Annotated in this window: 56 protein-coding genes, 1 tRNA gene and 3 pseudogenes (1 of these 60 running past the window's edge); 18 read left to right on the plus strand and 42 right to left on the minus strand. The window is 67.5% G+C overall.

Annotated elements, in window-relative coordinates; genetic code table 11:
- The 4 genes from AWB95_RS11555 to dprE2 all read right to left on the minus strand — a co-directional run.
- Window positions 1-671: cobalt-precorrin-6A reductase (locus AWB95_RS11555; protein WP_428838832.1), on the minus strand; the 671-nt coding region annotated here is incomplete at its 3' end.
- A complete protein-coding gene (cobM, locus tag AWB95_RS11560; protein ID WP_062539094.1) occupies window positions 668-1,423 on the minus strand; it encodes a precorrin-4 C(11)-methyltransferase in 756 nt (251 codons plus the stop codon). The genes cobM and AWB95_RS11555, both read right to left, overlap by 4 nt.
- Window positions 1,420-2,595 (minus strand): bifunctional cobalt-precorrin-7 (C(5))-methyltransferase/cobalt-precorrin-6B (C(15))-methyltransferase, encoded by a 1,176-nt coding sequence (locus AWB95_RS11565; protein ID WP_062539095.1) that lies wholly within the window; start codon window positions 2,593-2,595, stop codon window positions 1,420-1,422. The genes cobM and AWB95_RS11565 overlap by 4 nt, the downstream gene beginning before the upstream one ends.
- 49 nt (window positions 2,596-2,644) lie before the next feature.
- On the minus strand, window positions 2,645-3,394 hold the full coding sequence (dprE2, locus tag AWB95_RS11570; RefSeq protein ID WP_085168292.1) for a decaprenylphospho-beta-D-erythro-pentofuranosid-2-ulose 2-reductase: 750 nt from the start codon (window positions 3,392-3,394) through the stop codon (window positions 2,645-2,647).
- Between the two features lie 35 nt (window positions 3,395-3,429).
- Between dprE2 and AWB95_RS11575 the strand changes: the two genes are divergently transcribed.
- Complete coding sequence (locus tag AWB95_RS11575; RefSeq protein WP_045379458.1) at window positions 3,430-3,843, plus strand: F420-dependent biliverdin reductase; 414 nt, start codon at window positions 3,430-3,432, stop codon at window positions 3,841-3,843.
- Window positions 3,844-3,928: 85 nt separating this feature from the next.
- On the opposite strand, the gene AWB95_RS11580 is transcribed toward AWB95_RS11575, so the two are convergent.
- The gene (locus AWB95_RS11580; protein WP_062539096.1) at window positions 3,929-4,603 is read right to left on the minus strand and encodes a GNAT family N-acetyltransferase; all 675 of its coding nucleotides are present in this window, start codon (window positions 4,601-4,603) and stop codon (window positions 3,929-3,931) included.
- A 126-nt stretch (window positions 4,604-4,729) separates the two neighbouring features.
- Window positions 4,730-5,857 (minus strand): M24 family metallopeptidase, encoded by a 1,128-nt coding sequence (locus AWB95_RS11585; RefSeq protein ID WP_085168247.1) that lies wholly within the window; start codon window positions 5,855-5,857, stop codon window positions 4,730-4,732.
- A 105-nt stretch (window positions 5,858-5,962) separates the two neighbouring features.
- Between AWB95_RS11585 and AWB95_RS11590 the strand changes: the two genes are divergently transcribed.
- Window positions 5,963-6,919 carry a 5'-3' exonuclease gene (locus AWB95_RS11590; protein WP_062540358.1) on the plus strand — a complete coding sequence of 319 codons (957 nt, stop codon included), beginning with the start codon at window positions 5,963-5,965 and terminating at the stop codon, window positions 6,917-6,919.
- Window positions 6,920-6,929: 10 nt separating this feature from the next.
- Here the strand turns inward: AWB95_RS11590 and AWB95_RS11595 are convergent, their stop codons facing one another.
- From AWB95_RS11595 to arc, 12 genes are all read right to left on the minus strand, one after another.
- Complete coding sequence (locus AWB95_RS11595; RefSeq protein WP_062540357.1) at window positions 6,930-7,655, minus strand: DUF4333 domain-containing protein; 726 nt, start codon at window positions 7,653-7,655, stop codon at window positions 6,930-6,932.
- Window positions 7,656-7,714: 59 nt separating this feature from the next.
- Window positions 7,715-10,429 carry a DEAD/DEAH box helicase gene (locus tag AWB95_RS11600; protein WP_085168293.1) on the minus strand — a complete coding sequence of 905 codons (2,715 nt, stop codon included), beginning with the start codon at window positions 10,427-10,429 and terminating at the stop codon, window positions 7,715-7,717.
- Window positions 10,430-10,516: 87 nt separating this feature from the next.
- On the minus strand, window positions 10,517-11,401 hold the full coding sequence (gene tatC / locus AWB95_RS11605; RefSeq protein WP_062541812.1) for a twin-arginine translocase subunit TatC: 885 nt from the start codon (window positions 11,399-11,401) through the stop codon (window positions 10,517-10,519).
- A gap of 52 nt (window positions 11,402-11,453) precedes the next feature.
- A complete protein-coding gene (gene tatA, locus AWB95_RS11610; protein WP_062541813.1) occupies window positions 11,454-11,684 on the minus strand; it encodes a Sec-independent protein translocase subunit TatA in 231 nt (76 codons plus the stop codon).
- A gap of 29 nt (window positions 11,685-11,713) precedes the next feature.
- On the minus strand, window positions 11,714-12,673 hold the full coding sequence (locus tag AWB95_RS11615; RefSeq protein WP_085168248.1) for a helix-turn-helix transcriptional regulator: 960 nt from the start codon (window positions 12,671-12,673) through the stop codon (window positions 11,714-11,716).
- On the minus strand, window positions 12,670-13,659 hold the full coding sequence (locus tag AWB95_RS11620; RefSeq protein WP_062540650.1) for a helix-turn-helix transcriptional regulator: 990 nt from the start codon (window positions 13,657-13,659) through the stop codon (window positions 12,670-12,672). The genes AWB95_RS11615 and AWB95_RS11620 overlap by 4 nt, the downstream gene beginning before the upstream one ends.
- Before the next feature lie 9 nt (window positions 13,660-13,668).
- Window positions 13,669-15,027: a Pup--protein ligase gene (gene pafA, locus AWB95_RS11625; protein WP_099539461.1), complete on the minus strand. Its 1,359-nt coding sequence runs from the start codon at window positions 15,025-15,027 to the stop codon at window positions 13,669-13,671.
- Between the two features lie 66 nt (window positions 15,028-15,093).
- Window positions 15,094-15,852 carry a proteasome subunit alpha gene (gene prcA / locus AWB95_RS11630; protein WP_062540652.1) on the minus strand — a complete coding sequence of 253 codons (759 nt, stop codon included), beginning with the start codon at window positions 15,850-15,852 and terminating at the stop codon, window positions 15,094-15,096.
- On the minus strand, window positions 15,849-16,733 hold the full coding sequence (gene prcB, locus AWB95_RS11635; protein WP_062540653.1) for a proteasome subunit beta: 885 nt from the start codon (window positions 16,731-16,733) through the stop codon (window positions 15,849-15,851). Before prcB ends, prcA begins: the two co-directional genes overlap by 4 nt.
- Window positions 16,730-16,924 (minus strand): ubiquitin-like protein Pup, encoded by a 195-nt coding sequence (locus tag AWB95_RS11640; RefSeq protein WP_062540654.1) that lies wholly within the window; start codon window positions 16,922-16,924, stop codon window positions 16,730-16,732. Before AWB95_RS11640 ends, prcB begins: the two co-directional genes overlap by 4 nt.
- A gap of 95 nt (window positions 16,925-17,019) precedes the next feature.
- A complete protein-coding gene (gene dop, locus AWB95_RS11645) occupies window positions 17,020-18,516 on the minus strand; it encodes a pup deamidase/depupylase (RefSeq protein WP_062540655.1) in 1,497 nt (498 codons plus the stop codon).
- A 114-nt stretch (window positions 18,517-18,630) separates the two neighbouring features.
- Complete coding sequence (arc, locus tag AWB95_RS11650; RefSeq protein ID WP_062540656.1) at window positions 18,631-20,457, minus strand: proteasome ATPase; 1,827 nt, start codon at window positions 20,455-20,457, stop codon at window positions 18,631-18,633.
- A gap of 145 nt (window positions 20,458-20,602) precedes the next feature.
- Between arc and AWB95_RS11655 the strand changes: the two genes are divergently transcribed.
- The 3 genes from AWB95_RS11655 to AWB95_RS11665 are packed head-to-tail and all read left to right on the plus strand — an operon-like array spanning window position 20,603 to window position 21,964.
- On the plus strand, window positions 20,603-21,103 hold the full coding sequence (locus AWB95_RS11655; protein ID WP_062540657.1) for an MTB12 family secreted protein: 501 nt from the start codon (window positions 20,603-20,605) through the stop codon (window positions 21,101-21,103).
- A 14-nt stretch (window positions 21,104-21,117) separates the two neighbouring features.
- A complete protein-coding gene (lppK, locus tag AWB95_RS11660) occupies window positions 21,118-21,663 on the plus strand; it encodes a lipoprotein LppK (RefSeq protein WP_085168249.1) in 546 nt (181 codons plus the stop codon).
- A 7-nt stretch (window positions 21,664-21,670) separates the two neighbouring features.
- Window positions 21,671-21,964 (plus strand): DUF503 domain-containing protein, encoded by a 294-nt coding sequence (locus tag AWB95_RS11665; protein ID WP_085168250.1) that lies wholly within the window; start codon window positions 21,671-21,673, stop codon window positions 21,962-21,964.
- A 67-nt stretch (window positions 21,965-22,031) separates the two neighbouring features.
- On the opposite strand, the gene trmI is transcribed toward AWB95_RS11665, so the two are convergent.
- Window positions 22,032-22,865, minus strand: coding sequence for a tRNA (adenine(58)-N(1))-methyltransferase TrmI (gene trmI / locus AWB95_RS11670; protein WP_062540904.1), 834 nt, complete (start codon window positions 22,863-22,865; stop codon window positions 22,032-22,034).
- 126 nt (window positions 22,866-22,991) lie between these two features.
- On the opposite strand from trmI, the gene AWB95_RS11675 reads away from it, so the two are divergent.
- Window positions 22,992-23,870, plus strand: a complete 879-nt coding sequence (locus AWB95_RS11675) for a RecB family exonuclease (RefSeq protein ID WP_062540901.1) — start codon at window positions 22,992-22,994, stop codon at window positions 23,868-23,870.
- Window positions 23,867-24,646 carry a thioesterase family protein gene (locus AWB95_RS11680; RefSeq protein ID WP_062540900.1) on the plus strand — a complete coding sequence of 260 codons (780 nt, stop codon included), beginning with the start codon at window positions 23,867-23,869 and terminating at the stop codon, window positions 24,644-24,646. The genes AWB95_RS11675 and AWB95_RS11680 overlap by 4 nt, the downstream gene beginning before the upstream one ends.
- A gap of 3 nt (window positions 24,647-24,649) precedes the next feature.
- Here AWB95_RS11680 and AWB95_RS11685 read toward each other — a convergent pair whose 3' ends face one another.
- The 5 genes from AWB95_RS11685 to AWB95_RS11705 form a co-directional block, all read right to left on the minus strand.
- A complete protein-coding gene (locus AWB95_RS11685; RefSeq protein ID WP_062540899.1) occupies window positions 24,650-26,017 on the minus strand; it encodes an FAD-containing oxidoreductase in 1,368 nt (455 codons plus the stop codon).
- A complete protein-coding gene (locus tag AWB95_RS11690; protein ID WP_062540898.1) occupies window positions 26,014-26,496 on the minus strand; it encodes a DUF4126 family protein in 483 nt (160 codons plus the stop codon). The genes AWB95_RS11685 and AWB95_RS11690 overlap by 4 nt, the downstream gene beginning before the upstream one ends.
- A 77-nt stretch (window positions 26,497-26,573) precedes the next feature.
- Entirely contained in the window at window positions 26,574-27,425 is an 852-nt protein-coding gene (gene hisG, locus AWB95_RS11695; RefSeq protein WP_062540897.1) for an ATP phosphoribosyltransferase, read from the minus strand.
- On the minus strand, window positions 27,425-27,706 hold the full coding sequence (locus AWB95_RS11700; RefSeq protein WP_062540903.1) for a phosphoribosyl-ATP diphosphatase: 282 nt from the start codon (window positions 27,704-27,706) through the stop codon (window positions 27,425-27,427). The genes hisG and AWB95_RS11700 overlap by 1 nt, the downstream gene beginning before the upstream one ends.
- 118 nt (window positions 27,707-27,824) lie before the next feature.
- Complete coding sequence (locus AWB95_RS11705) at window positions 27,825-29,225, minus strand: sugar porter family MFS transporter (protein WP_085168251.1); 1,401 nt, start codon at window positions 29,223-29,225, stop codon at window positions 27,825-27,827.
- Between the two features lie 23 nt (window positions 29,226-29,248).
- Between AWB95_RS11705 and AWB95_RS11710 the strand changes: the two genes are divergently transcribed.
- On the plus strand, window positions 29,249-30,019 hold the full coding sequence (locus tag AWB95_RS11710) for an enoyl-CoA hydratase/isomerase family protein (RefSeq protein WP_085168252.1): 771 nt from the start codon (window positions 29,249-29,251) through the stop codon (window positions 30,017-30,019).
- Window positions 30,020-30,022: 3 nt separating this feature from the next.
- Here AWB95_RS11710 and AWB95_RS23270 read toward each other — a convergent pair whose 3' ends face one another.
- The 3 genes and pseudogenes from AWB95_RS23270 to metH form a co-directional block, all read right to left on the minus strand.
- On the minus strand, window positions 30,023-30,370 hold the full coding sequence (locus tag AWB95_RS23270; protein ID WP_062539115.1) for a class I SAM-dependent methyltransferase: 348 nt from the start codon (window positions 30,368-30,370) through the stop codon (window positions 30,023-30,025).
- A 28-nt stretch (window positions 30,371-30,398) separates the two neighbouring features.
- Window positions 30,399-30,530 (minus strand): annotated as a pseudogene (locus tag AWB95_RS24125) (class I SAM-dependent methyltransferase); the annotation flags it as partial.
- Window positions 30,531-31,045: 515 nt separating this feature from the next.
- A complete protein-coding gene (gene metH, locus AWB95_RS11720; protein ID WP_062539113.1) occupies window positions 31,046-34,780 on the minus strand; it encodes a methionine synthase in 3,735 nt (1,244 codons plus the stop codon).
- Window positions 34,781-35,031: 251 nt separating this feature from the next.
- Here metH and AWB95_RS11725 point away from each other — a divergent pair, with 251 nt between their 5' ends.
- From AWB95_RS11725 to AWB95_RS11745, 5 genes and pseudogenes are all read left to right on the plus strand, one after another.
- Window positions 35,032-35,910: a PAC2 family protein gene (locus AWB95_RS11725; RefSeq protein WP_180275948.1), complete on the plus strand. Its 879-nt coding sequence runs from the start codon at window positions 35,032-35,034 to the stop codon at window positions 35,908-35,910.
- 524 nt (window positions 35,911-36,434) lie between these two features.
- Window positions 36,435-36,725, plus strand: a pseudogene (locus tag AWB95_RS11730) (DUF2563 family protein); the annotation flags it as partial.
- 55 nt (window positions 36,726-36,780) lie between these two features.
- On the plus strand, window positions 36,781-37,107 hold the full coding sequence (locus AWB95_RS11735) for a DUF2563 family protein (RefSeq protein ID WP_084706985.1): 327 nt from the start codon (window positions 36,781-36,783) through the stop codon (window positions 37,105-37,107).
- Between the two features lie 8 nt (window positions 37,108-37,115).
- A complete protein-coding gene (locus tag AWB95_RS11740) occupies window positions 37,116-38,693 on the plus strand; it encodes a putative alpha/beta hydrolase (protein WP_062539110.1) in 1,578 nt (525 codons plus the stop codon).
- A gap of 4 nt (window positions 38,694-38,697) precedes the next feature.
- Window positions 38,698-39,411, plus strand: a complete 714-nt coding sequence (locus AWB95_RS11745; protein WP_232315565.1) for a hypothetical protein — start codon at window positions 38,698-38,700, stop codon at window positions 39,409-39,411.
- Window positions 39,412-39,449: 38 nt separating this feature from the next.
- On the opposite strand, the gene AWB95_RS11750 is transcribed toward AWB95_RS11745, so the two are convergent.
- The 12 genes from AWB95_RS11750 to AWB95_RS11795 form a co-directional block, all read right to left on the minus strand.
- Window positions 39,450-39,869 (minus strand): hypothetical protein, encoded by a 420-nt coding sequence (locus tag AWB95_RS11750; protein WP_169714671.1) that lies wholly within the window; start codon window positions 39,867-39,869, stop codon window positions 39,450-39,452.
- A gap of 127 nt (window positions 39,870-39,996) precedes the next feature.
- Window positions 39,997-41,796, minus strand: coding sequence for a type ISP restriction/modification enzyme (locus AWB95_RS24130; protein WP_373280754.1), 1,800 nt, complete (start codon window positions 41,794-41,796; stop codon window positions 39,997-39,999).
- 8 nt (window positions 41,797-41,804) lie between these two features.
- On the minus strand, window positions 41,805-43,409 hold the full coding sequence (locus tag AWB95_RS24135) for a helicase-related protein (RefSeq protein ID WP_232315566.1): 1,605 nt from the start codon (window positions 43,407-43,409) through the stop codon (window positions 41,805-41,807).
- A complete protein-coding gene (locus tag AWB95_RS24140) occupies window positions 43,328-44,875 on the minus strand; it encodes a restriction endonuclease (RefSeq protein WP_232315563.1) in 1,548 nt (515 codons plus the stop codon). Before AWB95_RS24140 ends, AWB95_RS24135 begins: the two co-directional genes overlap by 82 nt.
- A 146-nt stretch (window positions 44,876-45,021) precedes the next feature.
- Window positions 45,022-46,257 (minus strand): cysteine--1-D-myo-inosityl 2-amino-2-deoxy-alpha-D-glucopyranoside ligase, encoded by a 1,236-nt coding sequence (mshC, locus tag AWB95_RS11760; RefSeq protein ID WP_085168253.1) that lies wholly within the window; start codon window positions 46,255-46,257, stop codon window positions 45,022-45,024.
- A gap of 165 nt (window positions 46,258-46,422) precedes the next feature.
- The gene (locus tag AWB95_RS11765) at window positions 46,423-47,211 is read right to left on the minus strand and encodes a 3'(2'),5'-bisphosphate nucleotidase CysQ (protein ID WP_238600868.1); all 789 of its coding nucleotides are present in this window, start codon (window positions 47,209-47,211) and stop codon (window positions 46,423-46,425) included.
- Between the two features lie 12 nt (window positions 47,212-47,223).
- A complete protein-coding gene (locus AWB95_RS11770; RefSeq protein WP_238600861.1) occupies window positions 47,224-47,706 on the minus strand; it encodes a DUF2505 domain-containing protein in 483 nt (160 codons plus the stop codon).
- A gap of 25 nt (window positions 47,707-47,731) precedes the next feature.
- Window positions 47,732-48,547, minus strand: a complete 816-nt coding sequence (locus tag AWB95_RS11775) for an SCO1664 family protein (RefSeq protein ID WP_062539430.1) — start codon at window positions 48,545-48,547, stop codon at window positions 47,732-47,734.
- A complete protein-coding gene (locus AWB95_RS11780; protein ID WP_062539429.1) occupies window positions 48,531-49,118 on the minus strand; it encodes a DUF3090 domain-containing protein in 588 nt (195 codons plus the stop codon). Before AWB95_RS11780 ends, AWB95_RS11775 begins: the two co-directional genes overlap by 17 nt.
- A gap of 45 nt (window positions 49,119-49,163) precedes the next feature.
- Window positions 49,164-49,856: a histidine phosphatase family protein gene (locus tag AWB95_RS11785; RefSeq protein ID WP_062539428.1), complete on the minus strand. Its 693-nt coding sequence runs from the start codon at window positions 49,854-49,856 to the stop codon at window positions 49,164-49,166.
- Entirely contained in the window at window positions 49,853-50,683 is an 831-nt protein-coding gene (locus AWB95_RS11790; protein WP_062539427.1) for an undecaprenyl-diphosphate phosphatase, read from the minus strand. The genes AWB95_RS11785 and AWB95_RS11790 overlap by 4 nt, the downstream gene beginning before the upstream one ends.
- A 50-nt stretch (window positions 50,684-50,733) precedes the next feature.
- Complete coding sequence (locus AWB95_RS11795) at window positions 50,734-51,045, minus strand: hypothetical protein (protein WP_062539426.1); 312 nt, start codon at window positions 51,043-51,045, stop codon at window positions 50,734-50,736.
- 121 nt (window positions 51,046-51,166) lie between these two features.
- On the opposite strand from AWB95_RS11795, the gene AWB95_RS11800 reads away from it, so the two are divergent.
- The 3 genes from AWB95_RS11800 to AWB95_RS11810 are packed head-to-tail and all read left to right on the plus strand — an operon-like array spanning window position 51,167 to window position 53,510.
- Window positions 51,167-52,189, plus strand: a complete 1,023-nt coding sequence (locus AWB95_RS11800) for a YncE family protein (RefSeq protein WP_062539425.1) — start codon at window positions 51,167-51,169, stop codon at window positions 52,187-52,189.
- Entirely contained in the window at window positions 52,186-52,443 is a 258-nt protein-coding gene (locus AWB95_RS11805; protein WP_062539424.1) for a DUF5703 family protein, read from the plus strand. The genes AWB95_RS11800 and AWB95_RS11805 overlap by 4 nt, the downstream gene beginning before the upstream one ends.
- A gap of 2 nt (window positions 52,444-52,445) precedes the next feature.
- Window positions 52,446-53,510, plus strand: a complete 1,065-nt coding sequence (locus AWB95_RS11810; protein ID WP_062539423.1) for a quinone-dependent dihydroorotate dehydrogenase — start codon at window positions 52,446-52,448, stop codon at window positions 53,508-53,510.
- 68 nt (window positions 53,511-53,578) lie between these two features.
- Here the strand turns inward: AWB95_RS11810 and AWB95_RS11815 are convergent, their stop codons facing one another.
- Window positions 53,579-54,109 carry a YbhB/YbcL family Raf kinase inhibitor-like protein gene (locus AWB95_RS11815; protein WP_083131953.1) on the minus strand — a complete coding sequence of 177 codons (531 nt, stop codon included), beginning with the start codon at window positions 54,107-54,109 and terminating at the stop codon, window positions 53,579-53,581.
- Window positions 54,110-54,132: 23 nt separating this feature from the next.
- Window positions 54,133-55,479, minus strand: coding sequence for a M20/M25/M40 family metallo-hydrolase (locus AWB95_RS11820; RefSeq protein ID WP_373280813.1), 1,347 nt, complete (start codon window positions 55,477-55,479; stop codon window positions 54,133-54,135).
- A gap of 85 nt (window positions 55,480-55,564) precedes the next feature.
- Between AWB95_RS11820 and AWB95_RS11825 the strand changes: the two genes are divergently transcribed.
- Window positions 55,565-55,650 (plus strand) — tRNA-Leu (locus AWB95_RS11825).
- A 178-nt stretch (window positions 55,651-55,828) separates the two neighbouring features.
- Window positions 55,829-56,527: pseudogene (locus tag AWB95_RS11830) on the plus strand (phosphoribosyltransferase); the annotation flags it as partial.
- A gap of 7 nt (window positions 56,528-56,534) precedes the next feature.
- On the opposite strand, the gene AWB95_RS11835 reads toward AWB95_RS11830, so the two are convergent.
- A protein-coding gene (locus AWB95_RS11835) for a phage holin family protein (protein ID WP_238600862.1) crosses the window boundary here: on the minus strand, window positions 56,535-56,726 show its 3' portion. It continues 168 nt past the right edge of the window; only the last 192 of its 360 coding nucleotides appear in the window; its start codon lies beyond the right edge, outside the window — the gene reads right to left on this strand; its stop codon occupies window positions 56,535-56,537.

Here is a 56,726-nt window from a genome sequence, read left to right on the forward strand (position 1 = left end):
CCCGCCGGTAACGGCGGGCGATCCACCATCACCACCGAAATATCCAGCGCACCAGCCGCATCCAGCTTCGCCCGAGTCATCTGTCCCCCGCTGTTCTTGGTGACCAGCGCGTCGATGCGGTGCTCACGCAGCAGCGCGTACTCCCCCTCGTAGCTATACGGCCCGCGGGACAACACCAATTGGTGATGGCGCGGCAAAACATCGCGATTCGGCGCGGTGACTGCGCGAATCAAAAACCAGGCATCGCTGTCAGCGAATACCTTGACTCCGGATCGGCCGGTGGTGAGGAAAACCCGCGAAAACCCTTGATGCGCAACCGCTTGAGCAGCCTCTACATCGGATGACACCACGATCGCGTCACCCGGATCCCACGCTGGACGGGCGAGTACCAGATGCGGCAGCCGCAACTCTTCGCACGCCGAAGCGGCGTTCGCGGTGATGGTCGCCGCGAACGGGTGGGTGGCGTCGATGACAGCGTCGATTCTCTCGTCACGCAACCAGTTTCGCAACCCGTCGACGCCGCCGAAGCCGCCGATCCGCACGCGGCCGACGGGCAGCGCCGGGTCGGGCACCCGCCCAGCCAGCGAGCTGATCACCTCGACGTCCGGGCGCAGTCGCGCCGCCAACGCGCGGGCCTCGCCGGTGCCGCCGAGCAGCAACACCCGCATCAGTGCCGGCTCCCCCGGACACGGCTGGTCGAATACAGGTAGCTGTCCGTGAATTCCTCGGCGGCCAACACGTCGCCGACGATGATCACAGCGGTCTTGGTGATTCCGGCGTCGTGCATCTGCTCGGCGATATCGGCCAGCGTTCCGCGCAGCACGGTCTGCTGCGGCCAGCTGGCGAAAGCCACGACAGCCGTGGGTGTTTCGGCAAGGTAGCCACCGGCCAGCAGCTGCGGGACGATCGCGTCGATCTGCGCGGCGGCCAAATGCAGCACCAACGTCCCGCCCGAACGCGCCAGGGTTACCAGGTCCTCACCGGGCGGCATGGCCGTCGACAACGTGGCCACCCGGGTCAGCGTCACCGTCTGCGCCACCCCGGGCACGGTCAGCTCGCGGCCCAGCACCGCCGCCGCGGCGGCGAAAGCCGGGACGCCGGGTACGATTTCGTAGTCGATCCCCAGCGCGTCGAGCCGGCGGCACTGCTCGGCCACCGCGCTGTAGAGCGATGGGTCACCGGAGTGCAGCCGCGCCACATCCTGGCCGGCGGCGTCGGCAGAAGTGATCTCGTCGACGATCTGGTCCAGCGTCAGCGGGCCGGTGTCGACCACCCGCGCGTCCGGCGGGCAGAGTGCCAACAAGTCGTCGGGCATGATCGAGCCGGCGTACAGGCAGACAGGACAGCGGCTCAGCAGCCGCTGCCCGCGTACGGTGATCAAGTCCGCGGCACCCGGACCGGCCCCGATGAAATACACCGTCATGGCTTGACCATCGCCCACTGGGTGACCGGCAGCGCCGGACGCCAACCGGTGAAGCCGCCCAACGGCTCGCCCCGATAGTGCTGGAAGCGTTGGAGCTCCCCGCCGAGAATCGAATGAGCCTGCAGGAGAACAGCTTCCGATTCCGCGGTGACGGCATTGGCGACCAGGCGTCCGCCCGCTGGCAGGTTTTCCAGGCATGCCTCGAGCACGCCGCGCTGGGTCAGGCCGCCTCCGATGAACACCGCCGAAGGCGTTGCGGCGCCGGCGAACGCCTCCGGCGCAGCACCGCGCACGTCGATATCGGCGCCGAAGGCGGCGGCATTGCGCATGATGCGGTCGCGACGCTCCTCGTTGCGCTCGAAAGCAACTGCGCTGCAACCTTTCCCGCTGCGCGCCCATTCCACCGCGATACTCCCTGAACCGGATCCGACGTCCCACAGCCGCTGACCGGGCCCAGGGGCCAGCGCCGACAACGTCACCGCGCGGATGCCCTGCTTGGTGATCTGCCCGTCGTGGCTGAATGCATCCTCGGGCAGTGCAGCGGACACTTGTTCGTCGGGCAGGTAGCGGACCGCGATCACGTTGACGCCGTCGACGTCGCCCGGTGGGGCAGACGCCCAACCGCGGGCCGTGCTGTGTCGGCAGCGCTCCGCCGGCCCGCCCAGCTGTTCGAGCACACTGAATTCCGAGTCGCCGCGGCCATATTCGGTAAGCAGGTCGGCCAGCGCTGCCGGCGTGCCCGCGTCGCGTGACAGCACAACGGCCCGTCCGCCGCGGCGCACCGCCGTGTGCGGCGCGGCGTTCACCAGGCTGATCACCTCGGTGTCCTGCACACTCCAGCCCATCCGCGCACACGCCAGCGTCACCGCCGACACATGTGGCAAAACGGTGACGGTCTCGGCCCCGAACAGCCGGATCAGTGTGCCGCCGATGCCGTGCAACAGCGGGTCGCCGCTGGCCAGCACGTGCACGTCAGTCGGTTCGTCGAGCAAGCCCCGCAGTGCGGGCAGCAACGGCGACGGCCATTCGCGGCGCTCCGCCGCCACCGAGTCGTCGAGCAGGTCAAGTTGCCGCCTAGACCCGTAAATCACAGCGGCCCTGCGTAATTCAGACGATGACGCCTCCGATAGCCCGGCCATCCCGTCGGCGCCGATGCCGACCACGACGATCATGGGCGCCGCTCCTCCTCATCGCTGCGCTCTGCATCGTCGCCGGCGCGCATCATCGCGGCATCCGGCGCCAAACGAACTGCGGCAGCATCCGCATCACCATAGCCGCCGACCCCAACGCCCGCGGCACCCACACCGAGCGCCGGCCCCTGGCCAGCGCGCGTGCGGTTGCGTCGGCCACCCGTGCCGGGGTGGTCGGCAGCGGGGCGGGCGTCATACCCTGTGTCATCCGGCCGATGACGAAACCCGGCCGCACAATCAGGACCTGCACTCCGGTGCCGTGCAGGGCGTCGGCCAATCCGCTCGCGAAGCCGTCCAGACCCGCCTTGGCCGAGCCGTATACGTAGTTGGCGCGGCGCACCCGCGCCCCGGCGATCGACGAGAAGACCACCAGGGATCCGCCTCCGGCTGCCCGCATGGCCGCGGCCAGGTGGGTCAGCAAGCTGACCTGGGCGACGTAGTCGGTGTGCACGATCGCCACCGCGTGCGCGGCGTCCGTCTCGGCGCGGGCTTGATCACCGAGGATCCCGAACGCCAGCACCGCGGTGCCGATTGGGCCGTGCTCGGCGCCGATCGAGGCGACCAGTGCACCGTGGGATTCCAGGTCGTCGGCGTCGAACTCGCAGGTGTGCACGGCCACCGCCCCTGCGGCGCGCACCATCGATACCTGCTCGGCGAGCTGTTCGGCCTTACGCGCGGCCAGCACCACCGTCGCGCCGGGCGCCAACCGCAGCGCCAGCTCGACGCCGATCTCGCTGCGGCCACCGAAAATCACCACTGGCCGGGCACCCGTGTCATTCACGGCTGCGATTATCGCCTGCGATAGCGTGAGCAACGATGGCGAATACCACCACCCGGCTCACCCAGGACGCGCTGGCGTTTCTCACCGAACGCCATCTGGCCATGCTGACCACGCTGCGTGCCGACAACTCGCCGCATGTGGTGGCGGTGGGATTCACCTTCGACCCCAAGACCCACATCGCGCGGGTGATCACCACCGGTGGCTCGCAGAAGGCGGTCAACGCGGAGCGCGGCGGAGTTGCGGTGCTGAGCCAGGTCGACGGCGCCCGGTGGCTGTCGCTGGAGGGCCGCGCCAAGGTGAACAGCGACGTCGACGCTGTCCGCGACGCCGAGCTGCGCTACGCGCAGCGGTATCGCACGCCGCGGGTCAACCCGCGACGGGTGGTCATCGAAGTGCAGGTCGAGCGGGTGCTGGGTTCCTCGGACCTGCTCGACCGCGGCAAGGGCTGAGCTTCCGCTTGGCCGCGAGCGTGCGTAAACCCGGCGATTTTCCGGGCGTGTCGCCCGCGGACACGCACGCTCGCGCGCAAAAGGCTCAGCCGGTGCGGGCGTCCCTGGCGCCCGGCGCGCGAATGACCAGTGGCACCGCCGGGAAATACGCGGCCATCTCCGGCCGCGACTTCGCCAGCGCGGCGGTGCCGTAGCCGCGGTGCCGGCGATCGGGCCGAATCCAGATCCGCACGTGGACTTCGTGGCCGACGAGCTCGCCGAACACCATGCCGACCTTCTCGTCACCGTCGACCGCGACGAACCAAGCCGCCTCCTCCGCGTCGATCCGCGCCATCGCTGAGCGGATCTCGTCGTCGAGGTTGCCAGCCGCCCCGGCGGAGCCATCGCCGTGGGTACCGACCTCCTCCGTCCGCGCGGCGAAGATGTCGCGATCGGCTTCGCCGGCGAACGGTCGAAGCACCAGAGTTTCGCCCGAGCTGGCCGGCCGCTCCTTCAGGGTGAAGCTCAGCTGGCTGTTCAAATCCTCGAGCTCGGCGGCGATCTTCTTGCGGGAATCCTCGGTGAGCTGGTCGAGAGACATCCCGATCACCGCCTCGGCTCCGCGGTGCGAGGTACCCAGCAGCGCGACGATCGCTTCGACCGCGGCGGCTCGATCCTCGGCCTCCACGATGGCGTCGAGCACCTCGTGTCGACGTTCGAGGGCGTTGAGCAGGGCGTCGGCAATCTCCCGGCGGGCGGCGACGCGGTCGTGGTTGGTCATCGCATGAGCGTAGCGGCGATCGCAAGCGCGGCGAAGCCGGGCGCAGCGGGTCGCCGCCGACAACCACAGCGGCGATCGCAAGCGCGGCGAAGCCGGGCGCAGCGGGTCGCCGCCGACGGCGAGCGATCAGGCGATCGGAACCACGATCAGCTCATGCGGCCGGTTGTTGACCGGCTCCGCGCCATTTTCGGTGACGACGACGATGTCCTCGATTCGGGCACCCCACTGCCCAGGGAAATAGATCCCGGGCTCAACCGAAAAGGCCATACCGGCCGTCAACGGCAAATCGTTGCCGGCCACGATGTAGGGCTCTTCGTGCACCGACAAGCCGATGCCGTGGCCAGTGCGGTGGACGAAGTACTCGCCGAGCCCCGCCGCCGTCAACACATCGCGCGCGGCGGCGTCCACCTGTTGGGCGGTCACCCCCGGACGCACCGCATCGACGGCCGCGCGCTGCGCGCGCTGCAGCACCGAATATCGTTGCGCCACTTCGGCGCTGGGCTCGCCGAGACTGTAGGTACGGGTCGAGTCGGAGTGATACCCCGGCTCGTAGCTGCCGCCGATGTCAACCACGACGATGTCGCCGGCCCGCAATTCGCGGTCCGAGCACTCATGATGCGGGTCGGCGCCATGCGGTCCGGAGCCGACGATGATGAACGCCACCTCCGAATGTCCTTCGGCGACAATCACTTCGGCGATGTCGGCGGCGACGTCGGCCTCGGTTCGGCCGGGCACCAGGAAATCCGGGACCCTGGCGTGCACCCGGTCGATCGCCGCGCCCGCCTTGCGCAGCGCGTCGATCTCAGCGCCGTCCTTGACCATTCGCAATTCCCGCAGCACGACGGTGGCCAATACCGGCACCACGCCCAGCACGTCGGCCAGCGGCAGCAGATGCAGCGCCGGCATCGCATCGGTGACCGCGACCGCCGCCGGCGCGCCGCCCAACGCCGCGGCGACAAGCCGATAGGGGTCCTCGCCGTCGACCCAATCAGCCACCGCCAGGCCCAAATCCGCTGCCGCGGATTCTTTGAGGGCGGCAAGCTCCAGGCGTGGCACCACCACGGTCGGGGCGCCGGACGCGGGAACCACCAGCGCCGTGAGCCGCTCAAAGGTCTGCGCCCGCGAACCGATCAGATACCGCAGGTCGTAGCCCGGTGTGATCACCAGGCCCGCCAGCCCGGCGTCGGCGGCGATGGCCGCTGCGGCCGCGAGCCGACGGGCATAGACGTCTGCAGGGAATCGATGGCCGGTCACGCCTGCCAGGCTAGCGGGCACCGGGTTGCGTGGACGCTGCGCACACCACGCAGAAGTTCGAGTGGGTCGAGTGGTGGACGCAGAGTCATCGACGACAATGAACGGATGCCTGCACCCCTGCTGCTGCTCGACGGCGCCAGCATGTGGTTCCGCTCCTTCTATGGTGTGCCATCGTCGATCACGTCGCCCGACGGCCGGCCGGTGAACGCGGTCCGCGGCTTTCTGGACTCGGTGGCGCTGGTGATCACCCGGCAGCGGCCCGACCGGATGGCGGTGTGCCTGGATCTTGACTGGCGCCCGCAATTCCGGGTGGACGCCATCCCGTCGTACAAGGCGCACCGCGTCGAGCTGGAGAACCCCGACGGGCATGTCGACGTCGAGGAAGTCCCCGACGAGTTGTCGCCGCAGGTGGAGATCATCGAGGAGATCCTCGACGCGTTCGGCATCTGCACGGCTGGCGCTGAGGGCTTCGAAGCCGACGACGTGATCGGCACGCTGGCAGCCGCCGAACGCCGCGACCCGGTTGTCGTCGTCAGCGGCGACCGCGACCTTTTGCAGGTGGTCGGCGACGACCCGGTCCCGGTCCGGGTGCTCTACCTCGGCCGCGGGCTGACCAACGCGACGCTGCTGGGCCCGGTCGAGGTCGCCGACCGCTACGGCATCCCGGTGCACCGGGCCGGCGCCGGCTACGCCGAACTGGCGCTGCTGCGCGGGGATCCGTCCGACGGGCTTCCGGGGGTGCCGGGCATCGGCGAGAAGACGGCCGCGACGCTGCTGGCCCAACATGGCTCGCTGAGCGCGATCCTCAAGGCCGTCGACGACCCGAAATCATCGCTGTCCAAAGGTATTCGGCGCAAACTGCGCGACGCCGCGGACTACGTCGAGGCCGCCGGCTCGGTGGTGCGGGTGGCCACCGACGCGCCGGTCAGATTGTCGACGCCCACTGATGCGCTACCGCTGACTGCCGCCGATCCGCCGCGCGTGGCCGACCTCGCCACACGTTACGGCGTCGGGTCGTCGATCGCGCGGCTGCAGAAAGCGCTCGACTCGCTGCCCGGCTGACAACAATCAACTACTTGGGGCGGCCCACCTCGTAGGTGCCTTTGTTGTCCTGGAAAGTCACCGTCACCTGCCGCTTGCTGCCATCGATGGTGACGCTGCAGTCGAACGTGCCGCCCTTCTTCACCACCGGGTTTTGACCGTCGTTGCACTTGACGTCCTTGACGTTCTTGGCGCCGTAACCGTTGGTCTCGTCGGTGAGGATCTGCTGCACGCCGGCCTGCGCCTTGTTGATGTCCAGCTTGGTCGTGACGAAGAATCCCGGCGCCCAAAAGCCCAGCACCAGAACGACCGCGACGACGATCGCGGCGAACACGCCGATGACCGTCCCGATTACCGCGCGCGAACGCTTCGAGCCGGTTGGCGGCGGGCCGTACTGGCCCGGCTGCGGTGGGTATTGGCCGGGCTGGCCATACTGGCCCGGCGGGTATTGGCCGTACTGGCCCGGCTGCCCGTACTGGCCCGGCTGCGGCGGGTATTGGCCGGTTTGGGCGCCGTACTGCTCGGGCTGCGGGTAAGCCGGCGGCTGCGCATAGGGCTGAGACGGCGGATAATACTGCCCGGGCTGCTGGTACTGCTGGTACTCGGTGGGCGTGTACGCGGGCGCCTGCCACGTCGGCTGCTCGCCGGATGGCTGCTGCCAGGGCGAGCCCTGCTGCGTCGGCTGGTCGGACTGCTGATCCTCGCCCTGCGGTGGCTGCCACGGCTGGTTCGGGTCAGATCCCTGCGGTCCGCTCATCGTGTTTCCGGTCCTCTCAGTTGCGGTGCTGGCTATGCAACCGTAGCTGCGGCCTCAGCCTACCCGGCGTCAACTGCGACGACGCCACGCCGAATGGCGTCGATCGCGTGTTTGGCGGTGACGCTGAGGTCCGGTTGCGGGGCGGCGTTGCGGACTTGGTCGAGCAGGTCGAGCACCTGACGGCACCACCGCACGAAATCCCCTGCCGACAGCGGCGAGCCGCTGCCGTCGGCGTCCGCTGCCGTCAACGCCGCGGCCAGATCCCCGCTGCTGGCCCACCGGTAGATCGCGGCGACGAACCCGTCGTCGGGCTCACGACTCAGGGCGATCCGATGCCTCTGCTCGTCGGCGCGCAATGCCGCCGAGAGCCGCCGCGTCCGATGCAGCGCCTGCCGCAGCGGCGCGGGCACCGCATCCGCGCGCCGCGCGGGCCCGGGACCGCCGTCGCCGCGTGACTCGTAGAGCACCGACGAAAGCACCGCCGCCAGTTCGGCGGGACGCAGACCGGTCCACGCGCCGGTGCGCAGGCATTCGGCGACCAGCAGGTCGCTTTCGCTGTAGATGCGGGCCAGCAGGCGGCCGTCGTCGGTGACCCGCGGATCGCCGTCGCCGGCGCGCTGGATAAACCCGCGCTCGGTGAGCAATCCGACAATCCGGTCGAAGGTGCGGGCCAGCGAGTTGGTGGCGGCGGCCACCTTCTTCTGCAGCTGAGCGTTGTCGCGTTCGATGCGCAGATACCGCTCGGCGACACGCATCTGGGCTTCCCGGTCGGGTGCGTGGTGCGCCGGATGACGACGCAGCTGCTGGCGCAGCGCCGCCACTTCGGGATCGACATCGGGTTCGTCGCCGCGGACGCTGCGCTTACGTCCCGACGGAATCGCCAACCCGGCCGCCGCCGACCGCAGCGCCGACGCCAGATCCCGGCGGACCCGCGGCTGGCGGTGCTCTACCCGTTTGGGCAACGTCATCGACCCGACCGGCGTCGCGGCCCCCGAGTAGTCCGCCGACGAGATCCGGCCGGCCCACCGGTGTTCGGTGAGCACCAACGGCCGCGGGTCGGAGCTGTCCCGGTCGGATTCGAGCACCACCGCCAGCCCATTGCGGCGGCCGTGCGGGATCGTGATGATGTCGCCGCGGCGCAATGCGGCCAGCGCCTCGTTGGCGGCCTGCCGCCGCTGCAGGCGCGACGCGCGGGCCTGCGCGCGTTCGGCTTGCGAGATCTGTTCGCGCAACCGGGCATAGTCGAGGATCGGCGCGTCCTTGCCGCCGACTTCGGCGGCGATCTGCTCGAGCATTCGTTCGCCGCGCTCGATGCCGCGGACCAGGCCGACCACCGACCGGTCGGCCTGGAATTGGGCGAACGATTGTTCCAGCAGCCGGTGCGCCTGCTGGGGGCCCATCCGGTGCACCAGGTTGATCGTCATGTTGTACGACGGGTTGAACGAGCTGCGCAGCGGGAAGGTTCGGGTGGACGCCAGGCCGGCCACCTCGGCGGGTTCGATGTCGGGATGCCAGATCACCACCGCGTGGCCTTCGACGTCGATGCCGCGCCGGCCGGCCCGCCCGGTCAGCTGGGTGTACTCCCCCGGTGTCAGCGGGAGGTGCTGCTCGCCGTTGAACTTGACCAACCGTTCCAGCACCACGGTCCGGGCCGGCATGTTGATGCCCAATGCCAGTGTCTCCGTGGCGAAGACGGCCTTGATCAGCCCGGCGGTGAACAGCTCCTCGACGGTGTGCCGGAATATCGGCAGCATGCCGGCGTGGTGGGCGGCCAGCCCGCGCAGCAGCCCCTCGCGCCACTCGTAATAGCCGAGGACGTCCAGGTCGGCGTCGGCCAGATCACCGCACCGGTGGTCGATCACCTCCGCGATCCGGGCCCGGTCCTCGTCGGTGGTCAGCCGCAACGACGACCGCAGGCATTGGGCTACGGCGGCGTCGCACCCGGCGCGGGAGAACACGAACGTGATCGCCGGCAGCAGGCCGTCGGCGTCGAGCACCCTGATCACGTCGGGCCGCGACGGCGGGCGGTACATGGTGGGGCGCCCGGGTCCCCGGCGCGGCCGCCAGTCGGCCAGCCGATCCGCCTCGCGGCGATTTGCGATGTGCCGCAACAGGTTTGGATCAACATGGGGTTTGGCACCGTCGGCGTCGTAGTCGAACAGGTCGAAAAGGCGTTTGCCGACCAGCATGTGTTGCCACAGCGGCACCGGGCGGTGTTCGTCGACCACCACCGCCGTGTCCCCGCGCACGGTTTGGATCCAGCCGCCGAACTCCTCGGCGTTGCTCACCGTTGCCGACAGGCTGACCAGACGCACCTCGTCGGGCAGATGCAGGATGACTTCTTCCCAGACCGCGCCGCGCATCCGATCAGCGAGGAAATGCACCTCGTCCATCACCACATGCGAAAGCCCTTGCAGCAGAGGCGAATCGGCGTAGAGCATGTTGCGCAGCACCTCGGTGGTCATGACCACCACCGGCGCGTTGGCGTTGACCGACAGGTCGCCGGTGAGCAATCCGATGCGGTCCTTGCCGTAGCGGGCGACGAAGTCGGTGTGCTTCTGGTTGGACAGCGCCTTGAGCGGCGTCGTGTAGAAGCATTTGCCGCCGGCGGCCAGCGCCAGGTGCACCGCGAACTCGCCGACCACGGTCTTGCCGGCCCCGGTCGGCGCGCACACCAGCACTCCGTGGCCGCGTTCCAGCGCCGCGCACGCCTGCTGCTGGAAGGGGTCGAGGGCGAATGGCAGCTCGGCGGTGAACCGGGCCAGCTCGGTCACGATGTCCCCGTCTCGCGCGAGCGTGCGCAAAACCGGTAATTCTTTCGGCGTGTCGACCGGCGACACGCACGCTCGCGGTAGAGGGGGTCAGGTGATGTCAAGGGGCGCGGCTTCGTCGTCGGGGATCGCGGTCAGCGCTTCGCGCTTGGCCTTGCGTTTGTCGTGCAGCCGGGCGATCTGGATCGCCAACTCCAACAGCAAGGTCAGCGCCGTGCCGAGCGCGAGCATCGAGAACGGGTCGGATCCGGGCGTGAAGATCGCCGCAAAGCAGAACATCGCGAAGATCAGGCCGCGGCGCCACGACCGCAGGCGCGCATAGCTCAGCACTCCGACCAGGTTGAGCATCACGATCAGCAGCGGGAATTCGAAGCTCACCCCGAACACCAGCAGCAGGTTGATCAGGAAACCGAAATAGCGGTCCCCGGACAGCGCGGTCACCTGCACGTCGCTGCCGACGGTCAACAGGAAGTGCAACGCCTTGGACAACACCAGGTAGGCCAGCACCGCGCCGGCGACGAACAGCATCGCGGCCGGGATCACGAACGCCACCGCGAAGCGGCGCTCCTTGCGATAGAGGCCCGGGGTGATGAACGCCCACAGCTGGTAGAGCCACATCGGGCAGGCCATCACGATGCCGGCGGTCAGCCCGACCTTGAGCCGCAGCATGAACTGGTCGAACGGCGCGGTGGCCAACAGCCGGCACCGCCCGTCGGCGCTGATGTCCGCGCGGGCCGAGGCCGGCAGTGCGCAGTAGGGGTGGCGCAGCCACTCGCCGAGGCTTTCCAGCCCGAACAGCGAGTGCGAGTACCACACGAATCCCAGCGCCGTGGTGAGCACGATCGTGCCCAGCGAGATGAGCAGCCGGGTGCGCAGCTCGGTGAGATGGTCGACGAGCGACATCGTGCCGTCTGGGTTGGTACGGCTGCGCCGCAGGCGCGGGTCGAGCTTCCGCAGGAGTCTGGTGGTGCGCACGGTCAGTCAGACGACGCGTGCGGAGTGTCCGCACGCAAGGGTCGACGGCAGGCTAGCTCGACCGTCCGTCGGCCGCAGGCGGCTCGACGCGCTCCGACTGCACCGATGTGGGGCCGGCAGGAGATTCCGACTTGTTCTCGTTCTGCAGTTCACGGACCTCGGACTTGAAGATTCGCAACGACTTGCCTAGCGAACGCGCCGCGTCGGGGAGCCGCTTGGCACCGAACAGCACCACGACCACGACGGCCAGGATCAGCCAGTGCCACGGACTAAGACTGCCCACTTTGGTTACCTCCAGACGTTCACCCGATGCTACCGCGCCGCGGCCTGGTAGGCCTCCAGCGCCGCGGCCGCGGCATCGCGCACCCGCTGGGCGAGCGCCTCGGGTGCCAGCACCCGCACGGCCGGGCCCAGCCCCAGCACCAGGCGGGTCATCCAGTCGTCGGAGGCGTACGTCATCGCCGCCTCGCAGTACCCGTCGGGCAGCTCGCGCAGGAGCCGCATCGGGTAGTAGTCGAACATCCACGACGCCGACGGCGCCAGCCGCAGCGTGGCCGACGGCAGCGACGGGTCGGCGTCGAACAGCGAGGTGTCCGGCGGCGCCGCCAGCGCCGGTTGCGGCGGCGCCGAGGGCTCGTCGAGCACCTGCGCGTCGACGATGCGGTCGAACCGGAACAGCCGCACCCCCTCGGCCTCCCGCGACCACGCCTCCAGGTAGCTGTGGTCGCCGACCAGCACCACCCGGATGGGGTCGACGACCCGGGTGGACAGCGTGTCGTGCGAGGCGGCGTAGTAGTCGATCGTCAGCGCGCGCTTGGTGCGCACCGCGGTGCGCACGGCGGCGGCGGCCTCGCTCTCCGCCGGCGCCGGCTCGTCGACGGCCCCGGAACCCCGCGCGGCAACGCCGGCAGCGGTTTCGATCTTGGCGATCGCGCTGCGGGCCGCCTCCGGGTCGACCACACCAGGGATGTCGGCCAGTGCCCTCAGCGCCACCAGCAACACGGTGGCCTCTGGCGACGACAACCGCAGCGGCTTGTCCACCCCCGCCGAGAAGGTCACCTCGATGGTGTCGCCGGAGAAGTCGAAGTCGATCAAATCACCCGGGTAGTACCCGGGAAGGCCGCACACCCACAGCTGTTTGAGGTCTTCGTCGAGCTGCTCGAGCGACACACCCAGGTCGGCGGCGGCCTCCGCGCGCGTGATCCGCGGGTTGGCCTGGAAGTACGGCACCATGTTGAGCAGCCGCACCAGCCGCGTCGAAACGGGGGTCATACCGACACCTCAGCCTGGGCCCGCAGCCGCGCGAGCACGTCGTCGCGCAGCGACTGCGGGTCCAGCACGACGGCGTCGGCGCCGCACCCGGTGATCTCCTGAGCCAGCCGGTCAGTGGATCCGAGCTCGAGTTCGATCACCTCGCCGTCCCGGCCCGCCAATTGTCTTGGGCCCACGGCTTTTCCGGCACGCCGCAGCGCAGTGCACCGTCCGTCGGCCACCCACACCCGGGCCCGCAGGCCGGTCGGCGCGTCGGACACCGTCTCCGTCACGATCGCGCGCAGGTTCACCCCCTCGGGCCGGCTGACCGCACCGGGCGGGCCGATTGGTGTGACCGGGTCGCCGATCCGCGACAGCCGAAACACCCGGGTGGCGTCGCGGTCGCGGTCATGCCCGACCAGATACCAGCGCCCCTTTTCGGTGACCACACCCCATGGTTCGACGGTGCGGACGGTGTAGGGGTCGGCGCGCGACGGCCGGTGCGGGAACTGCACGACCCGGCCGGCGTCGATCGCCGACAGCAGGGCTCCCAGACTGTCCTCCGAGCCGCGGACCCCGCCCAGTCTGGCCGGCGATGCGATGGTCACGGGAGCGTCGGGGTCGACGTCCACCCCGGCGGCGCGCAGCTTGAGCAGCGCGCCCTGCGTGGCGGTGACCAGTTCGGGCGACTCCCACAGCTGGGTGGCGACCGCCACCGCGGCGGCCTCTTCGGGGGTCAGCTCGACGGGCGGCAGCGCGTACGCGTCGCGGTTGATGCGGTAGCCCTCGACGGGGTCGAAGGCCGACACCTTGCCGGTTTCCAGCGGGATGCCGAGATCGCGCAACTCGTTCTTGTCGCGCTCGAACATCCGCGAGAACGCTTCGTCGCTGGGGCTGTCACCGTAGCCGGCGACGCTGGACCTGATCTTCTCGGCGGTCAGGTAGCCGCGGGCCGACAACAACGCGATGACAAGGTTCATCAGCCGTTCGACTTTGGAGGTCGCCACGGGCCCAAGCTACATGCTGGCGATCAGCCGCTTGACCCGCTCGTCGACCGACCGGAACGGGTCCTTGCACAGCACGGTCCGCTGCGCCTGGTCGTTGAGTTTGAGGTGCACCCAGTCGACGGTGAAGTCGCGGCCGGCGGCCTGTGCAGCGCTGATGAATTCGCCGCGCAGCCGGGCCCGGGTGGTCTGCGGCGGGCGGTCGACCGCTTCCTCGATTTCCTCGTCGGTGGTGATCCGGGCCGCCAGGCCCTTGCGCTGCAGCAGATCGAACACGCCGCGGCCGCGCTTGATGTCGTGGTAGGCGAGGTCGAGCTGGGCGATCTTGGGGTCGGACAGCTCCATGTCGTAGCGGTCCTGGTAGCGCTGGAACAGCTTGCGTTTGATCACCCAGTCGATTTCGGTGTCGACCTTGGCGAAGTCCTGGCTTTCCACGGCGTCGAGCTGACGTCCCCACAGGTCGACGACCTGCTCGATCTGCGCGTTGGGCTCCCGGGTCTGCAGGTGCTCGACAGCGCGCGCGTAGTACTCCCGCTGGATGTCCAGCGCGCTGGCCTGCCGCCCGCCGGCAAGCCGCACCGGGCGGCGGCCGGTGATGTCGTGGCTGACCTCGCGGATCGCGCGGATCGGGTTGTCCAGCGAGAAGTCACGGAACGCCACCCCGGCTTCGATCATCTCCAGCACCAGCGCGGCGGTGCCGACCTTGAGCATGGTGGTGGTCTCGCACATGTTGGAGTCGCCGACGATGACGTGCAGGCGGCGGTACTTCTCGGCGTCGGCGTGCGGCTCGTCGCGCGTATTGATGATGGGCCGTGACCGGGTCGTCGCGCTGGAGACGCCCTCCCAGATGTGCTCGGCGCGCTGGGAGAGACAGAACGTGGCGGCCTTGGGGGTCTGCAGCACCTTGCCGGCCCCGCAGATCAGCTGACGGGTGACCAGGAACGGGAGCAGCACGTCGGAGATCCGGGAGAACTCGCCGGCCCGCACGATCAGGTAATTCTCGTGGCAGCCGTAGGAGTTGCCGGCCGAGTCGGTGTTGTTCTTGAACAGGTAGATGTCGCCGCCGATGCCCTCGTCGGCCAGCCGCTGCTCGGCGTCGACCAGCAGGTCCTCCAGCACCCGCTCCCCGGCGCGGTCATGGGTGACCAGCTGCACCAGGCTGTCGCATTCGGCGGTCGCGTACTCGGGGTGGCTGCCCACGTCCAGGTACAGCCGCGCGCCGTTGCGCAGGAAAACGTTCGAACTGCGGCCCCAGGACACCACCCGGCGGAACAGGTAACGGGCGACCTCGTCGGGGCTCAGGCGGCGATGGCCGTGAAACGTGCAGGTGACACCGAACTCGGTCTCGATGCCCATAATTCGCCGCTGCACGATTCGAGCGTACTGGTATCCGGGCGCGACGGTACGGGAGGCGCGCTTTGTGAGCAGCTGTCGGCTCTATTTGCCGTCCGATTTCGATTTACCCGACCCCGACTTCCCCGACGACGAATCCGGCTTGGGCAGCAGCGCCTCCAGCGCCGACCCGGTGATCCGCCGGAATGCGCGCCGGGGCCGGTTGGCGTCCAGAATGGCCACCTCCAGCATGGAGACCCCGAGGCTGGGCTGGTCGCCGCCGTTGCTGCTGCCCGCCCGCAGCGCACTCACCGCGATCCGGACCGCGTCGGCCAGGTCGGCGTTCTCTGCGTAGGAGTCCTTCAGCGCGTTGGCGATCGGCTCCGTCGTTCCGCCCATCACCACGAAATGCGGCTCGTCGTTGATCGAACCGTCGTACGTGATCCGGTACAGCTCAGGGGGTTTGGACTCGCCGTAGTGAGCGACCTCGGCCACGCACAGCTCGACCTCGTAGGGCTTGGCCTGCTCGGTGAAAATGGTGCCCAGGGTCTGCGCGTAGACGTTGGCCAGTTGGCGGCCGGTGACGTCGCGGCGGTCGTAGGCGTAACCGCGGGTGTCGGCGAATTGGATTCCGCCGCGCCGCAAGTTGTCGAATTCGTTGAACTTGCCCGCGGCGGCGAAACCGACCCGGTCGTAGAGCTCGCTGATCTTCTGCAGCGACCGCGACGGGTTCTCGGCGACGAACAGCACACCACCGGCGTAGGCCAGCGCCACCACGCTGCGGCCCCGGGCGATGCCTTTGCGCGCGAGCTCGCTGCGCTCCCGCATCGCCTGCTCGGGCGAGATGAAGTACGGAAAGCTCATGAGTCAGTCCGCTTTGCATCGGGGCCGAAAGTGTCTGCGCGCGAACGACTTTCGATGACCTCCCGGGCCAGCTCGGCAATGCGCTGCTCGGGGACCTCGACCGCGCCGTCGGCGCCGATGGTGACCGCGGTCGGGAAGATGCCGCGGACCAGATCCGGGCCGCCGGTGGCCGAGTCGTCGTCGGCCGCGTCATAGAGCGCTTCGACGGCCACCCGCAGCGCCGAATCGCCATCGGTCACCTGCGAATACAGCTTCTTCATCGACGAGTTGGCGAAGATCGACCCCGAGCCGACGGACTTGTAGCCCTCCTCTTCGAGGTTCCAGCCGCCGGCCGCGTCGAACGACACGATGCGGCCCGCTTTCTCCGGGTCGGGGTCGCCGAGGTCGTAGCCCACCAGCAACGGCAGCGCCACCAGACCCTGCATCGCCGCACCCAGGTTGCCGCGCACCATGATCGCCAGCCGATTGACCTTGCCGGCGAACGTCAGCGGCACGCCTTCCAGCTTCTCGTAATGCTCGAGTTCGACCGCGTAGAGCCGGGCGAACTCGACGGCGATCGCGGCGGTGCCGGCGATGCCGGTGGCGGTGTAGTCGTCGGTGATGTAAACCTTCTGCACGTCGCGCCCGGCGATCATGTTGCCCTGCGTCGAGCGGCGGTCTCCGGCGATGACGACCCCACCCGGGTATTTCAGCGCGACGATCGTGGTGCCGTGCGGCAGCTGGTTGCCGGCGGCGGGTTCGGCGCTACCGGCACCCACCGGCAGCAACTCGGGCGCCTGGCGACGCAGAAAGTCAGCGAACGAGGACAGGTCTACAGGGTTGGCGGGAATTCCGGGAAGTGCTGAGTTGGTGGCCAGGCGATCGCGAAACGGCCAGGTCACTGGCCGCCCTTTTGGACGTACGCGCGCACGAAGTCCTCGGCGTTCTCTTCCAGAACGTCGTCGATCTCGTCGAGCAGGTCGTCGGTTTCCTCGGTGAGCTTCTCGCGACGCTCCTGGCCCGCGGCTGTGCTGGCGGTCAGGTCGTCATCGTCGCCGCCGCCACCGCCGCGCTTGGTCTGCTCCTGAGCCATCGCTGCCTCCTGCTATGTCATCGGCGGCGCATTACACGCGCGCCGGTCTTTCTACCCTACCGGTCGACACCGAGTCTTTTCCGACCTAACGACGCTCAGGTCGTCAGTTGTTCCACCAGTTCCGCGGCGCTGTCCACCGAGTCCAGCAGCGCGCCGACGTGCGCCTTGCTGCCGCGCAGCGGCTCCAGCGTCGGGATGCGGACCAGCGAGTCGCCGCCGAGGTCGAAGATCACCGAGTCCCAACTGGCCGCCGCGATGTCGGCGCCGAACCGGCGCAGGCACTCCCCGCGGAAGTACGCCCGGGTGTCCGTCGGCGGGTTGTCCACCGCATTGAGCACCTGTTGCTCGGTGACCAACCGCTTCATCGAACCGCGCGCCACCAGCCGGTTGTAGAGACCCTTGTCCAGCCGGACGTCGGAATACTGCAGGTCGACCAGATGCAGCCGCGGCGCCGACCAGCTCAGGTTTTCCCGGTGCCGGAAGCCCTCGAGGATGCGCAGCTTGGCGGGCCAGTCCAGCAGCTCAGCGCAGTCCATCGGGTCGCGTTCGAGTAGGTCGAGCACGTTCGCCCAGGTCTGCACGATGTCGGCGGCGCGCGGGTCCGGGTCGCGGGAGTCGACCAGTTTGGCCACCCGGTCCAGGTAAATCCGTTGCAGCGCAAGGGCGGTCAGTTCGCGGCCGTCGGCCAGCGCGACGGGGGTGCGCAGCGACGGGTCCCGGCTGATGGCGTGCACGGCGTGCACCGGGCGCGCCAGCGCCAGATCGGTCAGGTCGATTCCTTCTTCGATCAGGTCGAGCACCAGCGCGGTGGTGCCCAGCTTCAGATACGTCGAGGTTTCGGCGAGGTTGGCGTCGCCGATGATGACGTGCAGCCGCCGGTAGCGGTCGGCGTCGGCGTGCGGCTCGTCGCGGGTGTTGATGATGCCGCGTTTGAGCGTGGTTTCCAGCCCGACCTCGACCTCGATGTAGTCGGCGCGCTGCGAGAGCTGAAAGCCCGGCTCGTCACCGGACGGCCCGATGCCGACCCGCCCGGAGCCGGTGACCACCTGCCGGGACACCAGAAACGGGGTCAGGCCGGCGATGATGGCCGAGAACGGCGTCTGGCGGCTCATCAGGTAGTTCTCGTGCGACCCGTAGGAGGCGCCCTTGCCGTCGACGTTGTTTTTGTACAGCTGCAGCTTGGCCGCCCCGGGCACGCTGGCAACGTGGCGGGCGGCGGCCTCCATCACCCGCTCGCCGGCCTTGTCCCAGATCACCGCGTCGAGTGGGTCGGTGCATTCCGGCGCGGAATACTCCGGGTGCGCGTGGTCGACGTAGAGCCGTGCGCCGTTGGTCAGGATCATGTTGGCGGCGCCCACCTCGTCGGCGTCGACCACGGGCGGCGGACCGGCCGAGCGGCTCAGGTCGAAACCACGGGCGTCGCGCAGCGGCGACTCCACCTCGTAGTCCCAGCGGGTGCGTTTGGCGCGCTGGATGCCCGCGGCGGCGGCATAGGCCAGCACCGCCTGCGTCGAGGTGAGGATCGGGTTCGCGGTCGGGTCTGACGGCGACGAAATGCCGTACTCGACCTCGGTCCCGATAATCCGTTGCATGACCTAAAGACTAGAGGGATGACGATGCGGGCGTTGTCTTGGCCGTGAGCGTGCGCAAAACCGGTAGTTCTTCCGGCGTGTCGACCGGCGACACGCACACTCGCCGGGGACGGGTCAGAGGTACTGGCCGAGGTTGGATTCGGTGTCGATGGCCCGGCTCGCGCTCGAGCTCTTTCCGGTGACCAGCGTGCGGATGTAGACGATCCGCTCGCCCTTCTTGCCCGAAATCCGTGCCCAGTCATCGGGATTGGTGGTGTTGGGCAGGTCCTCGTTCTCGGCGAACTCGTCGACGATCGAGTCCAGCAGATGCTGGATGCGCAGACCCGGCTGACCGGTTTCCAGCACCGACTTGATGGCGTTCTTCTTCGCCCGGTCGACGACGTTCTGGATCATCGCGCCGGAGTTGAAGTCCTTGAAGTACATGACTTCCTTGTCGCCGTTGGCGTAGGTGACCTCAAGGAACCGGTTGTCGTCGATCTCGGCGTACATCCGGTCGACAACCTTCTCGATCATCGCCTTGATGCAAGCCGAGCGGTCGCCACCGAACTCGGCGAGATCGTCGGCGTGCACCGGCAGTTCCTCGGTGAGGTACTTGGAGAAGATGTCCTGTGCCGCTTCGGCATCCGGCCGCTCGATCTTGATCTTGACGTCCAGGCGGCCGGGCCGCAGGATCGCCGGGTCGATCATGTCCTCGCGGTTGGACGCACCGATCACGATGACGTTCTCCAGACCCTCAACGCCGTCGATCTCAGACAGCAGCTGGGGAACGACCGTGGTCTCGACGTCGGAGGAGACGCCGGTGCCGCGGGTGCGGAAGATCGAGTCCATCTCGTCGAAGAACACGATCACCGGTGTGCCCTCGGACGCCTTCTCCCGCGCGCGCTGGAAGATCAGCCGGATGTGCCGCTCGGTCTCGCCGACGAACTTGTTCAGCAGCTCGGGGCCCTTGATGTTGAGGAAATACGACTTCGCCTCGCGGGCGTCGTCGCCGCGGACCTCGGCCATCTTCTTAGCCAGCGAATTGGCAACGGCCTTGGCAATCAACGTTTTACCGCAGCCAGGCGGGCCGTAGAGCAGGACGCCCTTTGGCGGGCGAAGGGCGTACTCCCGGTAGAGCTCCTTGTGCAGGAACGGCAGCTCCACGGCGTCGCGGATCTGCTCGATCTGGCGGGTCAGGCCACCGATGTCCTCGTAGGTGACGTCTGGCACTTCCTCGAGCACCAGATCCTCGACCTCGGCCTTGGGGATGCGTTCGAACGCATACCCGGCCTTGGTGTCGACCAGCAGCGAGTCGCCGGGCCGCAGTTTGCGCGGCCGAGTGTCGTCGTTGAGGGCGTCGGGGATGCCCTCGGGCAGGTCGGCGGCCACCAACGGCTCGGCGAGCCAGACGATGCGTTCCTCGTCGGCGTGCCCGACGACCAACGCCCGGTGGCCGTCGGCCAGGATCTCCCGCAACGTCGAGATCTCGCCGACCGATTCGTAGGTTCCGGCCTCGACGACAGTTAAAGCCTCGTTGAGCCGAACCGTCTGCCCTTTCTTGAGCAGCTTGACATCGATGTTGGGTGAGCACGTCAACCGCATCTTGCGCCCGGAGGTGAACACGTCGACGGTGTCGTCGTCGTGCGTGGCCAGCAGCACGCCGTAGCCGCTCGGGGGCTGGCCCAGCCGGTCGACCTCCTCGCGCAGCGCCAACAGCTGCTGACGAGCCTCCTTGAGGGTTTCCATCAGCTTGGAATTACGCGCCGCAAGCGAGTCGATGCGTGCCTCGAGCTGGTGCACATCGCGGGTGTTGCGCGCAGCGCTCTGCGGCCCGACAGCGCTTTCCAGCTGCTCGCGCAGTATCGAGGCCTCGCGCCGCAGCTCCTCCAGCTCGGCGGCATCGTCGCTGGACAAGTCTTGTTCGCGAGGGGTTCCGAACGCTTCACGCTCTGACTCACCCATGTTGCGCTCCTTTCCCGCACCGGAACGTGGCACGGCGGATACTCCAACGCTACCGGCGATTTCGGATTCATGCGTGAACTCGAAATAGGGCGCGCTGGCAGCGGCGTTAACATGACACCGACCTGGCCCAATCGAGAGGACCTTCGTGACCGTGAAATCCCTAGCCACAGCTGCTGCAGCCGTCGCCGCGATCGGTGCGGCGGCCGCCGGTGTGACATCCATTTCATCCGTTACCCCGGCCGCGCCGCAAGTACAGCCCGTGGTATTCGGGGCGCCGATGCCGCTCGATCCGGCGGCGGATGTGCCGACTCCCGACCAGTTGATCAACGTCCTCAACGGCTTGCAGAACCCGAGTGTTCCGTTCGCGAGCAAGGGCTATCTGGTGGAGGGCGGTGTCGGCGGGGTCGAGGGACGCATCGCTGACCGCAAGCTGCAGCAGGCCGCTGCGCACGGTTCGTTGCCGCTGACCTTCCAGGTGGCCAACATCGCGCCGGCCGGCCCGGGTGCGGCGTCGGCCGACATCACCGCTTCGGGTCCGACCCTGGCGCCGACCACGCAGAACATCACGTTCGTCAACCAGGGCAGCTGGAAGCTCTCCCGCGCCTCGGCGATGACGCTGGTGCAGCAAATCCAGTCCGCGGGCTGACCGCTGCTGGTGCTGTGCCGGTTTCCAGGCACGTTCGGGCAGCCGTAAGCGCCGCCGCGACGGTGGCGGCGCTTGGGCTGCCGGGGTGCTCGAGCGGCGGTTCGGGCTCTCCCGCCCCGTCGGCGGCGTCGCCGCCGGAATCTGCACGGGCCACGACGTCGGCGCCGCAGAGCGCGCAGGTGCCGGCGCCCGAGGCCCTCACCGACGTGCTGTACCGGCTCGCCGACCCGGCGGTGCCCGGAGTCGAAAAGCTCAACCTCGTCGAGGGCGCAACCCCCGACAACGCCGCGGCCCTGGACAAATTCGCCAACGCGCTGCTGAGCGGCGGCTACGCGCCGATGACCTTCGAGGCGCGCGACATCGCCTGGTCGGACCGGGATCCCGCCGACGTGGTGGCCACCGTCAACGTCAGCACACCCCGTCGCGGTACGCCAGGGTTCTCGTTCCCGATGGAGTTCAAGCCCTACCAGGGTGGCTGGCAGCTCTCGCAACGCACCGCGGAGACACTGCTCGCCTTCGGTACTGCGCCAAGCGGGGCGCCGCCGACGCCGACTCCCTGACGACGCGATGTGGATCGGCTGGCTGGAGTTCGACGTGCTGCTCGGTGACGTGCGTTCACTGAAGCAGAAGCGGTCGATGATCCGCCCCGTGGTGGCGGAGCTCCAACGCAAGCTCAGCGTGTCGGCGGCCGAGACGGGCTCACAGGAGCTGTATCGGCGGGCGGCCATCGGGGTGGCAATGACGTCCGCCGACCGCGCACACGCCGTCGAGGTGCTCGACGCGGCCGAACGCATGGTGGCCGCACACCCGGAGTTCGAACTGCTGTCGGTGCGCCGCGGGCTGCAGCGCAGCGACGACTAAGGTTTGGCGAGCAGACGCAAAATGCTCTAAAACCGTTGCGTTTTAGGGCATTTTGCGTCTGCTCGGTCTATGGCGAACGCTTGCGGCGCAACGGTGTCGGCGTCACCGTGCCGGGCGCAAGCCGGCGCGCCGAAATCAGGAAGGCGGTATGACCGCGCATGTTGTGCTGCGGGCGCACGGCCAGACCTACGACGTTCCAGCCGCGCTGCAGCGTCTCCCACGCCCGCGGCTCGGTCCAGCACTGCTGATCGCGCAGCGCCTCCACGGTCTTCGACAGCTGGGTGACGGTGGCGACGTAGATCATCAGCACACCACCGGCGATCAGCACCCGCGACACCGCGCCGAGCACGTCCCACGGCGCCAGCATGTCGAGCACGACCCGGTCGATCGAGCCGTCGGGCAGGTCGCAATCGGCGAGGTCACCGATGACCAGCCGCCAGTTGTCCGCCGTGCTGCCGACGAACGTCTCCACGTTGCGGCGGGCATGCTCGGCGTGGTCGGCGCGCATCTCGTAGGAGATCACCTGCCCCGCCGGCCCGGCCGCGCGCAGCAGCGAACAGGTCAGCGCGCCCGACCCGGCGCCGGCCTCCAGCACCCGCGCGCCGGGAAAGATGTCGCCCTCATGCACGATCTGCGCCGCGTCCTTGGGGTAGACCACCTGCGCCCCGCGGGGCATCGACATCACGTAGTCGACCAGCAGTGGGCGAAGCACCAGGAACGGGTCGCCGTTGGTGGATTTGACGACGCTGCCTTCGGGCAGGCCGATCACGGTGTCGTGCGCGATCGCGCCGCGGTGCGTGTGGAATTCGCCGCCCGGGCTCAGCAGCATCGTGTAGTGCCGGCCCTTGGCGTCGGTCAGCTGAACGCGATCACCGACGACGAACGGACCGCTTGCGGACACAGCCATCTAGCCTGCCAGCAGACTCGCCGAGACCGATGCGCGGGGTTGTCGGGGGTCGACTTTAGGCTGCGGGTATGAGCCGCGCCGGCGACGATGCAGAGCGCAACGATGAGGAGGAGCGGCGCCATGAGCGATGAACGGTCGCGGCCAGCTTCAAAACCGGCTCTGTCGCCGTCGCGGGCGGCCGACTTCAAACAGTGCCCGCTGCTGTATCGGTTCCGCGCGATCGACCGGCTGCCCGAGCCGCCGTCCACCGCGCAACTGCGGGGATCGCTGGTACATGCCGCTCTCGAACAGCTCTATGGTCTGCCAGCCGACCAGCGCGTCCCGGATACCGCCCGCGCTCTGGTGGGCCCGGCGTGGGAGCAGCTGCTCGCCGAAGAGCCCACGCTGGCCGCCGAATTGGACGACGCGCAGTTGAGCGAACTGCTCGACGAGGCCCGGGCATTGCTGTCCGGCTATTACCGGTTGGAGGATCCCACCCGGTTCGATCCGCAAAGCTGCGAGCAGCGCGTCGAGGTCGAACTGGCCGACGGCACGCTGTTGCGCGGGTTCATCGACCGGATCGACGTCGCGCCCACCGGCGAGCTGCGCGTGGTGGATTACAAGACCGGCAAGGCGCCGCCGGAAGCCCGCGCCCTTGCCGAGTTCAAGGCACTGTTCCAGATGAAGTTCTATGCGGTGGCGCTGCTGCGCTCGCGCGGTGTGCTGCCCACCCGGCTGCGTCTCGTCTACCTGGCCGACGGCCAGCTGCTGGACTACTCCCCCGACGAGGAAGAGCTGCTGCGCTTCGAGAAGACACTGATAGCAATCTGGCGGGCAATCCAATCAGCCGGTGCCACAGGCGATTTCAGACCCCGCCCGTCGCGGCTGTGCGACTGGTGCCCGCACCGGGCACACTGCCCGGTTTACGGGGGAACGCCGCCGCCCTACCCGGGCTGGCCGGACCACCCCGACGAAGGCGATCCGGACGCCGTCCTGCATCGCGCGGACCCCGCGGCGTGATCGGTTGCCACTACCGTCGTCTCGGAGCCGACGGCGACGGCGTGGAATACGAATCCACCGACTTCACCCGCAGCAATTGGGCGCGCGACCTTCAGCACGGCTCACCGCCGCTGGCGCTGCTGACCAAAGCGATCGAAGAACTGCTGACGGATTCGCCGCTGCGGATCGCGCGGTTGAGCCTCGACATCCTGGGAATCATTCCGGTGACGCCGGTGTCGGTGCGGGCGTGGGTCGAGCGGCCCGGCACGCGAATCTCGTTGCTGGCGGCCGAAATGCGGGCCGGCGACCGCCCGGTGGCGCGGCTCAGTGTGTGGGCGCTGGCCACCAGCGACACCGCCGACGTGGCCGCCGACCGCTACCCGCCGATAGTGGAGGGTCCGGCCCAACCGCTGCCGTCGTATTGGTGGAACGTCGGCAGATACCTGAAGTCGGTGGATTGGCGCCCGCAGCCCGACGACCCCGCCGGCGCGGCGGTGTGGTGGCTGCGCCCGATGGTGCATGTGGTGGACACCGAGGACACCACGCCGTTGCAGGACCTGGCCATGGTCGTCGACTCCGCCAACGGCGTCGGCGCCGCGTTGCACCCGGAGCGGTTCACGTTCATGAACACCGACACCGTCGTGCATCTGCATCGGGCGCCGCGCGGCAGCGATTTTGCGTTGAGGGCGCGCGGGTCGATCGGACCCGACGGGATCGGGGTGACCACCGCGGAGATCTTCGACCGCGGCGGGTTCATCGGAACGTCGGCGCAAACACATCTGGTGCAACGCCGCTGACTGTTACAGCGGCGACATCTCCTGCAGCATCGTGGGTATCAGCTCGCTGACCGTGGGGTGGATGTGCATGGTGCGCGATAGCGTGGTGTAGGGCGCCTTGGCGGACATCACATCGAGGACGGCGTGGATGATCTCGTCGCCGCCGACACCGAGGATGGCCGCTCCCAGAATCTGTTTCGTGTCGGAGTCGACTATGACTCTCATAAAGCCCTGTGTCTCACCCTTTTCCACCGCCCTGCCGACGCGGGTCATGGGGCGCTGGCCGATCAGCGCCGGGCGGCCCGACGCGCGCACCTGCTCGACGGTCATGCCGGCGCGTCCCAGCGGCGGGTCGATGTACAGCGCATAGGTGCTGATGCGGTCGCTGACCCGGCGCGAGTCGCCGTCGAGCAGGTTGGCCGCGACGATCTCGAAATCGTTGTACGAGGTGTGGGTGAACGCGCCCTTGCCGTTGCAGTCGCCCATCGCCCAGATGTGTTCCACGTTGGTCTTGAGCCCGTCGTCGACGGTGATGTATCCGCGGGCGTCGGTCTGCACACCGGCACGATCGAGGCCGAGGTCGTCGGTGTTGGGCCGTCGCCCGACCGCGACCAGCAGATGGCTGCCGGAGATCGGATGCGCGCCGCTGCTCGGCGTCACTTCGAACCCGTTGTCCCGCTTGGTGATCCGGATGTCGTCGGCATTGACGACGATGTCGATACCTTCGCCCTCCAGAATCGACCGGATGGCGGCCGAGACGTCGTCGTCCTCGCGCGACGCCAATCGCGGGCCCTTCTCGATTACCGTCACCGCGGCGCCGAACCGGCGGTACATCTGGGCGAATTCGAGCGCGATGTAGCTGCCACCGATGATCACGAGATGATCGGGCAGCACATCGAGTTCGAGGATCGACACGTTGGTGAGGAATTCGACGTCGGACAGCCCGGCGATGTCCGGGACGACGGCGCGACCGCCGACGTTCAGAAAGATCCGGTTGGCGTGCAGCAGTTGGTCACCGACCCGCAGCGTGTGCGAGTCCTCGAAGCGGGCGTGGCCGCGCACAACCGTGCAGCCGTGCATGCCGGTCAGCCAGTCCTCGACACCTTTGCGGTCCTTGAGCATGATGTTGTCTTTGCGCGCTTTGACTTTCGCTATGTCCACGCTGACTGATCCGGTGCCGACGCCGTAGTCGGCGCCGCGGCGGGCCAGGTGCGCCGCGTGCGCGCTTGCCACCAACGTCTTGGTGGGGATGCAGCCGGTGTTGACGCAGGTGCCGCCGATCAGTTTGCGCTCCACGACCGCGACGCGCTGCCCCGCGGCCGTCAGCCGGCCTGCCAGCGGCGGACCGGCTTGACCGGCGCCCACCACAATCGCGTCGAAATAGCTTGTCACAGAACAGCTGTCGTCACTGCGATGGCGAATCCGCCGAGCACCGCAACTGCGTCTTCGAGCAGCGCGACCGATAGGTCGTGACCGTGCGCGGCGACCAGCCGGGTGCGGGCTTCATAGCCGCCGAGAGTACCCAGCACGGCGCCGAGCGCGCCGGCGCCGAGCGCGCTCCAGGTGTAACCCCACGCGGTGCCGATGACGGCACCGGCGAACGCGCCCAACACGATCCGGGCGATGAACCCTATCGCGGCGGTGCGACTCGGCGTGGCGGGAAGCTTGTCGGCCACCAGTTCGAGGATCGCCAGAAGGGTCAGCACGGCGACGGTCACCGGGTGGCCCACCCACCAGGCCCAGGTTCCGTCCATGTTGATCCAGTCCAGCAAGGCCGCCCACGCGACCACGGCGGGGGCGGTCAGCGAGCGCAAGCCGGCGACGACGCCGATCAGCAGAGCGAGCAGCAGGACAAGGACGTGGGTCGCCATGGCGAGGACGCTAACACGGGGACCGATCGCAAGGGCGGCAACGCCGGACGCAGCGGGTCGCGACCCGACCAGCGCGGTCAGAATCGGCAGAACCGGATGTCGGAAGCCAGGATCGCCTTGGCACCGATGGCGGCGAGCTCGTCCATGATCGCGTTGACGTCGCGGCGGGGCACCAACGCGCGAACCGCCACCCAGTCCGGGTCGGCGAGCGGGGCGATCGTCGGGGACTCCAGCCCCGGCGTGATCGACGTGGCGTTGTCGAGCACCGAACGCGGGCAGTCGTAGTCCAGCATCAGATACTGCTGACCGAACACGACGCCCTGCACCCGGGCCACCAGCTGGTCCCGGGCGGGGCTGACGTGCTCGCGCGCGTCGGCTCGCTCGATCAGCACCGCCTCCGAATCACACAGCGGCTCACCGAAGGCCACGAGGTCATGCAGGCTCAGGGTCCGGCCCGAGCCCACCACGTCGGCGATCGCGTCCGCCACGCCCAGTTGCACCGAGATCTCCACCGCGCCGTCGAGCCGGATCACGGTAGCCTCGATTCCCTTGGCGGCCAGGTCTTTTCGAACCAGATTCGGGTAAGCGGTGGCGATCCGCCGGCCGGCGAGGTCGGCGGTGCTCCAGTCCCGCCCGGCAGGCGCGGCGTACCGGAAACTCGACGACCCGAAGCCCAGCGACAGCCGTTCAGCCACCGGAGCCTCGGACTCGCGGGCCAAATCCCGGCCGGTGATCCCGAAGTCGAGATCACCGGAGCCGACGTAGATCGCGATGTCTTTGGGGCGCAGGAAGAAGAACTCGACGTTGTTCACCGGGTCCAGGACGGTCAGGTCCTTGGGGTCGGTGCGACGGCGGTATCCGGCCTCGGCGAGGATCTCGGCGGCCGGTTCACTGAGTGCTCCTTTGTTGGGAACGGCGACCCGCAGCATCACAGCTTCCTATACACGTCGTCGAGGGTCAGCCCGCGCGCGATCATCAGCACCAGCGTCCAGTACAGCAATTGGCTGATCTCCTCGGCCAGGGCGTCGTCGGGTTCGTGTTCGGCCGCCAACCAGACTTCGCCGGCCTCTTCGAGGATCTTCTTGCCGACGGCATGCACGCCGCTGTCCAGCGCGGCCACCGTGCTGCTGCCGGGCGGCCTGGTGCGGGCGCGCTCGCCGAGTTCGGCGAACAGATCCTCGAAGGTCTTCACGGCCAGCGATTGTTTCATGCGGCCGTCAGCAAAGTCACGGCAGTTTCGCGTGTGGTCACCTCCAGCCGCGAGCGTGCGCAAAAACGGGATCCATGCCAGCGTGTCGACCGGGGACACGCACGCTCGCGGAGAGGGGTCACCCCTCGTGCAGTAACTCGGCGTGCATGTCTTCCAGGGCCACGCCGTTGGTTTCGCGGACCCAGCGCCACACGAACACGAACGACAGGACCGCGCATAGCGTGTAGAAGCCGTAGGCGAAGCCGAGCATGTGCCGCAGTGCCGGGAAAGTCACCGCGACGGTGGCGTTGGTGATCCACTGTGTGGTGGCCGCCAGCCCCGCCGCGGCGGCCCGGATGCGGTTGGGGAACATCTCGCCCAGCAGCACCCACAGGATAGGGCCCCAGGACACGCCGAACGCGACGACGAAGAGGTTCGCGGCGACCAAGGCAACCACGGCCGACGCGCCGGCGAGGTGCGGCTTGCCGTGGACGATCGGCGCGCTGGCGAAGGTTAGTGTCAGTGTGGCCAGCATCACGGCCATGCCCGCCGAACCGCCAAGCAGCAGTGGCTTGCGGCCGACCTTGTCGATCAACGCGATGGCAATCAAGGTGATGGCGACGTTGACCACCGAGGTGATCAGGGCGATCGTGAACGACCAGCCCTCGCCGAATCCCACGTGCTCCCACAGCACGTCGGAGTAGAAGAAGATCACCGTGATGCCGACGAGCTGCTGAAAACACGCCACCCCCAGCCCCACCCACACGATGCCGTACAGGCCGCCGGTCGGCTTGCGCAGGTCACGCCAGGACGGCGGCGTCTCGCGCTGCAGCGTCTCGGCGATCCGGTTCACGGTGGGATCCACGTCGCGTTCGTCGAGCAGCCCTGAGAGCACTCGACGGGCTTCCGGAATCCGCTGTGAGGCAATGAGATAGCGCGGTGATTCGGGGATGCTGAAAGCCAGCAAGCCGTATACCAGCGCCGGAACCATCTCCCCGAGGAATGTCCAGCGCCAGGCGGCCATGCCCAGCCACAGTTCGCCGCGGCTGCTGCCGGCGATGTGAAACGGCAGCCAGTTCACCGCCAGCGACAAAAAGATGCCGGACACGATCGCGAGCTGCTGCAACGAGCCGAGCCGGCCGCGGATGTCCGGTGGCGATATCTCGGCGATGTATGCCGGCCCGATCACGGATGCGACCCCGATGCCCAGACCCCCCACGACGTGGAAGGCGATGAACATCCAGATGCTGCTCGCCAGCCCGGTGCCCAGCCCGCACGCGAAGAACAGCGCAGCGGCCAGCCTCATCATGGGCAGGCGGCCGGTGCGGTCGGCGACGCGTCCAGCGGTCGTCGCTCCCACGGCCGCCCCGAGCAGTCCCGAGGCCGCCGCGAAGCCGAGGACGGCGTTGCCGATCTGGAAGTCGGCCTGCAGCGCTCTCACCGCGCCGTTGGTCACCGAAACGTCGTAGCCGAACAGCAGCCCGCCGATCGCGGCCACCGACGCAAATCGAACAGCACGGGCGGTCACGTCATTCCCCACGGGTTTCCAACGTACGGTGTGGCATGAGCTTCGCCGAGATCGAGGTCACCGTCGACGGCGCCCGCGCCGCGATCACGCTGAACCGGCCGGACAAGCTGAATCCACTTTCCACCACCACCTTGACCGAGCTGGTGGAGGCAGCGCGCGAGCTCGACACCCGGTCCGGCGTGAAGGTAGCGGTGATCTCCGGGCGGGGCCGGGCGTTCAGCGCCGGCGCCGACCTCGCGTCGTTCGCCGCGCAGGCAGGGCCGCCGCCGCGTGAGGCGGCCGACGCCGGGCGGCGGATGGCCGACGCGATCGAGGCGATGCGGGCGGTGACCGTCGCCCGGATCCACGGTCACTGCGTCGGCGGCGCGGTGGTGCTGGCCGCGGCCTGCGACCTGCGCATCGCCGCGGACGACACCCGCTTCTCGATTCCCGAGGTCGACCTCGGCATCCCACTGGCCTGGGGCGGCATCCCCCGGCTGGTGCGGGAGATCGGCCCGGCCTTGACCAAGGAGCTGGTGATGACCTGCCGCCCGTTCGGCGCCGCGGAGGCGTTGACGGCGGGATTCCTGAACAGCGTGGTTCCCGCCGCCGAGCTTGACGCCGCGGTCGACGAGCTGGTCGGCGTGCTGGTCGACAAGTCGGCGCTGACCCTGACCGCCACCAAGCGGCACACCAACGCCGTCACCGAAGGCATGGTCGGCACCGCCCGCGCCTGGAACGACGCCGACTCGCTGGTGACCGCGCTGGGCGATCCCGAGTCGCGCGCCGCGGCGCAGGCCTACCTGAAGCGTCTGGGCCGCGGCTAGCGGCTAGCGCTCGGCGACGACGCCGAACAGCGGATCGGTGGCGAGCAGCCGGTGGAACGAGACGGCGCGGTAGCCGGCGCCGGTGAGCGCGTCGGCGACGTCGGTGCGTTGTGGCAGCGGCCAGCAACCGGCAGTGGCACGCAAGACAAGGTCCAATTCGGCTGCAGACAGGGATTTTCCGGCGAACATCGAGGTCAATACCAGCCGGCCGGTTGGCGCGAGGCGCCGTCGCAGATCCGCAAGCAAGGTGCGCCGCTCCGCCGGCGAGAAATAGTAGATGTTGTTGTGCAGGGTGACCAGCTCGAACGGGCCGGCGAGCTTCCGCGAGGTTCGAGTCGCGTATGTCGGCATGCAGGACGGTGCATCGGTCGGCCAGTCCCCACGCCGCGAAGTTCGCCGACGCAAGCGCGACGACGCGCTCCGGCAGATCGATAGCGACCGCGGACAGCTGCGGGCACGCCTGCACCGCGTGCCGAACGTATATACCTGTGCCACAACCGATTTCCAGCATTGTGCGAGCGGGTCGGTCCTCGACGAGTCGACGGACGAAGCGCGCGATGAATGGTTCGACCAGCCGCGAACCTTGTGCGACCACCTCGTCGTACTCCTTGAGGTACGGGCCGCGTTCGCCGCTCTGCAACCGCGCCGGCAGGTCGCGGTAGACGTCGCCGCGGTAGTCCGCCAGCTCCGCAGTGAACCCGCGAACACCCTCGCCGCCTGGCGAGGCAAAGCGCGGACTCGGCTGCCTTTGAGGCGATATCGGCCGTTGCGGCAACGCAATCCCCGATCGCGACACCGACGTCGAGCAATCCTGTGAGTAAGTCGACGTCGGCGATGCCGATGGTCCGGCGCAGCTCGTCGACGGTCGCCGGTTTGCGCAGTGCCGCTATCAAACCGATCCGCTCGGCCGCGCCGAGAAAACGAACCCGACTGAGCCCACGCGAATCGGCGAGTATGCCCAGGGTGGCCCGCACATTCTTCAGCGCGTTGGCGGGGGGGCAACCACCATCGCGCACGCATCCAGCCTCAGTCCTCCGGGTTGTAGGCGAGGTTGGAGCTCAGCCAGCGCTCGGCCTCCTTGAGGGTCCAGCCCTTGCGCTTTGCGTAGTCGGCGACCTGGTCCTGGGCAATCCGGCCGATCACGAAGTACTGCGACTGCGGGTGCGAGAAGTACCAGCCGCTGACCGCAGCGCCGGGCCACATCGCCATCGAATCGGTCAGCTCGATGCCGGTCCGCTCCTTCACATCCATCAACGTCCACAGCGTCGCCTTCTCTGTGTGCTCCGGGCAGGCCGGGTAGCCGGGCGCAGGGCGGATTCCCACGTACTTCTCGTCGATGAGTGCCTCATTGTCCAGTTGCTCGTCCGGCTGGTATCCCCAGAACTCCTTGCGGACCCGTTGGTGCATCCGTTCGGCGAACGCCTCTGCCAGCCGGTCGGCGATCGACTCCAGCAGGATCGCGCTGTAGTCGTCGAGGGCCGCCTTGAACTCCGCGATCTTCTCGCCGCTGCCGAGCCCCGCGGTAACGGCGAAGGCGCCGATGTAGTCCGCCAGACCCGTTTCTTTGGGGGCGATGTAATCCCCCAGCGACCGGTTCGGGATGCCTTCCCGGTGCTCGCCCTGCTGGCGCAGGTTGTGCAACGTGGTCAGCACCTCGGTGCGGGTCTCATCGGTGTAGACCTCGATGTCTTCAATGCCAGAGCCGACCGCGTTCGCCGGGAAGAACCCGATCACCGCGTTGGCCCTCAGCCACTTCTCCTTGATCAGCGTGTCGAGCATCTCCTGGGCGTCGTCGTACAGCTTGCGGGCCGCCTCGCCCGTGGCCGGGTTGTTCAGGATGTCGGGGAAGCGGCCCTTCATCTCCCAGGCGTTGAAAAACGGCTGCCAGTCGATGTACTCGCGCAGCTCGGCGAGGTCGTAGTCGTGAAACTCCCGCACGCCCAGGCCCATTGCGGGCGCCGGCGGCGTGTAGCCGTCCCACTCGATCGGCGTCCGGTTGGCGCGGGCTTTCTCCAGCGTCAGCATCGGCCGCTCGTTTTTCTGCGAGTGCCGTTCGCGCAGCGATGCGTAGTCCTTCTCGGTGGCCTCCAGCAAGGCTGGTCGCTGCTTGTCGTCGAGAAGCGCGGCGGCCACCGGCACCGAGCGGGACGCGTCCTTGACCCAAACCACCGGACCGCTACGCCGGGGCGATATCTTCACCGCCGTGTGGGCGCGCGAGGTGGTGGCGCCACCGATCAGCAGCGGGATCTCAAGCCCCTCGCGCTCCATCTCGACGGCGAAGTTGACCATCTCATCCAGCGACGGGGTGATCAGGCCGGATAGCCCGATGATGTCGGCGTCGTGCTCGTTCGCCGCGGCCAGGATCTTCTCGGCGGGCACCATCACCCCGAGGTCGATCACTTCGAAGTTGTTGCACTGCAACACGACTCCGACAATGTTCTTGCCGATGTCGTGGACATCGCCCTTCACCGTCGCCATCACGATCGTGCCGTTGGTGTCCTTGGAGTCACCCGGCTGCTTCTCCGCCTCGATGAACGGCAACAGGTACGCGACGGCCTTCTTCATCACCCGGGCCGACTTCACGACCTGCGGCAGGAACATCTTGCCCGAGCCGAACAGATCGCCGACGACGTTCATGCCGTCCATCAGCGGGCCCTCGATCACCTCGATCGGCCGGCCACCCGCGGCGGCGATCTCGGCCCGCAACTCCTCGGTGTCGGCATCGACGTGGGCGTCGATGCCCTTGACCAGGGCGTGCGTGATCCGCTCGCGGACCGGCAGGCCGCGCCACTCGGCCGCTGCCGGATCCTCGGACTTCTCGGAGCGGTTGAATCGTTCCGCGATCTCCAGCAGCCTCTCCGCCGCATCCGGGCGGCGGTTCAGTACGACGTCCTCGATGCGCTCGCGCAGTTCGGGGTCGATCGAGTCGTAGGGCACCAGCGCACCCGCGTTGACGATGCCCATGTCCAGGCCGGCCTTGATGGCGTGGAACAGGAACACCGCGTGGATGGCCTCGCGGACGGGGTTGTTGCCGCGGAACGAGAACGACACGTTGGAGATGCCGCCGGAGAGGTGCACCCCGGGCAGGTTCTCCTTGATCCAGGCGCAGGCCTCGATGAAGTCGATGCCGTAGGTCGCGTGCTCCTCGATACCGGTTGCCAGCGCGAAGCAGTTCGGGTCGAAGATGATGTCCTCGGGCGGGAAGCCGACCTCTTCGGTCAGGATCCGGTAGGCGCGCCCGCAGATCTGTTTGCGGCGCTCCAGGTTGTCGGCCTGGCCCTGCTCGTCGAAGGCCATCACGACGACGGCGGCGCCGTACTTGCGGCACAGCCGTGCCTCGCGGATGAACTTCTCCTCGCCCTCCTTCATCGAGATCGAGTTGACGATCGGCTTGCCCTGCACGTTCTTCAGGCCGGCCTCGATGACCGCCCATTTGGAGGAGTCGATCATCACCGGGACGCGGCTGATGTCCGGCTCGGCCGCGATCAGCTTGGTGAACCGGTCCATCGCGGCGACACCGTCGATCATGCCCTCGTCCATGTTGATGTCGATGACCTGCGCACCGGCCTCGACCTGCTGCAGGGCGACTGACAGCGCGCTGTCGTAGTCCTCGGCCTTGATCAGGTTGCGGAACCGGGCGGAGCCGGTGATGTTGGTGCGCTCGCCGATGTTCACGAACAGGGAGTCTTCGGTGATGTTGAGCGGCTCCAGGCCCGAAAGCCGGGTGGCCACTTCGGTTTTCGGCACCTCGCGCGGCGGTTTGCCCTCGACGACCTTGGCGATCTCAGCGATGTGCGGCGGCGCGGTTCCGCAGCAGCCGCCGACGATGTTGACCAGGCCGGCCTCGGCGAAGTCGGCGATGTAGCCGGCCTGGCGCTCGGGGGTCTCGTCGTACTCGCCGAAGGCGTTGGGCAGGCCGGCATTTGGATAGCAGGACACGAAAGTGTCTGCGATCCGTGACATCTCGGCGATGTAGGGTCGCATCTCCGGCGCGCCCAGCGCGCAGTTGAGGCCCACCGCGATCGGCTTGGCGTGCCGGATCGAGTTCCAGAATGCTTCGGTGACCTGCCCGGACAACGTCCGCCCGGAGGCGTCGGTGATGGTGCCCGAGATGATCACCGGCCAGCGGCGTCCGCGGTCCTCGAACAGCGTCTCGATGGCGAACACAGCCGCCTTGGCGTTGAGCGTGTCGAAGATGGTCTCGACGATGAGGAGGTCGGCGCCGCCGTCGACGAGGCCGTTGGCGGCTTCGAGGTAGGCGGCGGCCAGTTGGTCGTAGGAGACGTTGCGGGCCCCCGGGTCGTTGACGTCCGGCGAGATCGAGGCGGTGCGCGTCGTCGGCCCGATGGCGCCCGCGACGTAGCGGGGCTTGTCCGGGGTGCGGTATTCGTCCGCGGCTTTGCGGGCGAGGGCGGCGCCGGCGTAGTTGAGCTCGTAGGCCAGGTCTGCCATGTCGTAGTCGGAGAGCGAGATCGCGTTCGAGTTGAACGTGTTGGTCTCGATGATGTCGGCGCCCGCCTCGAGGTACTCGCGGTGGATGCCCTCGATGATCTGCGGCTGCGTCAGGGTGAGCAGGTCGTTGTTGCCCTGAAGAGCGGTCGGCCATTCGGTGAACCGGTCGCCGCGGTAGCCGGCCTCGTCGGGCCGGTCGCGCTGGATCGCCGTGCCCATCGCACCGTCGATCACCATGATCCGCTGGCGCAGAGCAGCCGTCAGTTCGTCAGTGCAGTCGGGGCGGGTGTTCGGCGCGAAAGTGTTCACGTACGTTCCTTCCGTAGCGGAAGGCGTCCTTGACTCTGCCGAGCGTGGCGGATGCCGGACAGGGGCAGGCCCCCTCCAGAAACCGTTGCAACGCCTCTCGACGGTGAGAAGCCTACGTCGTCACCCGACGTCTGGACGCCCCCGGCTCAGCTCGACCCGGTGGAAGTCATCCCCACAAGCATAGCCCGTCTATCAATTCAGGTCGGTTTGTCGCCACGTCGCCAGCTTCCCACAGGCCTTAGGCTGAATTCGTGACCTCGCCGGATACCAGCGACAAGCTGCCCGAACTGCACAACACGATCGTCGTGGCCGCGTTCGAGGGCTGGAACGACGCCGGCGACGCGGCCAGCGATGCCCTCGAGCATCTCGACGCCATCTGGGAGGCCGAGCCGATCGTCGAGATCGACGACGAGGCCTACTACGACTACCAGGTCAACCGGCCGGTGATTCGCCAGGTCGACGGCGTCACCCGGGAGCTGGTGTGGCCGTCGATGCGGATCTCGCACTGCCGCCCGCCCGGCAGCGACCGCGACATCGTGCTGATGAACGGCGTGGAGCCCAACATGCGCTGGCGCACGTTCTGCGCCGAGCTGCTGGCGATCGCCGACAAGCTCAACGTCGACACCGTGGTGATCCTGGGCGCTTTGCTGGCCGACACGCCGCACACCCGGCCGGTGCCGGTATCCGGCGCGGCCTACTCGCCGGAATCGGCGCGCCGCTTTGGTCTGCAGGAAACCCGCTACAAGGGGCCGACGGGGATCGCCGGGGTGTTCCAGGACGCCTGCGTTGCCGCGGGGATCCCGGCGGTGACGTTCTGGGCGGCGGTGCCGCACTACGTGTCACAGCCGCCTAACCCGAAGGCGACGGTGGCGCTGCTGCGCCGCGTCGAAGATGTGCTCGACATCGAGGTGCCGCTGGGCGATCTGCCGGCGCAGGCCGAGGAGTGGGAGCAGGCGGTCAGCGAGATGACCGCCGAGGACGACGAGATCGCCGAGTACGTCGCCTCGTTGGAGCAGCGCGGCGACGCCGAGGTCGACATGCACGAGGCGCTGGGCAAGATCGACGGCGACGCGCTGGCCGCCGAGTTCGAGCGTTACCTGCGGCGTCGGCGTCCGGGCTACGGGCGGTAGTCAATCGCGCCGATGGCGGCCAATTGGGCCGCGACGATACTCACTGCGTGCCGATGATGATCCTGCTCTGCAAGAGGCGCTGGCGAAATACCATACGCCGAACCGCCGAACCACACGCCAAGTCGATAACGCCGCGGCTGTCGTGTTGCTAATTAGCCACGGCGCCTTGATATTTGGAACGACCGCGACGCTGTGGGGGGCGGTACACAACGAAGCCTGTTCGTATCTGCAATGCGGGACCAAGCCTGGTTCAGTCAGGCATTTGGGGTCGGGGGGATAACCGGCGGGATCACCTTTTGGCAGACCTGACGCTCTCGGTACTGCGTATCACTTGACACAAACTCGCTTTCTTCGTGCACTTGATCGGATGCGCACAACCGGCCCTGTGGGTCGCGACGTCCGCGATGATCAGCGAGGCAGGCATCTTCTAGCGGGGCGATTGAGGTTTGCCCACATTCAGCAGCTTTGACCCTTGGGTGCTCTAGGCTGACGCCACGGCGGAGCAGTTCGAGGTCGACGCGGAGTCGTTGCGTACCAGCGGCAACTTCAGCCGGTCGGCCGCCGCATCCGCCAAGAAGGCCGCGAACGTGTTAGCTCAGGCGAAGCTGCCGTACGGCATGTTCGGTGACTTCGATGAGGCGAATCTTTTTGGGGCGCTCGTTTCCACTGTCTGCGAGGAACACGTGCAGCGGCTACACGCCGACTACGTCGCCTTGACAGACATAGCGGACAGGGCATATGCGGCCGCGGATGCGATCGCCGATGCGACACCGGCCAGCGATCAGGCGACAAATGCCAGTCAAAGGAACGATTGATCGTTGCTACGAAAAGGTGCCGGATGTAGCTCCGAGCAGATGTTAGCCTGCTGGTGTGGCAGCAGAGGAAATCGAGGTCAACACGCCACAATTGGGTCGCGGCGGCGATCTCTGCCGTGATGCGGCGGCTTCGGTGCGCAAAGCTGCCGAAGAGCTCGGTGGCGTACCGGAGGCGGGGATTTTTGGTGGTCATGCTGAGGCGCAGCAGTTTCACGCTGCGCTGGATGCTGCCCATCGAAGCCACCAGGAGGAGTTGCACGGCCACCATGCGACATTGACGGGGTTATCGGGTAAAGCGGATACGGCGGCACGGACGTTCACTGACACCGACGAGTCCGGTGCTGCCGCCGTGGACTCGGCTGCCGAGGCTTTCGACCGGTAGATGGCCTGATGAGCCGTCCGCAGGGGCTGGTCAACCTCGATCCCAACGAGTTGGCCGTCGATGCCGGTGGTGACCCGTGGACGCTCGATGATGAACTGCAGCAGGGTGATCCCGGCGCGATCGACGCCAAGGCCGACGCGTATCACCGGTCGGCCATGGGCGTCACCGAAGGCCAGGACGATTTCGACCGGGCCAAAAAGGAGTTCCAGAACGCTTACCGGCGCAACCGCTCTGAAGCGCCGATCAACGAGTCGTCCGAGGTCACCCAAACCACCGAGCGGCTGTCGCTGAAGCAGACGCAAATCGCCGAGATTGCTGCGGATTTGGAGACCATTGCCGCGGGCTTGGCGACGGCGCAGCGTGACAGCAGCGCCGAGATCGCCAAGTTGAACAACCAGTTGCACGCTATCGATGACCAGATTTTCGCCGCGGTGAAGGCCAATCAGGACCCCAGCGGGCTGCACGATCAGGCCGTTGCAGGCGTCGCCTCATCGCTGGCCCATATCAAAGGCGTTCAAGCCACCTACAATTCAGTGCTCAAGGCCGCCGAAGAAAAGATGGCTAAAGGTACCGGATACACCCCCGAGGCGATCGACAACCTCGACGGGATGCGCGGTGACCCTTCCGCGGCGGCCCGGCAGTACGACAAGTCCGGGTGCCGCGCCAAAGACCAGGCCCTCGTCGACAAGGCCAAGGCAGAGGGCCGGACCCAGTACCTGCCGGGCATGGAGGGCCAGCCCGGCTACATGACACGCGAGGAAGCCGACGCGGCCGACCGGTTGCACGACTACCAAATCGTCACCCAGCCGGGCGGCTACGCCGCCCACCACGGTGATCGGCAGCTCTCCGGCGAACGCCTCAACGACTACAACCAATCCCAGTTCACCGGACCGCTGCCCGTTGATCGTGTTTTCGGCGTTGACGCCCGAGCCCAGGCAAAGGCCCGCCTCCAACTGCAACACGACCTGGAAAACGGCAACACCTCCTGGCACCCCCAACCCATGACACCCGATGAGGCCACCCGGCTCATCGACCAGATGCAAGCCACCGACCGTGGCGCCATCCTGGCCAAAACGCAACAGCAGCTGGTAGAGGGTGGCGTGTCGCGCGATGCGGCGGCCAGGATTGTCGACGCCATCGCCCACGGCGCAAACCCCCAGGACATCATCCAAGGCGCGTCGGGGGCGAGCCCGGTTTTCGCTGGTGGGCAGGAAGGTTTCACCCATTTCGGCGAGTCACTGCCCACTGGCAGACACTGGCAGGGCTTCGCACCAGACGCGCCATTCTCAGCACAAGATATCGAAGCGCTCAAGAATGTCGGCAAACATGTTGGTAATGCAGGCAATCTCCTCGACCTTGGGGTTTCCCTATACGAATGGCAGCACGGCAAACCTTTGGGCGAAGTTGCTGCTAAAGCAGCGGGAGGCTGGGCCGGCGCCTGGGGCGGCGGCGAGGGCGGAGCCTTGGTCGGCGAGTTCATCTTTGGGCCGCCTGGGGCGTTCGTTGGCGGGCTCGCCGGCGGACTTTTCGGAGCGGTCAAAGGCGGAGAGTACGCTGAGAAGGCGTACAAATGGCTTACGGAGTAGCGGCGTGCACCATCTGAATACATTCTTTATCGTCACCGGCGCTTTCGGTATTCTGCTTCCGACGGTGATACCGTCCAAGAGCCCCCAAGCAGAACGCCGCATCTTCTGGATCGGCTTTCTAACCGCTTCTATATCCGCGTTCTTTATCGCCTACCCCCCCGACTGGAAGGCGGGAATCGTTTGGGCATTGCTCGCAAGTTTCACGATGATAGTCAGGGCGTACTTCAGCACTTCGTATATCAAGATTCGCGGCAAGGTTCACGCATTCCACGTCGAGGACAGCCGACCCGACCTCACTCCGGACAGCGGAACACCATCAAGCATTGACTATCCCGGCCGCGACCCAGCACCTGATGCTTACGGCGGCCTGGGATTGACCACCGCCAAGAAAATGTGGTGGCTCATGGTTTTCCTCATGGCCCTGTGTGCACTAGGAGTTGCTGAATACTTTCATTTTAAGGATAGCCTTTGGAGTGCTGCTTTGGCGGCGGCCGTCGTGGTGATAATTGCTACCGCCCTTGGTCACATGGATGCGAGCTGGGAATATCCAATCGCCCGCAGGCAGCGCATCCAATTCGGTGCTGCTTCAATCATTACCCTCGGGGTGTTCGCGGTTTTCTATCTGGGGGCATACTATGCTGGAAAGCGGTGGCCGTGGCGCAATAAGCGGTCCCTCGAGTATCGCGCACACCCGCGCCACCAAAAGATGTGGCCCTAGCCAACACCACTTGAGAACCGTTACGAACAGCCAGGCGATCAGCCGTAGTAGGCGAAGCTACAAGTAGGCCGCGGTTCGGTCTTGAACGACGCAAGCTTGCCATCCAAGATGATGGAACAGGTGAGATCGATGTCACTGCCGTCGGCGGTTACTTCCGACTCGACTTCGTCATAGACGGTGTACTGCTTTTCCCACGGCAGCGTCACATTCGTCTCGGTCTGCTCTGGCCCTCCGTTGATCCGGTAGCGGATTGTCACTTGGGCGTCGCCGCCGAGGACCTTCATTACCGCCGTGCCGACTGGCTTGCCAGGAGGTGCCGCTGACGCCGACGTTGTGGCCTTTGAAGTCAACGGACTGGCGGTGTCTGCGACTGGTGTTCCGCTGATATTGGTGGTGCATCCCGCAGCAAAAGCGCCAGCTGATACAACGCTCGCAATCACCTCGCACCACCGACGCATGCCCGGAGCATACGACGGCCGGCGTCGGTGTCGGGACGAAAGCCGCGGAAGCTGCTGCTCGGCATTTCGACGGTTGTCGGCAGTCAAACGCAGAGCTGCTCGCGCCGCTACGAGCAGTGCTGAACGGTTACAGAAGGACTGTCTCGGCAAGAGAGTCCACGATTTTCATCGTTCCGATGCTGACGGTGGTGACCTTCTTGATGAGGTCGACGATGTAGGTCGGGTCGTCGTGTTCGTCGCACCAGTCGTTGGGGTCGTTGACGATGCCGGATGACTTGTCGGTGGCGACTTGGTAGCGGTCGATGATCCAACCGAGTGCCGAACGTGAGCCGAGCATGTATCGTTCGGCCTCGCCCGGAATTCCCGCAATGGTGACCTTAGGGTTGTAGATGATCGCGGAGTGGTCGGCCTTGGTCAACCAGCGCATCTTCTGTACTCGCCACGTCTCGCGGTCGTTGGGATCGGTACCCGGTTTCAGTTGCACCTCAAGCGGATACGGGTCGACGGCCTCGTATCCGACGTGCAGCCCGGCGAGCCTGCGGCCCGCATCGGCGACCTGGTCGAAGCGCTCACGGGACTCCGGTGTCGGGATGTGTGGGAGCATCTTCTTGAGGTCGGCGGCGTAGGTTTCGCGGTAGCCGGGATCGTGCAGCAGTCCGTAGACGTAGTAGAAAATGTCGTCCTTGGTAACTTGCTCCCCGATTGCCTTGCGATAGAGCTTCAGGATGCCGTCGGTGATGTTGTCGACGCGGCGGTAGCCGTACTCGTCGACGTCTGGTGTGTCGGCAGCAGTGAAATCCAGCCCACCGTCCGGTGATTCCGCTTTGACGTATGTCCAGCGGGGGAAGAACTGGCCGCCGCTGCCGGCGCCGGTGACATGAAGGTTGGGAAGGTCATTGAGCATCAGCACGGAGAATGGGACATCGGACCCCGCGCCGACACAGTAGAAGCCGACATTCGAGTGATGAGGCGTCGGAAACATCGACGGCAGCTGTGAGCGCTCATGGTTTAGATAGCGGTCAAAGTAAACGCACTGCTTGCTGAAGGGTCGATAGACGCCAAAAACGTAGCCGACGGACTGCTCGTCGAGAGCTTTGCTTCGGGCCAGCGATGTTCGCAGGCTTCGTGACCACTTGATGTTCTGTTCATCGGCCGCGGCAGGTGTCTCACCTAGGTAAGACGTGACCGCCTTCTCGTCGGGGCGCGTGATGGCATGGCGCTGACAGTATTCGTCAAACGGCTCCAGCTGGCCGTTGTAGCTGTCAATCAGTCGGTTGACACAGGCCCGCAACATATTCCGAGAATAGTTGTAGACCCATGCATCACGGCCCGTCTCAAGGCCTCGACTGAATGCGCTGAAGACAGTGGTCGCTCCTGGTGCTGGCTTTTTGTCACCGATGACGGGCCAGCTGCTGAATGTGTCGTCGCGCTGGTTGACCCAGTCGCCATGAGTATTTGGCGCAATCTTTTCCCAGTCGAGGGTGTCGAGGTGCCCGTCGCCAATGATCCGCAGCTTGTCCTCGCGGCTCAGGTAGTCCCCGATGTCGCGGTAGAAGATCTGGCACGACCCCACGTGTTTCGGATCCTTGGCGCCGATGAAGATGGCGACGGTATTGCGGCTACCGCCGCCGAAGACCTTGCCGCCCTCCTTGCGCGACAGCTCCCCGGCTGTTCGCTGGTTACCGCGAAGGTTGTACACGTAGATCGCCGAATAGTCGTCGGCCAGCGAAAGCCGCATGCCGTCGGCAGTGTTGCCATCGATCCAGCCGCCGTTGGACACGAACCCGACGACACCGTGGTCGCCGATTCGGTCGGTCGCCCATCGGAAGGCGCGGATGTAGGAGTCGTAGAGGCTGTTCTTGTTCGTCGCGGTCGACCGTTTCGCATACGTCTGCTCGATCCGGCTGTCCAGCGTCGGGTACTTCATATTCGCGTTCAAGTCGTTGGCGCTGCTCTGCCCCACCGAGTAGGGCGGGTTGCCGACGACGACGCTGATCGGCGTTTGCAACTGGCGCTGGATGCGTTCGTTGTTGCGGGGAACATGATTGCATCCATGGAATCGCCAGCCTCGGAGATCTGGAACGTGTCGGCGAGCACGATCCCGGTGAATGGCTCGTAGGCATTATCGCCAGCCGTCTTGCCGGCAAGCGCATGATAGGTGGTTTCGATGTTGACCGCGGCGATGTAGTACGCCAGCAGCATGATCTCGTTGGCGTGCATCTCCTCGGCGTACTTACGAGTCAAATCGTGCGGCGTGATCAGTCCCGACTGCAGCAGCCTGGTAATGAATGTGCCCGTTCCGGCGAAGCCGTCCAGAATGTGCACGCCTTTGTCGGTCAGCCCGCGGCCGAAGTGTTGGCGCATCACCGTGTCCACCGACCGCAGAATGAAGTCCACGATTTCGACTGGCGTGTAGACGATTCCGAGCGCTTCGGCCTGCTTCTTGAAGCCGATCCGGAAGAATCTTTCGTAGAGCTCGGCGATCACCTGCTGTTTGCCCTCGGCGCTGGTGACCTCAGCCGCCCGTCGGCGGACCGAGGCGTAAAACCCTTCCAATCGTTTGGTTTCGGCTTCCAGGCCGGTGCCGCCGAGTGTTTCGACCATCTTCTGCATGGTCTGCGACACCGGGTTATGCGAAGCGAAGTCGTGCTCGGCGAACAGCGCGTCGAACACCGGCCGGGTGATCAGATGCTGCGAGAGCATGCTGATCGCATCGGCCGGGGTGATCGAGTCGTTGAGGTTGTGGCGCAACCCGGCCAAAAACCGGCCGAAGGCGTCGGCGATGCCGGGATCGGCCCCGTCCAGCAGCGCCTTGATCCGCGTGGTCAGCGTGCCCGCGATGTCGGCGACGTCGGCCGCCCATTGCTCCCAGTACGTGCGGGTGCCGACTTTGTCGACGATGCGGGTGTAGATGGCTTCCTGCCACTTCGACAGCGAGAACAACGCCATCTGGGTAACGGCAGCGCCGTCAGCAGCAACAGGCTCCTCGGTCGTTGGTCCGATGTGATCGCCGAGAAGCTGGTTGCTGCCTTCGCCGGTTTTCTTCGCGGTCGACGACGTGTTCAGCGCGATGCTGTTGACCATCGCGTCGAAGCGTTCGTCGTGGGAACGCAACGCGTTCAGCACTTGCCAGACCACCTTGAACCGGCGGTTGTCGGCCAGCGCGGTCGACGGCTCGACTCCGGCGGGCACCGCCACCGGCAAGATCACATAGCCATAGTCTTTGTGCGGCGCTTTGCGCATCACCCGGCCTACCGACTGCACCACGTCGACCACCGAATTGCGCGGATTGAGGAACAGCACCGCATCGAGCGCAGGCACGTCCACACCTTCGGACAGGCACCGGGCATTGGTCAGGATGCGGCATTCGTCTTCGGCGACAGGGGCTTTCAACCACGACAGCTTGGCGTCACGGGCCAACGCATTGAAGGTTCCGTCGACGTGCTCCACCACACATTTCAGTCCGCGGTTGGTGTCGTCGACCTGTGGGCCAACTTCGTCGAGCAGGTCTTGATACGCCTCGACCACTTTGGGGAACATCTCGGCGATCTGCTTGGAGGTGGCGATGTCTCGTGCGAACGCGACGGCCCGGCGCATCGGGAGCTCGGCGCGAAACTCGAACCGTCCGGCGCGGTTCCGGCGCGCTTGGCCAGCCCGTTCCAGCAGCCGACGATCTTCGACGCGTCATCCAGCATCAGTTCATGGCCGTGTGCTGCGAGGTCTTGCTGCAGGCGCGGTGCGATGACCGACTCGTCGATGGTCAACACCAGCACCTTGTAGTCGGTGAGCAGTCCGCGCTCGACAGCCTCACCGAAGGTCAATCGATGAAACTCCGGGCCGAAGGTGTGCTCGTCATCCATCGACACGAGTTCGGCCGAATGCTGGTCGGCTTTGTCCTTGACGTTCTCGTCGAAAATCCTTGGTGTGGCGGTCATGTAGAGTCGGCGCGCCGCTTTGAGATAGTCGGCGTCGTGCACCCGAACGAAGTTGGACTCGTCGTCGCCGGCCAGCGTCACCCCGGTGGTGCGGTGCGCCTCGTCGCAGACCACCAGATCGAACTCGTCGACCCCGAGACCCTGAGCCTGCGCCACGACGGGCAGCGACTGGTAGGTGCAGAACACCACCGTCAACCCCTGCGCACGCTTGCGGTGCTCCATCTCGTGTGTGAGCAACTGCGGATCGGTGGTGACCGGGATCGGCACGTCGTGGACGTTGTAGTCCTCGGTCGATCGCGACACCTTGGTGTCCGAGCAGACCGCGAATGCCCGTAGGTCCAGCTCGGACTGCGCGGTCCATTCCCGCAGGGTTTGGCTCAGCAGCGAGATCGACGGCACGAGAAACAGAATGCGTGCGCTTCCGCCCTTTTCGGCGGCCACACGTTCGGCGATCTTCAGCGCGGTGAACGTCTTACCGGTCCCGCAGGCCATCACCAGCTTGCCGCGGTCGTTGCCCACACCGAACCCACGGAACACCGCATCGATCGCCTGCTCCTGGTGCGGCCTTGGGCCGTAGCGTTTGGCCGGCGACAGGTTCACCTGTATCCGGCCCTGCGGCCAGGCGATGTCCCAGTCGATCGGTGATTCGGCAATTTCAGCGAGCCCGATCCGCTGCACCGGCTTTGTCTGGCCATCCAGCGCATCCTCGGCGTTCGGGCTCCACCGGTCGGTGGTCGAGATGATCACCCGGTTGTTGAACTCCAACTTGCCGGATGCGGTGAAGAAAGAATCGATGTCTTCCTTCCGCAGGGTGTGCGTTGGCTCGTAGAACTTGCACTGGATCGCGGTGTACTCACCAGTGTCACGCTCGCGGGCCACCAGGTCGATGCCGATGTCGGGCTTGCCCTTGCGACCCGGCCAGTCGATCCAGCGCCAAACCGCGTCGTATTGCTGCGAAAGCATCGGATCCAGCTCGAAGTAGCGCACCATCAACTGCTCGAACAAGGTGCCGCGCTCGGAGTTCGACGGCGCCTTACGGAAAGCCTCAATGACCTCGTGTACGGATCCCATTACCGCCCGATCCCTTCACCCGCCGATACCGATGTCGATGAACATACTGCGCCCCACCGACAACGCGGTCAGCTTATTGACGTCGAGAAATTCCAGCACGGGCCGCCACGTCCGACGGAGCGGCCGCTAACTGATTGGCGCGAGCGCTATAGGGACACGCCCAGTAACGCGTCCACCGCAGTCGCCACCGCCTGCGGCGCGTCGGCATCGTGGCCGCCGTAGTCGAGCGCATCGGTGACCCAACCGTCAACTGCGGCAAGGGCTTTGGGAGTATCCAGGTCGTCGGCCAGGTAGCGGCGCAGCCGGGCGATGGTGTCGGCAGCGTCCGGGCCGGCGGGCAGCGCGGTCGCGCTGCGCCACCGGTGCAGCCGCGCGGTGGCCTCGTCGAGCAACTGGGCGGTCCAGTAGCGGTCGGCGCGGTAGTGCCCCGCCAGCAGGCCCAGCCGGATCGCCGACGGCTCGACGCCCTGGGCGCGCAACGCCGACACCAGCACCAGGTTGCCGCGGCTCTTGGACATCTTGTGGCCGTCCCAGCCGATCATGCCGGCGTGCACGTAGTGGCGGGCGAATCGCCGCTCGCCGCTGACACATTCGGCGTGCGCGGCGGTGAACTCGTGATGCGGGAAGATCAGGTCGGTGCCGCCGCCCTGGATATCCAGGCCGGTGCCGATGCGGCTGAGCGCGATCGCCGCGCACTCCACGTGCCAGCCCGGCCGGCCGGGGCCGAACGGCGACTCCCAGCTGGGCTCGCCCGGGCGTGAGGCCCGCCACATCAGCGCGTCGAGCGGATCGGTCTTGCCCGGGCGGTCTGGGTCGCCCCCGCGTTCGGCGAACAACGCCAGCATGGTGTCGCGGTCGTAGCCGGACTCGTAGCCGAATTGCAGTGTGGCGTCGGCGCGGAAGTAGACGTCGGGGTAGTCGCCGTCGACGAGGTAGGCCGCCCCGGATGCCAGCATCTTTTCGACGAGTTCGATGACCTCGTCGACGGCTTCGGTCGCTGCGACGTACTCGCGCGGCGGCAACACCCGCAGCGCCGTCATGTCGTCGCGGAACAGCGTGACCTCGCGGGCCGCGAGGTCACGCCAGTCCACCCCGTCACGCTCGGCGCGCTCGAAAAGCGGATCGTCGACGTCGGTGACGTTCTGCACGTAGTGCGCGTCATGCCCGAGGTCGAGCCACAGCCGATGGATCAGGTCGAACGCCAGGTAGGTGGCGGCATGCCCGAGATGGGTGGCGTCGTAAGGGGTGATCCCGCAGACGTACATCGTGGCGGTGGGCCCGGCCGCGACCGGGCGTACCTGGCGGTCGGAGGTGTCATACAGCCGTAGCTGCGGGCCGCGTCCCGGCAGCGCCGGCGGCGGTACCGAAGGCCAGGACTGCATACCGTCGACTTTAAGCGTCGGCTCAGCCGGCCAACCGGATGGCACCCACGTTGAACGGCCGCGACCCGTCCCCCTCGCCGCTCCGCGGCTGGGGGTGCCCCAGCGCCCGGCTACGCCGCGCTTGCGATCGCCGCCGGTTGGATGGCGGCGACCCGCTGCGCCCGGCTACGCCGCGCTTGCGATCGCCGCTAGGAGCACATCGGCCAGCTCCGGGCGGCACATCAGGAAGTCGGGCAGATACGGATCGGGCCGGTTGTAGACCAGCTCCGAGCCGTCCAGCCGCGATGCGTGCAAGCCCGCCGCCAGCACCACGCCGGCCGGTGCGGCCGAATCCCATTCCCACTGCCCGCCGGCGTGGACATACGCGTCGACGTCGCCGCGCACCACCGACATCGCTTTCGCCCCGGCCGAACCGATCGGCACCACCTCGACGTCGAGCCGCTCGACCAGCCGGTACAGCACCGCGGGCGGGCGGGTGGAGCTCGCGGTGATCCGGATCGGCCCGGAATGCGGCCTGCGACGGGCCGCTGTGTCGGCGCCGACGGTGTCGCTGCGGTACAGCTCCCCCATCGCGGGCAGCGCGACCGCGGCGTCGGTGATGGCCCCGTGCGGGCCGCCGTCGCGCCGCCACAACGCGACGTGCACGGCCCAGTCGTCGCGGCCGGGGGTGGAGAACTCGCGGGTGCCGTCCACCGGGTCGACGATCCACACCCGGTCGGCCCGCAACCGGGTCAGGTCGTCGTAGGCCTCCTCGGACAGCACCGCGTCGGCCGGCCGCTCGGCCCGCAGCCGCCGCAGCAGCAGCGTGTTGGCGTACGCGTCGCCGGCGTCGCCGAGGCGCCACGGATGGTCGAACCCGACCTCGTCGCGCACCGCCAGCAGCAGCCGCCCGGCGTCGGCGGCCAGGTCGGCGGCCAGCGCCGCATCGGTCAACTCCGGGCTCACCCGGTCCAGTATTGCCAATGCTCAGCGGTTTTCCGCAATCCAGTCGCTGGTGAAGCCCAGAGTCGCAGCGATCCCCTCGTCGAGTTGGTCGCCGACAAGGTTTTCGATCTGCCCGCCGATCAACGGGACCTTGACCGCCACCGTCACCGCAACACTCAACCGGGACCCGCTGCGAATCGGCACCAGCAACGCTTCCGCGAACGCCGACGCCCGCAGGCCGCGGACGGTCACCTCGACCTCGCCGCGCACCTGATCGCCGACCCGACTCCACGCCTCGTTGTGCACCATCCTCAGATCGCCGCGCTGGAACCGGGCGATCGGTTTGGGAAGCTCGACGCGGACGAGGCTGGCCGTGACGGTCACCGCGACGCGACCGGCTGGGTCGACGGCCAATGAGTCCAGGGTGACGGCGCCGTCTCCGGCGGCCAGCCGCGCCCGCCAGTAACGCTCGTCGCCGAACGCGGCGAGGATCTCGTCGGCGCCCGCCGGCGAGTCCACTGACACGTCGAATGACCGTGGCATGACCGCCCTAGAACGCCGGCCAGGGAATGGGGCGGTGCCGGTCCGGGCTGGGCATCACCGGGTTGTCCAGCAGCGCGCGAGCCCGCAACCGCAGCGCAGCGATCTCGGCGGCGGTGATGTGTTCGGCCAGCTGGTCGCACAGCGACCCGTTCAAGGCATCGACCAGGTGGGCCACCGCGTCCAGCGTGTCGTCGTCGACGGGTTTGCCGGCCCAGCCCCACAGCACGGTGCGCAGCTTGTCCTGCGCATGCAGGCACACTCCGTGGTCGACGCCGTAGACGTCGCCGTCGACGCCGCGCAGGACGTGCCCGCCCTTGCGGTCGGCGTTGTTGACCAGGATGTCGAACACCGCCATCCGCCACAGCCGGATGTCGTCGGCGTGGACCAACGCGACTTCGTCGCCGGCGTAGTCATACGCTCGCAGCACCGGCAGATAGCCGGGCGGCAACCTGTCGGCCGGAACAAGGTCGACCAGGTCTGGTCCCGGGCCCGGGTCCGAGCCGGGTGCGTCGCCGGGTTGATCGACCCAGCGCTGCAGCATGCCCGGACCGGCCGGTCCGTAACGAATGATGGTGTACGGCACGATGTTCCAGCCTAACTGCGTCGAAACCAGGTAGGCCCCGAGCTCACGGCCGGCCAGCGTGCCGTCGGGGAAATCCCACAGCGGCTGCTCGCCCGCGACCGGCTTGTAGACGCAGTGCACGCTGCGCTCCCCCAGCGTCGCTTCGCACAGAAAAGTCGCGTTGCTGGCCGAGCGGATGCGTCCGAGGACCGTCAGCTCGCCGCGCCGCAGCACCTCACGATCGTCAGCCCTCGACGTCATCGTCAGACCCGAGCAACGCGCTACGCCGGTAGCCGTTGGTGCGCGCACAGATGTGTCCGTCCGGGTCCAGCGGTTCGTCACAGAGCGGGCAGGGCGGACGGCCCGCGGAGATGACGAGGTTGGTGCGAGTTGCGAACTGCCGCGCCGACTCCGGCGTCAGGAAGACCCGCACGGCGTCGGGACCCTCGTCGGTGTCGTCGAGCACGACCGACGCATCGAACTCGGTGTCGGTGACGGCCAGCAGCTCCACCACCACGGTCTGCGCCTCGGAATCCCAGCCGAGGCCCATTGTGCCGACCCGGAACTCGGCGTCGACCGGGGTGATCAACGGGCTGAGGTCCTCGACCTCGGTGGTCTCCGGCGGCACCGGGGTGCCGAAGCGACGGTTGACCTCGAGCAGCAGTGCACCGATGCGCTCGGCGAGCACCGCGACTTGCTGCTTCTCCAGTACCACCGACACCACGCGCGAGTCGCCGACCGCTTGCAGGTAGAACGTCCGGTTGCCGGGCTGGCCGACGGTCCCGGCGACGAAGCGGTCGGGTGTACGGAAGACGTGAATTGCGCGGGGCATGGCATCTCCCAAAATACCGGCAGTTGCCGCTGTGTCGTAATGCCTTCAGTCGGTCGAGCCGCCGACCACGGCGTCGCTCGGCGGCGCTTCGCCATCTGGCGACGGCGGCGCGGTCAGCGCCGATGTCAGCCGCGCGCCGGTGTGATTGACGTGCATCACGAATGGGCGCAGTTGCGTGTAGCGGATCACACTCATTGACGCGGGATCGGCAGTGACGCGCTGGAAACCGTCCAGGTGCAAACCCAGCGCGTCCGCGACGACGGCCTTGATCACGTCGCCGTGGGTGCAGGCCACCCACAGCGCGTCGCCGCCGAGCTCGTCGGCCAGCCGCCGGTCGTGGTCGCGCACCGCGGCCACCGCACGAGTCTGCACCTGCGCCAAACCCTCCCCGCCCGGGAACACCGCCGCGCTGGGATGCGCCTGCACCACCGCCCACAGCGGCTCCTTGGCCAGGTCGGCGATCTTGCTACCCGTCCAGTCGCCGTAGTCGACCTCGGAAAGGCGTTCGTCGACGACGGGCTGCAGGCCCAGCGCCCCGGCCAGCGGTTCGACCGTGCGCCGGCACCGCAAAAGCGGCGAGCACACCACCGCCCGGATCGGCAGTTCGGCCAGCCGGTCGATCAGGCCGGCGGCTTGCTCGCGGCCCTTGTCGTCGAGGTCGACGCCCTCGGAACGGCCGGCCAACACGTGTGCGGTGTTGGAGGTGGATCGCCCGTGCCGCAACAGGATGACGGTCATATCGCCGCCACGGTTCCGGTTGCCAGCAGGATCAGCACGGTCACCCCGGCGATTATCCGGTAGCCGACGAACCAGTACATGTTGTGGCGCACCAGAAACCGCAGAAGCCACGCCACTGCGAACAACCCGACGACAAAGGCGATGACCGTCGCCACCAGCAGTTGCGGCCCGGTGGCGCTCATCCCCTCGCTCACCGGATGGAAGGCGTCGGGCAACGAGAACAGCCCGGAGGCGAAGACGGCGGGGATGGCCAGCAGGAAACCGAACCGGGCGGCCAGCTCGCGCTCGAGACCGAGAAACAGCCCGGCGCTGATCGTGGCCCCGGACCTCGACACCCCGGGAACCAGCGCCAGCGTCTGCGCAAAACCCACGACGACCGCGTCGCGCCAGCCGAGCTGGTCGATGTGGCGCGTCTGCCGCCCGAGGTACTCCGCCGCCGCGATCACCGCCGAGAACACCACGAGCGCCGTCGCCACCACCCACAGGTTGCGCACGCCCGAGCGGATCTCGTAGGTGAACACCAGACCCAGCACGCAGATCGGGATGGTGCCGATGATCACGTACCAGCCCAGCCGGTAGTCGGCGCCGCGGTGGGCTTTGACAACCAGGCCGTTGAACCATGCCCTGACGATGCGAACGATGTCGCGGGCGAAATACACCAGCACGGCGAGCTCGGTGCCCAGCTGGGTGACGGCGGTGAACGAGGCGCCGGCGTCGCAGTCGAACATCAGCCGCGAAACGATCGCCAGGTGGCCCGACGAGGACACCGGAAGGAACTCGGTCAATCCCTGCACCACGGCCAAAACGATTACCTGCCACCAAGACATCGCCGCCGTCGCAGACACGACGACGACCGTACCTGGTGCGTCCGGCGGGACTAGACGGGCTCGGCGACGGCGACCGAGTCACGCACCGCGGCGGCAAGGCTGCGCTCGTCGGTGATGTCGATGTCGACCACGCTTCGCCTGGACCTGGCGATCACGTCCTCCGGCTGCGGAACCGGCCCGGACAGCCGCGGCCGGTAGACCTCGACCAGCAGCCACCGCCGTTCGATGCGGAAGGCGAAACTGCGGCCATCCCCGACGTGCCCGAATCCACTTGCGAACGCCCTGGCCGGGAAGACCCCGGTCCACATGTCCTCGATGACGAAATCCGAGTCGGCGTATTGACGGTCTTCGGCGACGGTCATGCGACGACCATACCTTTCCGAGCACCCGTGCCATCCGTGACGGGGCCGGGCGGCACCCGGCAATGTTCCTTAGAATCGGACTCCAATCCGACTACCCGTCGCATACCTCGAGAGTTACCCGTTGGCCCGACTTTGTAAACCGGCGGTTCACCGGCGCGCCGCTGGCCTGCTGGTTTTATTGATCGTGGCCGCGGGCTGCTCGAAGACGCTGGACACCGCTCCACCGACGGTCCAACCCGCGCAGCCGGCCGAATCGCCGCAGGTGTCGAGAGCTCCGGCGGGCATGGTGCGGCCACTGGACAGCCATCCGCAGACTGCGATCTTCGATAACCGCACCGCCGCGCTGGTATTGCTGACGCCCGGATCGCCTGCCACGGTCACTGTGCTGGGCACCGGGGAAACGCCGCCGCGGGTCATCGCCCTGCCCGGGCAGGCCAGCGCCTTGACCGGCGACGGGGCGGGCCGGGCCTATCTGACCACGCGCGGCGGCTACTTTGTCGTCGACCTGTCCGCCGGCCACGTCTCCCGAGCCGACATCGGCGACGCACGAGACATCGATTTCACCGCGATCGCCCGCCGCGCCGATGACAAGCTGGTGCTGGGCACCGCCGACGGCACGGTCTACACGCTGTCCTCCGAAACAACGGTGGAGAACCGCTCCAAGATCGTTGGCCGCGTCGATTCCCTTGTAGCACAAGGAAATACCGTGGTCGTGTTGGATCGTGGGCAGACGTCGGTCACCACTATCGACGCCGACGGCACCGTCGGGCAGTCCTTGCGCGCCGGTCAGGGCGCCACCACGCTGGCCGCCGACCCGCTGGGCCGGGTGCTGGTGGCCGACACCCGCGGCGGCCAGCTGCTGGTATACGGCGTCGATCCGTTGATCTTGCGGCAGGCCTACCCCGTGAAGCAGTCACCGTACGGTCTGGCCGGGTCGCTCGGGCTGGCCTGGGTGTCACAAACCGCGGCGAATTTGGTGATTGGTTACGATCTGTCCACCGGAATCCCCGTCGAAAAGGTACGTTACCCAACCGTGCGGCAACCCAACACGCTGGCGTTCGACGACGCGTCGGGCACGCTGTATGTGGTGTCGGGTTCGGGTGCCGGGGTCCAGGTCATCGAGCACGCGGCGGGCTCCCGTTGAGCGCGGCGCGGCGTGGGCGGTTGCCGGCGGGCTGGGACGCCGAGATGTCAGACGAATACGAGTGGGCGCCGCTGCGCCTGCCACCGGAGGTCACCCGGCTCAGCGCCTCCACCCGGCTGTCCATCGAAGCGGAGTATCGCGGCTGGGAGCTGACCCGGGTGCGGCTCTACACCGATGGCAGCAGACGAGTCTTGTTGCGCCGCAAGAAGTCTCGCCTCGACCAGGGCGGGCGCCCCGACCAGCCCGCGCTTTGACGGTGTACGGCGCACTTCGCCGGGCGCTGTTCCTGGTGCCGCCCGAGCGCATCCACACGATCGTGTTCGCGGGGTTGCGCGGGCTGACCGCCGGCCCGCCACTGCGCCGGCCACTGCATCGGCTGCTGGCTCCTGCCGACCCGATACTGGCCAGCACGGTGTTCGGGGTGCGTTTCCCCGGCCCGCTCGGACTGGCCGCCGGCTTCGACAAGGACGGTGTCGGGCTCAGGACGTGGGGGGCCCTGGGATTCGGCTACGCCGAGGTGGGCACCGTCACCGCACAGCCGCAACCGGGCAACCCGGCGCCCCGGATGTTCCGGCTGCCCGCCGATCGGGCTCTGCTCAACCGGATGGGCTTCAACAACCGGGGTGCGGCCGCGCTGGCGGCCCGGCTGGCGCGCCACCGGCCCGACGTGCCGATCGGGGTCAACATCGGCAAAACCAAGACGGTCCCGCCCGAGCAGGCCGCCGACGACTACCGGGCCAGCGCCCGGCTGGTCGGCCCGCTGGCCTCGTATCTGGTGGTCAACGTGAGCTCGCCCAACACGCCCGGGCTGCGTGACCTGCAGGCGGTCGAAACGCTGCGGCCCATCCTGTCGGCCGTGCTGGAGGAGACGTCGACGCCGGTGCTGGTCAAGATCGCGCCGGATCTGGCCGACTCCGATATCGACGAGATCGCCGACCTGGCTGTCGAATTGGGCCTGGCCGGCATCGTCGCGACCAACACCACCGTCTCGCGCGACGGCCTTTTGACGCCGGACGTCGACCGGCTCGGTCCCGGCGGTATCTCCGGACCGCCGCTGGCGCGGCGGGCCGTCGAGGTGTTGCGCCGGCTCTACGGCCGGGTCGGTGACCGGTTGGTGCTGATCAGCGTCGGCGGCATCGAGACCGCCGCCGACGCCTGGGAACGCATCACTGCGGGCGCCTCGCTGCTGCAGGGGTATACCGGCTTCATCTACGGCGGGGGGTTGTGGGCCAAGCACATTCACGACGGGATCGCCCGCCGCCTGCACGACGGCGGGTTCGCGTCGATGAGCGAAGCCGTCGGCACTGCCAACAGCGCGTGAGCGTGCGCAAACCCGGAAATTTCCTCGGCGTGTCGCCCGGCGACACGCACGCTCGCGGATTTGGGGGGCTACCGCTGCTCGTAGGTGCCGTAGATGACGGCCCGAGCGATCGCGTGCTGGAACAGGTTGAATCCCAGGAACGCTGGGCTGGCATCCTCGCTGAGGTCGAGCTTCTCCACGTCCACCGCGTGCACGCTGACGTAGTAGCGGTGCGGCCCGTGCCCCGGCGGCGGCGCGGCGCCCACGTAGCGGCGCATGCCGGCGTCGTTCACCAGGGTCAGCGCGCCGCCCGGCAGCTCGCGGCCGTCGCCGACGCCCTCGGGCAGCTCGGTGACCGTCGCCGGCAGGTTCGCGACCGCCCAGTGCCAGAAGCCGGAAAGGGTGGGCGCGTCGGGGTCGTAGACGGTGACCGCGAAGCTGCGGGTCTCCTCCGGGAAGCCCGACCAGCTCAGGTGCGGGCTGGCATCCTCGCCGCCGGCGCCCATGATGCCGCTGATCTGGGCCGTCGCCAGCGGCTGCCCGTCGGTGATCGACTTCGACTGCAGCTGGAACGACGGCAGCTTGGGCAGCGTCGCGTACGGGTCGGGCGGTGTGATCATGATCAGTCCTCTCGTCTTTCCGGCTAGCAGTGTGTCAAAAAGCGCGACATCACGTCGGCGCCGAACCTCAGCGCGTCGACGGGTACCCGTTCGTCGACGCCGTGGAACAGCGCAGAGAAATCCAATTCCGGCGGCAACCGCAACGGGGTGAACCCAAAACAGCGAATTCCCAAGCGCGCGAAGGCCTTTGCATCAGTCCCGCCGGACAGCATATACGGCACCGTGCGGGCGTCGGGATCCACCGCCAGCAGCGCGGAGTTCATCGCGTCGACCAGGTCGCCGTCGAAACTCGTCTCATACGACGGCAGGTCGGTCACCCATTCGCGGGTGACGTCGGGCCCGATCAGCTCGTCGATCTCGGCCTCAAACGCGGCCTGGCGGCCAGGCAGCACGCGACAGTCCACCATGGCCTCGGCGATCGCTGGCACCACATTGGCCTTGTAACCGGCCTTGAGCATCGTGGGGTTTGCGGTGTCACGCAGCGTGGCCTTCACGATCCGGGCAATCGGCCCCAGCTTCTCGATCGCTCCCTCCAAGTCTGGGGAATCGGCGTCGAAGCTGTGCCCGGTCTCCTCACCGATCGCCGTCAAAAACTGCATGACGGTATCGGTGGGCACCAACGGAAACCGGTGACGGCCCAACCGGGCCACCGCCTCGGCGAGCGCGGTGACGGCATTGTGGTCGTGCACCATCGAGCCGTGCCCGGCGCGGCCGCGGGCGGTCAGCCGCATCCACTGCAGCCCCTTTTCGGCGGTCTCGATCAGGTAGAGTCGCCGCTCACCGCCTTCGCGGCGGGGCACGGTCAGCGAAAAGCCGCCGACCTCACCGACCGCCTCGGTGACGCCGTCGAACAGGTCGGGGCGATTGTCGACCAGCCAGTGCGAGCCGTATCTGCCGCCGTTCTCCTCGTCGGCGAGGAACGCGAACACCAGGTCGCGGGGCGGCACGATCCCGGCGCGGCGAAACTGGCGGGCGACCACGATCATCATCCCCACCATGTCTTTCATGTCGACGGCTCCGCGGCCCCAGACATAGCCGTCCTCGACCGCGCCGGAGAAGGGATGCACGCTCCAGTCGGCCGCCTCCGCGGGCACCACGTCGAGATGACCATGGATCAGCAGCGCGCCGCGCGAACTGTCGGCGCCGGCCAGCCGGGCGAACACATTGCCGCGTCCGGGTGCGCCCGACTCGAGGTATTCAACCTGGTAGCCAACGTCTTCCAGTTGGGCCGCGATCCACCGGGCGCACTCTGCTTCTCCCTTGGTGGTGTCCAGGTCGCCGGTGTTGCTGGTGTCGAACCGGATCAGCCTGCTGACGACGTCCACCACGGCGTCGACGGGGTCAGGCCCAACGCCGGTTGCAACGGTCACAGTCACCTTTCCTACCATTGACACGGGTCGCCGGGTTTGGGTCGGGTCTTCCCTATCCGATAGCCTTGGCTGCCAACTTAGGTCGGTCCGAGTGGCGGAATGGCAGACGCGCTAGCTTGAGGTGCTAGTGCCCTATTACTGGGCGTGGGGGTTCAAGTCCCCCCTCGGACACACTCCACCGGCTCACACCAGCCATGTGAGCAGCGCCAGCGCTGCCACACCGCTTCTTCCTCTAATTGCCCTGGCCTTCTTGCCGCTTCGCAGTGCCTGGCTGTGGTGCCTTCGAACGCCCGCTGCGGTTTCGTGCGGATGCCGGGCGGATAGCCGTAGGCTGGTATGGCCGGCGTGACAACGGCGGATACGACGAATGAATCGACCGAGCGGGTTTTTGCGGCGACCATCCCGGCGCACGTTCAGTGATCGCCGGGAAGCCGGTCGGTTGCTGGCCGAGGAGCTGGCGTCGTACCGCGGAAACGACGGGCTGCTGGTGTTCGGGCTGGCCCGCGGCGGGGTTCCGGTCGCCTGGGAAGTCGCGTCCGCGCTGCGCGCCCCACTGGACGTCTTCTTGGTCCGCAAGCTTGGTGTGCCGCAGTGGTCCGAGCTGGCGATGGGCGCGCTCGCCAGCGGCGGCGTCGTCGTGATCAACGACAACGTGGTGTCCAGCTTGCGCATCAGCGAGCAACAGGTGCGCGCGGTGATCGACCGCGAGACCACCGAGCTTCACCGGCGTGAGCGGGCGTACCGGGGCGGACGGCCGCTCGCCGACCCGCGCGGCAAAACGGTGATCCTTGTCGACGACGGCATCGCCACCGGGGCGAGCATGCTGGCCGCTGTGCGGGCGCTGCGCGAGTTGGGTCCCGAAGCGATCGTCGTCGCCGTCCCGGTGGGGCCGCCCTCAGCGTGTCAGCAGCTGGCGCAGGAGGCCGACGACGTGGTCTGCGCGACGATGCCGCCGGATTTCGAAGCCGTGGGACAGGTTTTCGTCGACTTTCATCAGGTCACCGACGACGAGGTTCGCGAACTGCTCGCCACCCCGACGCACGACTGAGCGGAACTCAGCGGGTGTTGTGGTCGTCACCGACCGCGCCGCGCTCGTAGTCCGACGGCTCTTCGTCCTCGACAGATGATTCCGCGGGCTCCTCGTCGGCCTCACCGGAGGCACCCTCGGGATAGTCCGCATAGTCGTAGTCGGCGCTCGCTTCGTCGGGAAGCGGCGTGGGAGCATCTGCCGATTTGTTCGCGGGGAC

The organism is Mycobacterium celatum (assembly GCF_002101595.1).
GTDB classification, from domain to species: Bacteria; Actinomycetota; Actinomycetes; order Mycobacteriales; family Mycobacteriaceae; genus Mycobacterium; species Mycobacterium celatum.

Coding starts and splice junctions, on each gene's coding strand:
- cobM (WP_062539094.1), bottom strand. CDS start 1,423: ATGACGGTGTATTTCATCGGGGCCGGTCCGGGTGCCGCGGACTTGATC.
- AWB95_RS11565 (WP_062539095.1), bottom strand. CDS start 2,595: ATGATCGTCGTGGTCGGCATCGGCGCCGACGGGATGGCCGGGCTATCG.
- AWB95_RS11575 (WP_045379458.1), top strand. CDS start 3,430: ATGGCGAATACCACCACCCGGCTCACCCAGGACGCGCTGGCGTTTCTC.
- AWB95_RS11580 (WP_062539096.1), bottom strand. CDS start 4,603: ATGACCAACCACGACCGCGTCGCCGCCCGCCGGGAGATTGCCGACGCC.
- AWB95_RS11590 (WP_062540358.1), top strand. CDS start 5,963: ATGCCTGCACCCCTGCTGCTGCTCGACGGCGCCAGCATGTGGTTCCGC.
- AWB95_RS11595 (WP_062540357.1), bottom strand. CDS start 7,655: ATGAGCGGACCGCAGGGATCTGACCCGAACCAGCCGTGGCAGCCACCG.
- AWB95_RS11615 (WP_085168248.1), bottom strand. CDS start 12,673: ATGACCCCCGTTTCGACGCGGCTGGTGCGGCTGCTCAACATGGTGCCG.
- prcA (WP_062540652.1), bottom strand. CDS start 15,852: ATGAGCTTTCCGTACTTCATCTCGCCCGAGCAGGCGATGCGGGAGCGC.
- AWB95_RS11640 (WP_062540654.1), bottom strand. CDS start 16,924: ATGGCTCAGGAGCAGACCAAGCGCGGCGGTGGCGGCGGCGACGATGAC.
- dop (WP_062540655.1), bottom strand. CDS start 18,516: ATGCAACGGATTATCGGGACCGAGGTCGAGTACGGCATTTCGTCGCCG.
- arc (WP_062540656.1), bottom strand. CDS start 20,457: ATGGGTGAGTCAGAGCGTGAAGCGTTCGGAACCCCTCGCGAACAAGAC.
- AWB95_RS11665 (WP_085168250.1), top strand. CDS start 21,671: ATGTGGATCGGCTGGCTGGAGTTCGACGTGCTGCTCGGTGACGTGCGT.
- AWB95_RS11675 (WP_062540901.1), top strand. CDS start 22,992: ATGAGCGATGAACGGTCGCGGCCAGCTTCAAAACCGGCTCTGTCGCCG.
- AWB95_RS11690 (WP_062540898.1), bottom strand. CDS start 26,496: ATGGCGACCCACGTCCTTGTCCTGCTGCTCGCTCTGCTGATCGGCGTC.
- hisG (WP_062540897.1), bottom strand. CDS start 27,425: ATGCTGCGGGTCGCCGTTCCCAACAAAGGAGCACTCAGTGAACCGGCC.
- AWB95_RS11700 (WP_062540903.1), bottom strand. CDS start 27,706: ATGAAACAATCGCTGGCCGTGAAGACCTTCGAGGATCTGTTCGCCGAA.
- AWB95_RS11710 (WP_085168252.1), top strand. CDS start 29,249: ATGAGCTTCGCCGAGATCGAGGTCACCGTCGACGGCGCCCGCGCCGCG.
- AWB95_RS23270 (WP_062539115.1), bottom strand. CDS start 30,370: ATGCCGACATACGCGACTCGAACCTCGCGGAAGCTCGCCGGCCCGTTC.
- AWB95_RS11740 (WP_062539110.1), top strand. CDS start 37,116: ATGAGCCGTCCGCAGGGGCTGGTCAACCTCGATCCCAACGAGTTGGCC.
- AWB95_RS11750 (WP_169714671.1), bottom strand. CDS start 39,869: ATGCGTCGGTGGTGCGAGGTGATTGCGAGCGTTGTATCAGCTGGCGCT.
- AWB95_RS24130 (WP_373280754.1), bottom strand. CDS start 41,796: ATGAAGTACCCGACGCTGGACAGCCGGATCGAGCAGACGTATGCGAAA.
- AWB95_RS24135 (WP_232315566.1), bottom strand. CDS start 43,409: ATGTTCCCCAAAGTGGTCGAGGCGTATCAAGACCTGCTCGACGAAGTT.
- AWB95_RS24140 (WP_232315563.1), bottom strand. CDS start 44,875: ATGGGATCCGTACACGAGGTCATTGAGGCTTTCCGTAAGGCGCCGTCG.
- mshC (WP_085168253.1), bottom strand. CDS start 46,257: ATGCAGTCCTGGCCTTCGGTACCGCCGCCGGCGCTGCCGGGACGCGGC.
- AWB95_RS11775 (WP_062539430.1), bottom strand. CDS start 48,547: ATGACGTCGAGGGCTGACGATCGTGAGGTGCTGCGGCGCGGCGAGCTG.
- AWB95_RS11780 (WP_062539429.1), bottom strand. CDS start 49,118: ATGCCCCGCGCAATTCACGTCTTCCGTACACCCGACCGCTTCGTCGCC.
- AWB95_RS11785 (WP_062539428.1), bottom strand. CDS start 49,856: ATGACCGTCATCCTGTTGCGGCACGGGCGATCCACCTCCAACACCGCA.
- AWB95_RS11790 (WP_062539427.1), bottom strand. CDS start 50,683: ATGTCTTGGTGGCAGGTAATCGTTTTGGCCGTGGTGCAGGGATTGACC.
- AWB95_RS11795 (WP_062539426.1), bottom strand. CDS start 51,045: ATGACCGTCGCCGAAGACCGTCAATACGCCGACTCGGATTTCGTCATC.
- AWB95_RS11815 (WP_083131953.1), bottom strand. CDS start 54,109: ATGATCACACCGCCCGACCCGTACGCGACGCTGCCCAAGCTGCCGTCG.